Below are 41,214 nucleotides of genomic sequence, written 5' to 3'. Positions count from 1 at the left end.
CCCGCATACTTTTGATAAAGCTTATAATAAATGGCACCAAAAACATCAGCTTGTCTCCTGTTATTAGCGTCTGATATGGTGCTGCGCCTGGGATGGTAACGTACCCCCAGATGATTAAGTCTTTGCTCCGCTGCAAGCATACCTGTTGTTACTTCCCGTAACGAATTACAATGATTGAAAGTAGCATAAAGCATCGTTACTAAATGCTCGTAAGTGGTGAACCGCTTACAATATCTATCTGCATTATGCTCGGCGGTTATACGGCGAATCATATCCCGGGGAATAAATTGCAGTAATTGAGCGAATATCGGCTGTCCGGTAAAAAAGGTACTTTTGTTCATTGGTGTTTTTTGTGTGGTAACTTAAAACTACCAATAAAGGGAGGTCTTTAAAAACTTCCCTTTCTTTTTATTATTACTTTACCGGACAGTAATAGTCTCCGACTTCGGACCACTATGCCTGTAGTCTCTGACTACACATCCCCCCAAACAACAAAAGCGGATATCTCTACCCGCTTTGTTCCTCATTTATTAATCAAAGTAAACCTATTGATTACCTTTAATATCGTTTTAAAAAAAATCGTAAATCGTAAATCAAAAATCGTAAATACTATTCGCCTTCCAGATCGCGCTGACTGCTTTCCTGGTGCTTTAATATTTTGGCCTCTACATAAAATATAATCTCTTCGGCTATATTTTTTGACTGATCGCCAACACGCTCCAGCTTACGGATGATAGATAAAATGTAAAGTGCCTCGGGGATGCTGTTTAAATCGCCCTTAATCACTTCAGCAACTGCAACCGGGGCTGCTTCGTTAATATCATCCAGCACGTCATCACGTTTAAATATGCTGCGGGCAAGCATGGTATCTTCTTTTTCAAATGCGGTGCGTGTATCTGTTAAAATATTCACGGCCTCATCATACATGCGTAAAAGTGATGTGCTTTCCAAAGCCTTCACATCAAAGTTTACGGTAGATTCTACCACGTAAATAGCAATCCCGGCAGCTATATCACCTATACGCTCCAAATTGGTATTTATTTTAAGTGCTGCCAATAAAAAGCGCAAATCAACCGCTACAGGGCAGTAAAGGGCAAAAATATTTTCGCAATCCAAATCAATTTTAAGCTCGTATGAGTTTACGCGCTTTTCTTTAACCAAAACCTCGCGGGCAAGGTCCTTATCAAAGCTTACCATAGCCTCCTTAGCCTTATTCAATTGCGACTGAACAAGGATCCACATATTGATAATCTCTTTTTTGAGCGCGGTAATTTCGTTTTCTAATGGTGTCATAATTTTTATTTTAAAAATTAAAGTGAGTGGTTTACTAGGTTTATTAGGTGAGTAGTTTTTATTTTTAAGTGATTAGCTTTTCAACCTCTCAACTTAATAAACTAATCAACCCAATCAACCAAAAATTAACTAAACCTTCCGGTAATATAGTTTTGTGTACGTACGTCGCTTGGTGCGGTAAACATTTTCTTGGTAACGTCAAACTCCACCAGTTCGCCCATGTAAAAGAACGCTGTTTTGTCGCTCACACGTGCAGCCTGCTGCATGTTGTGGGTAACAATAATCAGGGTATAGTTCTCTTTCAGTTCGTGAAACAACTGTTCAACGCTCGAGGTAGATATAGGGTCGAGTGCGGATGTTGGTTCATCAAACAAAATTACTTCGGGCTCCATAGCAATGGCGCGTGCAATACACAAACGCTGCTGCTGACCGCCTGACAAAAAAGTACCTTTTTTATGCAGTGAATCTTTAACCTCGTTCCACAAAGCGGCTGATGTTAATGATTTCTCTACAATACGATCCTGCTCGGCTTTGGCAACTTTAAGGCCGTTAAGCTTATAACCTGCTATTACGTTATCATAAATGCTAAGGTTTGGAAACGGGTTTGGGCGTTGAAAAACCATACCAATTTTATAGCGTACGTAAATGGGGTTCATGGTATAAACCTCATCATCATATAACTTTAAACTACCTTTAGCAGTAGCGCCGGGTATTAGTTCGTGCATGCGGTTAATGCAGCGTAAAAAAGTAGTTTTACCGCAGCCTGAAGGGCCCATAACAGCAATCACCTGGTTTTTTTCGATGCCGATAGATACATCTTTTACCACGTGGTTATCGCCAAACCAGGCATTAAATTTATTAGCGCTTACAACTGTATGTTCCATTTTCTTGTAATCAGTTTTGTAAATATGTTTAAAATTAACACAAACATTAATAGTATAAATGATGCTCCCCAGGCCAGGTTATGCCAGTCATCATACGGGCTGGTTGCATAAGTGTATATGAGGTGGGGCAGGGTTTCCATCGGTTTGGTGATGGCGGTAGTTAAGTACGGGTTACCAAAAGCAGTAAACAGCAACGGTGCCGTTTCGCCAATAATACGCGCTATGGACAGCATTATGCCCGATAATATACCTGCAAAGCCGCAAGGCACAATTACCTTTAATATTACACGGTGATAAGGCACACCTAACGATAAGGCAGCCTCTTTAAGCGATGGCGGCAACAGGCGCAGCGTTTGCTCGGTTGATCGGATCACTATCGGCAACATCATAATGGCTAAAGCTATACTACCCGATATGGCGCTGAAGGTTCCCAGCGGCTTCACTATCCAGAAGTAAACTACTATACCTACTACAATGGATGGTACACCCTGCAAAATATCAACACACAGGCCCGAGTAGTAGGCCAGTTTGGTATGCGGATTTTCGCTCAGATAAATGCCCGATAGTATACCAACCGGTATAGCTACTACTGATGACATTAATACAATAATTAAACTACCAACCAAAGCATTGCTGATACCACCGCCGGTTTCACCAACCGGTGCCGGTACATGGGTTAAAAAGTGCCAGTTTACCTGGAAAATACCTTGTTTAATAATATACAGCAATACCACAATTAAGGGCAGGGTAATTACAAAGGCCAAAAACACTATCAGCCCTTTAAATAAAATACTCTTGGTATTTCTTATTCCTATACGTGCGTCCATCGGCTTAGTGATTAGTAAATTTAGTGATGATACGTTTGCCTATAAGGTTAATGATCACTGTTACAAAAAACAGCACCAGGCCCAGCTCAATAAGGGCCGAAAGATACACCGTGTGATCGGCCTCGGTAAACTCATTGGCAATAACAGAAGCCATAGTATTTCCCGGACCGAAAAAAATCTCTTTAAAGCTATTGGCAATAGTACTTGTATTCCCAATCAGCATGGTTACTGCCATGGTTTCGCCAAGGGCACGGCCCAATGACAAAAGCACACCCGCAAATAAACCTGAACGTGTATACGGCATTATCACACTGCGGATAACCTCAAAACGGGTTGCTCCCAGTGCATAAGCGCCTTCTTTTAAGGGCGATGGCACCATACGGATAAGCGTAATGCCTAATGATGCTGCATAAGGGATAATCATAACCGCCAGTACTAATGATGAGGTAAAGATACCTACACCGTAAGGGGCAATGTGAATTTTAGCCTCAAACGTGCGGATAACCGGTACCAGTACAAATAATCCCCAAAAACCATAAATAATGGATGGTACAGCGGCAATTAACTCAATACTGTTTTTTAACAGGTTTGACAGCCATCCTTTTGGATTATACTCACCCAAATAAATTGATATAGCATATGAGAATGGGACAGAGATTAGTAACGCTGTAAATGAAGTAAGCAGCGTACCTATTAAAAATGGATAGGCCCCGTAAATATTACTAACCGGATCCCATATTTTACCCCATAAAAAGCCAATGCCCAATGATTTTATAGATGGCATTGACTGCACAATAAGTGTTATCAGAATACCCACAACCAGTAACAGCAACAAAACACTCATTATTACCAGTATCCGCCTGAAAACGGTTTCCCATTTCATTTGGGTGTACGAGAGGTCTAATCTTTTATTTTTTGTCATAAAAATAAGTTTCTTATTTATCGCTTTGCGAAGGCCTTGTCCGCAAAAATTTAAGCCAGGTTATACAACACAATTACCAGTCCCGCTTTGGCAGATACTGGTAATTGTGTGTGTTTGTTATTAAATGTACTGATTAAATAAATCAATAACTCAATAATTATAATATTGCTTTACCGTCGTAAGTAGCTGATTTCAAAATTTTCTCAGCAACTTTTACTGCTGATTTTGAAAGCGGAGCATAATTTAACGGAGCGCAGTTTTTCTGACCTTCGTGAATGTTATACCATAATAATGTTAACACCGTTTTAGCACGGGCAGCAGAACGATCGCTGTATTTTTGTTCTTTGTAAATTAAAGCCCAGGTAAAGCTGGTAATAGGGTAACCTTTAGGGTTATCAGTATTGGTTAATGATACTTCAGCATTTGCAGGCAATTCAACATTGCTTGATAATGTAGTAGTTTCCAGCGTTGGAGTGATAAACTTACCGCTCTTGTTCTGTACATCAGCATAAGCCATTTTGTTTTGGATAGCATAAGCCAACTCATTGTAGCCAATTGCACCAGGAGTTTGTTTTACTAAACCGGCAACACCTTCGTTACCTTTACCGCCTAAACCGGCTGGCCAGTTAACGGCAGAAGCTTTTCCAATTTTTGAGGCCCACTCAGGATTTACTTTTGTTAAATAATCAGTAAAGATGAATGAGGTACCGCTACCGTCTGAACGGTGGATAACAACAATTGGAAGATCAGGCAGGTTAGCACCAGGGTTAGTAGCTTTAATTTCGCCGCTGTTCCAGTTAGTGATTTTGCCTAAATAAATATCAGCCAAATCTTTACCGGTTAATTTTAAGGTACCTTTTACACCTGGTACATTATAAGTAACAACAACAGCGCCTGAAGCCATTGGGATGTGTAGTACAGGAACACCAATTTTTTTAGCTTGTTCTGCATTTAAGGGGGCATCAGAACCGCCGAAATCAACTGTTTTGTTCGTTAACTGTAATATACCACCACCAGAGCCTATTGACTGGTAATTAACTTTTACATCGTGTGTTTTGCCATACTCAGCAAATATCTTTGAAAATAACGGGTACACAAATGTACTGCCCGCGCCTAACAAAGTATTATCCTGAGCCGAAGCTGATAAAGTTATGCAACTTGCGGCTATGGCAACAATTGCTAACTGTAAACTTTTAATTACTTTCATGGTTTGTTTTTTGTTTTTAAATGATTAGCCCCTTAATTATTTACTTTTTATTATTTACCAAAAGTGAAGAAGAAAGTTAACCTGTAAACTAAAGTATGGTTATCAGGAGTGTATGAGGTGTTAGTAGTAGCATACTGATCGGTGTATCTTGTAAACCATACGTTTGGCATAAAGTGAATGTTTTTAGCCGGAGTATAATCTAAACCGAATGTATAAAACTGTTCTTTAACTGTTGGATCATAAGAGCTGTAGTTAGTATAAACAGTTGAATATTTATCACCACTAACAAATTTAGTATCAGGATTGTAAGAATCGAAACGAGCGAAGTAGCTCCATTTGTTTTCAACAATTGCACCACGTACCCAAAGTGAAATAGCGTTTACCGTTGCACCTTCAGCAGCTTTAGTGGTAGTGTTAAGGGCTGCATTCTCAATTTTTTGAGTATAAGCTTCAACACCTACTGTAAATAATTTAGTAGTATATGCTGCAAAACCTTTAAACATGTTATGCTCTTGCGGGCCAACTAAAGTAGTTGTTGTTGCCTGAGCGGTTAAAGTAGATGAAGTTTTTGCATAATCTGCATATAAATCTAAGTATAAATGCTTGTCGAAGAATTTACCCCAAAGGTCACCATAAAATATTTTAAAGAAACCTGTATTTGGGTTAGGGTTAGTTGCACTTAAACCGCTGTTAGGATTGTAAACAGTAGTTAAGGTAGCTTGTGTGTTATCACCAACCATAGCTACGTAACCAAAGTTTTTAGTTTTTGGATCAAAAGTACCTTGTAAAGCAGCACCAACATCATATGAGTTGTTTTTGTGGAAGTCGGTAATAGTTCTTTCAACTGAGCGGTATGACCAGGTTGCTTCCGAAAGTGAAGTTGGAGCGTTAGTTCCTGACTCATTTAAAGCGAAACCCGGAGTGCTCATTTCACCAATCACGAAATCTGTACCATTCCAAACGTCACGTGTTCTTAAATTGAAGTTTTTGATGTAGAATGACATTCTGCCGTCACCAAGGTTATCACCATTAACAACTGATGAAGTTGATGATGTAGGAATAGTGTTTTCGTTTGGCTCAGTAGCTAATAATACTTCAGCTTTGAATTTTTTGGTTATATCATAATCATAACCTAAATAAATACGACGGAACTGGAAAGCGTTACGGTAAGTTGGAGTTTGATAGTAGTTGTTTTCTTTACCGAAAGTTGAAGTTACAGCTGGTGAATGTGCATCATAATAAGCATCACCAAATGCATAACCCCATAATCTTCTTTGTGGTTTCCAGCTAGTATCAGCAGGATCGTCAGCTTTTTTTACTTCTTTAGTATCTACGTCGGCTGATTTAGTTTCTTTTTTCACTACCGGCATTGCAGTAGCAGTTGTTGTAGTGGCAACCGGAGCAGCAGTTTGTGCGTCACCTGCTAATGAGGTGGTTTGCGCGTTTGCAGCAAAACCAATTACCGTTAAACCTAATAGTAGACCTGCACTAAAAAGTTTTGTAAAAGTTTTTTTCATAATCATTAAGGATTAAATAAATTTTGCTTCAAAGGTGCGCACCCATCATTATCCCAATGTTAAGAGTATATTAACATTTGGTAATATTACCACAATGTTAAGTTCATGTTCATTTAGCCAATAATCAACAAAACAGGTAAACACTATCTATAAATAACCATATAAATACCTATTATACAATACATTAAATTTCAAGTTAATTTATTTTCAGTAGTAATATTAAGTTAACATTGGAGCTTTTTTACTTAATAAAGGCTTAGTATTTACAATTTATGCTGATAAAAATGACAAAAAACAAGCTTAAGTATCCCTACGGTAAAAAGAAATACGCCGTACAGAAATGGCATTTACAGGTAAAAAAAACGCTGCTGATAAATTTGTTACCCTATTTTAACACCAACTTATTGGTTAAAAATTGATATTTGCTTACCATTTACAAGTAATACCCACAGGCATTATAATTAAATGATGATATTCAAATTCTTAAATTAATATTATGGAACCCCTTTATTCGGTGTTTTTTAAATGCCCAGAGTGCTATCATCAAATTGAGCAACAAGCCAAAGCAATAGATAATGCCATTGCAGCTTTTTATGAAGAAAGCGTACCCAGGCCTGTAGCTAATTCCATTTTAGGCAATACCGTTTACTGTCCAAACTGTGGCGATAGGTTTACCGTTGCCATTGATACCAATGCCGCAACCGTACCGCTGTTTTTGCGTAAATAATAAAAGAGTGTTTGTCGCTCGCAGAGTTGACTCACCCTGCCATTGCTGCGCTCGGCATCCCTCTCTACAACAAGTTGTAAAGAGGGAAAAGAAAGGGAAAGAAAAAAAAATTTCTTCACCCTCTTTTTTGCTTGCAAAAGAGAGGGTCGACCAGCACAGCGCCTGTCGGGCTGAGTCCCCTCAGCACGAGGCAAATACGTTTTAAATACAATGCAAAAGCCTTTAACCATTGCCCTTGCCTATAAAGTAATTTTAACGTAATAAAAGCCCTTCATCCTTAACGATTTGCCTTTAAGCTGCCGGAATATGGCTTATTTTGCGTACCTTTGCACAAATAAAAAAACATTGATGAAAGTATTTATTGCCGGCCTGCCACTAGAGGTGGATGAGGCTGAATTAACTGCTGTCTTTGGTGATTTTGGGCCTGTAAAATCGCTCAGGATTATAAAAGACCGCGAAACAAAAGAGAGTAAGGGTTTTGGTTTTGTTGAAATGGTAAATGACAACGAAGCTAAAGAAGCCATACGGTGCATGAATGGCGCAAGCTATTACGGACGTCGTATTACCGTTAACGTTGCCGAGGACAAAGGTCCGGGTTTTAACGGCGGTGGCAATAGAGGCGGTGGTTTTAAGCGTAATTAATATCCTATAAATTTTCTTTTAAGTTGGAAAAGCTCTCCGGAAGACCGGGGAGCTTTTTTTGTGGGGTATTAATTATTTAATTTACATTAGCCACCAATAAAACCTATCACTTAATGCAAGTTGAAGCTGCCAAACACTATAAAAATATTTTAATTGGCGGGGTATTAATAGCCCTGTTGTTTTACCCTTTAATAGGCTATCTGTTTTTTTGGGGATATAAAATCACCATTCCATATCTCCTTTATTCCCGGTTATTTTTTTGGTTTTGGGTAGCCATCCTTTATGTTTATGCCCGCAAGGCAGAGGGGACTGATTTTTTACTATGGAAAGATAAAGCATACGGCTTTTGGTTTTATCCGGCTTCCCTTGGTGCCCTATTTCTACTTAAAATAGGCTCAGGCATAATAGGTTCAATTCCGAAATTATTTGGCCATCACGACGACCCCAGTGTGACGATACAAATGCTCACAGTAATAACCCAAAGCCTGCCATTGGTTCTTTTCGGTGCAATAACGGCAGGCGTTACCGAAGAGCTTGTATTCCGTGGCTACCTGGTGCCCAGGCTGGAGCTATTGTTTAAAAACAAATACATGCCGGTAATTATTTCGGCTTTATTTTTTGCGCTGATGCACTATCGTTATGGCAGCCTTGCACAAACCATATTTACATTTTGCTTCGGCGTTGCTTTTGCCATACATTACCAATGGTACCGAAATATTAAAGTGCTCATACTTACGCATGCACTGGTCGATCTTATTTCATTTTTAAGCTTCATGGTACTACAACACTACCATCTGGAAAAGCTGATTAAATAGTAAACCAACATACAAGTCGCAGCTTGTCTTTGTTGGTGTTGTCACCAACAGGGGCATAACAGGGGCACAGAAATTATTTGGTAATTACATTTAATAAAGCTGGATATTGAAATCTGGCCTTTTTTGTTTTATAAAGAGGCGGTTAAGCTTCTTTCAACATATTTGCAATGGCAGTTGCCGCTCGTTTATATCCACCGGCAGCAACAATCTTTTCTTGTATGGTCCTGAGCCTGTATCTGATCGTTTCGTCGTCAATAATGGCGGAGGCTTGTTGCAAAAGAAAAGCGGCTGTCACCGAATCGCGGTCGAGTACTACGCCACATCCGAGCGCCTGAACGCGATGAGCCGTTAGTTGTTGCTCCCTGATGGAAGGGACAATCACCATTGGTACGCCAAACGTCAGACTCTCCATCACACTATTAAGTCCGCCATGTGTCACAAATACATCTGTATGCGGCAATACTGCTGTTTGCCTAACGCTGCTTGCAACCAAAAAATTGTCGGGTATGGGAGAAAGCGAATCCAAAGTGACCTGTTCGCCCACGGACATTATAACCTGCCACTCATCAGCTGAGAATGCAGAAAAACATGCGCGATAAAACGCCGGATCGTTATTTCGCATCGTCCCCAGGGACACATAGGCGCGTCGCATCCTGCGGTCCGGACGATCTGAGAAGGGCCACGGCTCTGACTCACCTTCGATGAAGGAGGGCCCAACAAAGAGGAAGCGTTCATCGAATGCCTCAGCGTTATGTTGAAGCGCTTTTACAATGAACATCAATGTGAGATCGTCCACCTGTGAGACAAGATCGATAAGTGTAAGTGGTGGTTTGTTAAACGATGACATCAGGGCAGATAATCTCCGATCCGTCTCTTCGGCCAGGTTCGCAAGCTTCCCGGAGCTGAAAGGAGCACCCACAGATTTCTGTTCACGAAGTCCATGATATGGCCGAAAGCCGATGCTTGTAATATCGAGGATGCGTGCAGCCAAACGCGGCCACAAACTCAACGTGTTGTAAACAAGGCAGTCTGGCCGGAGCGTGCGCAGCACTGCTACCAATTCAGGAACGACCAACGGTGCCTGATAACCCATCGCAAAGGGCATAAGCGCGATTTGCTTATCGTTTGGTGCAGATGCACTTTGAAGCGGATTATCTCCGAGACGATTCAACGATGGAAGAGGATGAAATGTACTCCCGGCGTCCTCTACCAACTTCCGGTACTCTTCGCCAACGAAATAGTGAACATCGATACCGAGTTTAACAAGTTCCTTTACAACAGGCAGTGTTGGGTTCAGGTGGCCACGGGCTGGGAGATTAAAGAATGCAATTGTTGCCATGCGTTTATAGGGAGTTTAATTTAAGCACGTTGATTAAATCCTAAATTGTAAACAATATGGATGTTACCCTCCGCATCGGGCAATACAGATTCAAAGAAATAAACTAAATAGTTATAACCCTGTTTGGAAATGAAATGATAAGAGCCATCGTTAGTTAGCTGGAAATTATAAGGGAGAGACAATTTTAATACCCTTTAGCGTGGATAAACTTTCACCTTTTTCAATAGCCTTTTTATCCTCTATCATTTTAACGATAGGGTTTCGGGCTGATTTTGCTATGGAAGTGGCTTCTTTTTTACTAACTCTTTCCATGAGTTTAATTATTGATATGTTATACAAATATACGGATAAATGATAAAATAGTTCTAAATTTTAAAAGCTTTAAGTAGCAATAAAGGTCTGTTAATTACTACGCCCCCAATCCCGGCAGGCCCAATTGTTTTCGCAATCTTAAATAATCGACCCGGGTTAGTTGCACCAGCAGCGGATGGTAACTGGCGTTTATCCAGTGCAATACGCGCAGTATACTGGGTTCGGCCATGGCAGTACAGCCGTCGGTACCCTCGGTATTGCTGCCCCAAACGTGCATAAAGATGCATGAGCCATCGCCGGGCACTACGTTGCCGGTATTGTGGTTAATAAACAATCCCCATTTATAATAATTCTGTTTCAGCAGCATCTCTTCGTGACTGTTGTATGCACTCTTTGCTGTATCCCTTTGCAGTAGCGTATTATAATAAGGCGAGTGCATATCATCTACACAAATTAAGGTGTCGCTTGCCTTCACATATCTGTTTTTTATCCAGGTGGCATTTTTAGCATCGGCATAACCAAAAGCGGTACCAATACTGAATATCCCCGCCGGTGATTTTTTATCACCCTCTTTTTTTACCGGTGCATCCGGAATATTTATCGGCAACACGCCATCGCCTACGCCCAAGCCTTTGCTGCCAATTACAACCGCATTGCTGAATTTCAACACCCATTTGCCGTGCTGCTTTTGGTAACAGTACAGTTTACCCTGCAGCGTATCCCAGTTATCGGTAACAACCACCATAAGCTGTTTGGCAGGCAAGGCATTTATTTTTTGTGCCGATGCCTGGCCTGTGCATAATAAAGCAATTAAGGCAGTAAGCAATAATAAGGATAGCTTTTTCATAAAATTTATAGTTCCTAAGATAGGGAAATTTGTTTAAAGGTGGGATGATGGAGGATGTCGCTCGCAGAGGGGACTCACCCGGTCGACGCTACGCTGGACCTGCCCTCTCTACAACAAGTTGTAAAGAGGGCTAGAAAAAAGAAAAGAAAAAGAATAAAAGAAAAAACTCCCACAACCCTCTTTACCGCTCGCGGTAGAGAGGGTCGACCAGCGTAGCGCCCGTCGGGGTGAGTCCTCTGCGAGCGATACTTTACACCCCCCATCCATAAAAAACCATTTTTTAAAAACAATTTACCCGCTTTACTGCTTAAATTTGCATTATGAAAGCCGGAGATAAGGTAATTTGTATTAACGATAAGATAGATCCTGATAAAAGCGCCGAAATACGCCGGGATTTTGAGATCTGGATAACCCGCGATAAGGAGTACACCATCCGCGAAATACTGGACAATAACGGCATTGTTACCGGTGTACTGCTGGACGAGGTGCATAACTTCCCTAAGTTTTTTAAGCTGATAAACCGTTTTCAGGAGCCTGCCTTTGCACAATGGCGTTTCCGCAAACTAAAATATGCCGATACACCAGCCGAAGCCATTAGCGAAATAGAAGAGCTGGTGCAGCAGGAAGAGCTGGTTAAAATAGAACGTAAATAAATATACCATGGAAAAGAAATTTCAATTGGGCGATGTAGTAGTAATGATAGCCGACGGACCTAAAATGGCTGTTGAAGGCTACGCCCTTAACGAAGATAATACCGAAAGTGATGATTATGTAAGCGTTGTTTTTTATACCGGCGACAGCTTTAAACGCGAAACCTTTCACCAGGATTTGTTGCTGTTTATTGATGAGGTTGAAAGCGCGTAAGCAAAACACTAATGTCATTTCGAACGAGGTACGCGGAGAAAACTTTTACGATATTCAAGGCGAACGTTGCAGAACGTTAAAGTCCCGCGCAAAGGGTTTCTCCTCGGTGCCCTCGTTCGAAATGACATAAGGGATATTAATACACACTTCATCCCTCCAAAAACAATTCCCTTCTACTTTCTATCAGCGCAGCTAAATCAGTTTCTTCAATAATAACATTGCTTAAAAAAGCATCGAGGGCCAGGGTTTTGGCGCGGAGCTTGGCCAGGCAAATAAGGTGGTCGTTCAGCGGCACCCGTTTAATGATGGATTGTTTAAGATCGGTAATGTCTTTTTTTATTTCGGCTCGCTCAGTCATTCGGCTTATGGTGAGCTTAAACTCCAGTTCTTTAATTAATGAGCGCACGGCATCGGCCAGCATATCGTATTTTTCATCGGTAGTAAAGTTAATGAGCTTTAGCCTGTCCAGAAAGTTATAAACGGATGATGCAGTTACTTCAATATCCTTTTTGTTCAGTTTGCGTTGCAGGGTCTCCAGCGTATTGTTTTTGGCAGTTTCAAACTGAATTTCCATGCTTGGCGGCTGGCGGGGTTCATCATCAACCGGCATCTCGCGTACCATGCAGGTACGCTTTTCTGAGTACAGATAGGCGCTGATAAAACCCTCAAAACTTACCACACTTAAGCCATAAAACGGACCGTACTTACCGCGGATGCCCAGCGCAATAGCATCCGGAATTTCGCTGATGCGGATAGAAGGATAGTATTTAACAATGTTATCCGTAAGTTCATTTACCAGGTAGTCACGATCCTCTTCGCTGATGTCTTTAACATTCATATCGGCAAAAGCGCGGGCAACACTGATCAGGGTGATGTCAAACACTTGTTTTTTGGGTACATCCTTCGCCATGGCCTGTTTCAATATCTTCCAGCCGCCATCTACAGCTTTTAGTTGAGTTTTATCTGCCGCAGGGCCAATTTGATTTACCTGGTGGGCAGCTATGGTTAATCGCTTACTCATATTTCTCCCCTCATTTTAACGGTGGCAAACTTCATCGCGGCAGCAACACCCCTCAACGGCTGATGCTTACCCGCTTCCGGCCGGCGAATACTTTCTTTTTTAACGCAACTTTTTTCTTTACCCGTGGCCCCCAAATGTTTGGGCAGCCAGTAATAAAAGTTGCGGGCAATCTCTTCAATGGTTTTGTTGTTTAGGTCGCCAAGGTCAATTTTTGAGTCGTAAAAAGTTTTAAAAAACGCGGCAACACCCTCATTTTCTATATCATAACGCTGTTTAAGTAAAATACAATTAGCCGTATCAACAAAAAAATTAAAAGCGTTAGCGTATGGTACTACTATTACTTGTTTTGGTTTTGGTTTACTGTTTTTATTTAGTGGATCAAAAGGTAACCCAGAAGGTAGCCCACAGCCTGTATCATTACCTGTATCAGCAGCAGTGGTAACTGCCTTATTTCTACCACGATAGAGAGTCTCTAAGTCGGCTAATTTATAGGTAACATTTGCTACCCCTTTTGCGGAGGAATAATTTAATATCCCCAGCTCCTTCAGTTTACGGCGCGACCTGATAAAGGTGTTACGCGCTAAATTCAAATCAGCCAGTATTTTGGCATTATTCCGCCTAAACGGGTTAACCCAATTGGCGGCATTACAAACCTCCAGCAGGTAAAAATAAAGTGATATATCGGTGGCGCTAAAGGCATGCTTCTCGTGCAGCATCCAGAAGCCTTTTATTTGTGCTATGTAATTCATTGTTGGTTTGGTGGTTTAAGCCCCTCCTAATCCTCCCCGGTAGGGAGGACTTTTAAAAAATAAATGTTAGTGAAGCCAAAGTCTCCCCTACCGGGGGAGATTTAGAGGGAGCTTATTATGTTAATAATTCCAATTGGCATAATATAATTAAGAAGAAACCGCAACATCTACTCCGCGGGCTTCGTTTTCTACCAGGTAGGTAAGCAGTTTTTTTACTACTGCTTCGCGGGCCCAGGTTTGTTCGGTTGTGGTGGCGTCGTGCTGATACCAGGCCAGGAGCTTATTAATTTCAATACTATCTTTATACAGGTAGTTTTTGTCGGGATGCATTTTGCTACCCTCATAGCTGTTAAAGCCTTCATCTTTTATCAGCTTGGCAAATTGCTTTGCGGGGATATTGAGCTGCAGGCATTCATCCAGCGTGTTTTTAAAATTGTTCTTGTCCTCCAGCCATAAAATAAGATGCTGGTCGTTCAGCTCATAATCAGCAATGGCAATGCGGCTGTAATCATAATCGGCCGAGATGATGAGCCACCACAGCTCATCTTTTAGTGTTTTGGTGAGTTTTATCATGTTGTTAGTTTATTAGTTCAGTGGAGTATTGGTTCATTAGTTTATTGGGGCATTGGCGGGCAAGTTAGTGTGGAGATTACTTGATCATCCAATGTAATCAATGCCTATTTTACCTAAATTTGGGCGTCCAGCCGGGCAGGTATTTTTGAATGGCGGCTATTTCGTGGCGGTATTTGTCGCACACGGTTTGGTAGGCTTCATAACGTTGCTGCAGTTCGGTTTGTGGCTGGTTGTTTGAATTTTGCGGAGGGTTGTGTTGGTTTAATGCGGAATAGGCTATGTACATTGGTTTAGTATTATGCGTTTGTTTTTAGTGTTTTGTATGGCGATGATTTGACCCGGCTGTTGGCATTGGCGTTAATATCGCTTGTATAGTCAACTCACCCGGTCATTGCTTCGCTGGATCTGCCTTCTCTACCGCTAGCGGTAAAGAGGGCCAGGAAAACCGTTAATTTTCTTTTTTACTTTTCCCAACCCTCTCTATGGCAAGCCATAGAGAGGGTGAACGAGCGTAGCGATGTTCGGGGGAGTCTTCTGCAAGCGACGTTCACGCTGATGCTACGTTCGGGTGAGTCTTCTGCGGAGGCGGTCCGCATCCAATCAATATTTTTTCTGTAACTTCTTTAAGCTGCATGTTGTTGATTTGTAGAATTTGTGTTACTTTAGTGCGAAATAACAAAACAAATGTAAAGATTATTCTGTATTTTTACAAACAAAAACTTTAATAATTATCAACATTTATGGAAGATGCGCCAAAACCCAACAAGATAAAACACATACGGCCCGAAACGCTGGAGTTTATCATTCTGTACAATCAGCTTCGTGGTAAAGCTTTTAATGGCAATGCGCAGCTTGCCGAAGCGCTGGGCTTTAATAATGCCAGTTCAATTACAGAAATTATAAAGAGCAGGCAAAATATAGATCCAGATAAATTAAAGATATTTAAAGAAAAATACGGAAGTTATTTAATCGACAAAAAAAATACAGCAAATTCTGAAAATACCATCGTCAGGAAGCTATCCGACGGGATCCCTATGTACGAAATAATTGCCACAGCATCGGGCGTTGAGGTGTATAATGATATTAATGATACTCACCCGGTTGGGCACATGAATTTTCCGGGTATTGAGGATTGTGACTTTGCCCTGCCCGTTTGGGGCCACTCTATGTATCCCTACCTGGAAAATGGCTGCTGGGTGGCGCTAAAAATCATCCACGATAAAAAGATACTCCCCGGCGAGGTGTATTATATTGAATGGGGCGACTACCGCATGTATAAACGCCTGCTGGCCGGCGACAATGACGATGAAGTGATTGCCCACTCTGATAACATTACCGAAACCAGCGGCAACCGGCCCAAATATGCCCCCTTTGTGATAAAAATAGCCGACATTAAAAAACTTTGCCTGGTAAAGGATATCCATAAAAAGCATAATCATTAAGGAAGGTTGAGTTGCTCTCCTTTGTCATGCTGAACGATAGTGAAGCATCTTCTTCACCTTATAGATAGACGATTTGCATGTCGAAGGCCTGTTTATCGAAGAAGATCCTTCGCTACGCTCAGGATAACAAACTCAAAATCATCTCCCCGCCCATCAAACAAAAATGGCCTGTACCCAGCAATTCATTACCCGCGGGTAAGATGAATGTTTGGAAACGGCCAAATGGAATTGATTTGAAACAGGTATCCCGAAAAAATCCCGAAGCTTCTGTAAGCACACAGGGTACCACTTAAATAAACGTTTTAGTGTGATAAAATAGCAGGTTTAGCCCTTTAAATAAAATGGCTAAACTTACTATTGCTTGGTTAACAGCAGTACAACCCAGTATACTGCCCAGCAAGCTACTATAAACGTAACAAAGATTAAAAATGAACTTAAAATCAACATAGCATTAAATTAATTAAGTAATAATTCTTTCGGTTTTAATTAGGTTTTAAACCGTAAGGGACTGATTATACGTTACTTCAAAACAGAAAGTTGCACTGTTGGTTAATATTTTAATTTAATAAACGCATCAAACTTACTGTTTGGGGCATTTGCATTAATTAACTGCTTTATTGCTGGTTAATATTTGCTTATACTGCCTTTTTATTTGAAGCCTGCCGGTAATTTTCTTATCAACAGAGACACTGAAAACTATTTGCTTTTACAAAAAAAATATTACATTTATATAATAATGGAAGTTACACAATACCCTTATAGTCTTAAGTTTAGCATTGCATCACTTGGGCTAATGGTAATATTAATTTTACTGTTGCTCAGTAATGTATTGGCTGCGCACAGTTTGGTTAGCTGGGTAGTTTTCGGGGTTTTTATGGGTTTTTCAACCTTTATGCTGGTAATATTAATAAGCAGCAGGCTTATACCCGCCATAAAGGGTAATATTGCGCTTCAGCTTGATGATGAAGGTATAAGTGATTATATCCGCAATGTGAGTATAAATTGGGGCGATATTAAAGAGTTAAGTCTGGTTCGGGGCCGTAGCGCCGCAATGGTACGGATTGGCCTAAAATTTGAGTCAGATTATGGGGATGTGGTTACCATTACACTCCGGTGGGTAAAGGGTAATGATGATGATATTTATGATGCCATTGCGGCTTATTATGAAAATTACCCGGAAGCAGTTAACGAGGCCTAATTTTGTTTTAGGATTAAAAAAATAACCCGATAACTGTAATTTGAATTAATTTATTGTTGCTATAGGACAATTGTAACTATTGGTTACTTTTGCGCAACAACTAGTAAAATTATACGTTGAATCGTTTTTGCTTTTAATTATGAACCTAAGTGAAGTTATGAGTTTGATAATAAACCAGTTAAGCGCAGGCAACTATACGCAAAATATTGGCTTTTATACTTTATTGGTATTACTAGCCTGGGTATGGGTTCAACAGCTTAAACAAAAGGAAGCAGATTACCATATAAATTAAAAAAACAGAAACCATTTTTGGCCTTTTTCGTATAATTTGATAAATTGCCTCTGAGGGTGTTGTAATGTGAAGTGATTGAGGTTGTTATGTGTTAATGTTTAATTTTTTCAACCTAATGAAATTTCCTTACTGCCCGGCTTGTAAAACAAAGTTCAGCAAGCAGCTTCACCGCAATTTCGTACTAAAAGTTATGCTTCCCTGGGTGCCTCTGCGCCAATTTTATTGTGGCACCTGCGATAACGCTTATTACAAATTTGTACCCTTATCCTATAAAAGATAACTATGCCTGCCCAAACCATTGATGATGTACTTGCCCGTTTACAAGCCATCATTGCCGATGGTATAGCTCATAACAACCGCAACGGCTATTTTGCCGCCCTGTACTACAAGGTAACAGCCAGTGTAAAAGAAGGCGTAGCCAATGGCCGTTTTGAAAACGGTGCGCGCATGGAGCAGTTTGATGTAATTTTTGCAAGCCGCTATCTGGATGCCTTATCTGCCTGGCAAAATAAACAACCCTTAAGTGCCTCCTGGCAAGTTGCTTTTGAGGCTGCTCAAAATTCATCATTACTGGTTTTACAACACCTGCTGCTGGGTATGAACGCCCATATTAACCTCGATTTAGGCATTGCCGCTGCCCAGGTTTCGGGTGGAAACCTGGATACCGTGCGTAATGATTTTGATGATATTAACACCATTATATCGGCCTTAACGTACCAGGTTTTAAATGATATTGACCAGGTATCGCCCCTGTTATCATTACTGGGCCTGCATGCCGGTAACCAGGCATCTATATTAATACAATTCAGCATTGATAATGCGCGCGATGGGGCCTGGTGCTTTGCCGAAGATCTGGTTACCAAACAGGGAGCGGCCTATACCGACTGTATTAATCAGCGCGATGAAACTATAAAAAAACTGGCGCTCGATTTGGCAAATACCACCGGTTTTGTACGTTTTACCATATGGTTTATACACCTGTTTGAGTGGAAAAACGTAAGCCGCATTATCAAAGTAATGCACGGACAAGTGAAGAAGAAGATAGTGGTAAGCAAGCAGGGGCTTGCTGGGCAGGTGCAATAGTTAATTGCCTTTTGTTTTTATTTTCGGGATATTTTATAATTCAATACTATCCAAAAACATACGTCTTTTTATTACACTTATAGCAAATGTAACGTTTTACCGGAAGCCAGAATAAAAGCAGCTTAATCCACGTGGGGCGCTTAATTCTATTATCGAATGTTCTGTTGCAATATTTACACTGTGGCATAGTACTTTTTAAATTGGGGGTATTCTTCATATAGCACAACTAAATAAACAACAAAGTTACCTTTGGCGTTTTAATTCAATCATACTTTAATATTACTAACTCATTAAACAGCATTGTGTTGTTTATGTTTTTGATAATGAAAATCCGTTTATGATTTACATACTTCTATAAGGCAAAAGGTTTATGCAATAGTACGTGTTTTTTGAATGTACTTTAGTAAAATTATTGTTATGCACTGTTCAGGAAAATGCAGCACAACATCATTGTTGTAAGGGTTTGATATATTTAAAAAAATCACTGTATAGCTCTTTAAATACCCCAAATGGTTTTTACTTTTGATGCTATATGATTATCCGCCTTGCCAATTTATCAGATATACCTGCTATAATGCAATTAATTGCCGGAGTAGTGCCGGTTATGAATGCTGCAGGTAATTTTCAATGGGACAACACCTACCCAAATGCCGCCGTTTTTGAAGAAGATATCGCCTTAAACCAGCTCTGGGTAGCTGATATTGATGGCGATGTTGCCGGCATAGCCGCTATTACTACTGATCAGGAACCAGAATACGCCGCCATGGGCTGGGATATTAATGAAATGGCCATAGTTACCCATCGGCTGGCCGTAAGCGTTAACCACCAGGGTAAAGGAATTGCTGCCGCCTTGTTGCAACAGGCCGATGAGGTTGCCCGTAACCGCGGTATAAGCAAACTCCGTATTGATACCAATACCCAAAACCAGGCCACACAAAAGCTTTTTCCAAAACTGGGTTACACCTATGCAGGCGAAATAGGACTTGGCTTCAGGCCCAATTTGCGGTTTTATTGTTATGAAAAAGTGCTTTAGTTTATGTTGATAAATAAATTGAAAAATTATGTAACCCCTTGCAATGCGTTATCGTAAACATACCAATTCGTCAAACGCTGGTTTGATTTTATTTGATATTTGATATTTATTTATACAGCTATGGATATTTTCTTTTTGTGTGCGGTTGTTGGGGCAGCTATTGTTATATTGATACTAAAGTTTGATAAAAAACAAAGTACAAAGGTTAATACTTTGTTAAAAGAGGCATACAATGTGCCGCCTTTATTCCAGCTAAAATCTACAGAACAGAAAATAACCCTTTTAAAGGCAGCCCTGCGTTATGATGATGCGCCTCAAAACATGGCTACGGCAGGCACAATGGCCGATATTTATAACCAGAACGAGAGCCGTCGCCAAAGCAAAGTACAGGAGCTCAAGTTATTATCATCAAAATACAACGACGGACAAATAAGCATTGAAGTTTACAACCGCAAGCTTGATGAACTGATTGCGCAGGTGCACGCTGCCGGCGGAGCATTTGAGGTGGCCTGTTAGTTGGAAACCCCGGATATGATCTGCTCATCATCATCCCAACAATTAAATCAAATAATTTAAAGCAATTCACTATCTCTATTGACTATTCCACTAGTTTGATTAATATTGCAATCAAATGTCGGACGAAGCAATAGTAAAGCGGTTAAAGGTAATTGTTAAGGAACATGGCGGACAGTTGGCGCTGGCCCATGCCATTGGTGTTGATCAAGGCTTTATCAGCAAGGTGATCAACAAGAAGCAGGATGTAAGTTATTACCTTATCCGCAAGCTTTGTTTCCAGTTAAAATACTCGCCCGAGTGGCTCATACTCGGCACCGGCGAAAAAAAGATCAATAAACCAGAATCGGCCAAACTGATTACCGAAATTCAAATGATGCGTACTGAGCTGGATATTCTGCACGCCCGTATGCGCACCTACGAAATTGAATTGAAAGAGCTGAGAGAACAAAGCCTGGGTGGCGAACAAAAGGCTGGGTAAAGAAACCCGACGTCATGGCGAGGAACGAAGCCATCTTTACCGAGGATAATCAACAGCACGGATACTACATCATTGAACAAAATCTTATCTCCATTTATCTGCAAGGCATAAAGATTGCTTCGTTCCTTACAGCAATGACGCGCTGTGAGCGTTTTGTTTTACTAATATATCCTCACATATTATTTATCAGTACCACATTCAGCGCATCTGATACGCGTTTGCATTTATTTACCGATGTTTCCAGCGATAATAGTATTTCGCGGTATTTAATAAAGGTAATAGCGTCTTTTTCATTAGCAAACAAACCCGCTACAGCATTATAATATATTTTATCGCTTTGCTGCTCGTAATTTTTTACGTGGCGGCAAATTTCAAGCACCTGTGCCGGTTTTTTAACGGTGCGCAGCAGGTTTATGGCTTTTTCAACCTCCAAACTGGCCTTCAAAGTAAAAGAGGCAATCTCTTTAAGGGCCGGGCCAAAATCAACTATATTATAAAGGTATATCCTGTCGCTGGCTTCTTTAATGGTATCGGCCACATCATCAATGGCTGATGCCAGGGTATGTATATCGTTACGGTTTAAGGGGGTAAAGATTATTTTATCCAGGTTGAGGCGTATTTTATGGGTAATATTATCGCCGTTATTTTCCAGCTTATCAACGCTTTTTACCATTTCGGCACAATCATCACCTCCGTTACTATTTACTACGCATACCAGCAGGGTGGCCATATCTACCACATTTTTTGCCGCCCTGTCAAAAAGATCGAAGAATAAGGTTCGGTTTGATAAAAAATTATTGAAATAGCTGCCCATCTATAAACGCATTGTTGACTTGGCTTAAAAATAGGATTGCTGTATTAATGCAATGTTAAATGAGCCAACAAAGTGTATTAATTTTACATTATCAAAATATGCATAAAAAAGTATTTCGTTATCGCGCGCAGAGGACTCACCCGGTCGACGCTTCGCTGGACCTGCCCTCTCTACGACAGGTCGTAAAGAGGACGGTAGAAAAAGAAGAGAAAATAAAAACTTCCCCAACCCTCTTTACCGCTTGCGGTAGAGAGGGTGAACGATCCGCCTAAAGGCGGAATACGTTCGGGTGAGTCCCTTCTGCGCGCAGCAAACCCGCCATCCCCTACCATTTCTTCAACCCCAGCAACTTTTCGCCCAGTTCGTTCAGTTTGGCGGTGCCGTATTTGGTTTGCTCCCACCTGCGCGGATCGCCGGGGAAGGCATAACCCTCTGGTGCCTTCCGCTCTTTCCACGAGCTGATGCGCCATTGTTTAAGCTCCTCATTATCTTCCTGGGCGGGCATCATGGCAATGTACTGTGCCAGGCGCACCTTGTTGCCGCTGGTATTGGGGCGTATACCGTGTGGCTGCAGGCTGTTAAATATCAGCAGATCGCCGGCTTCCATTTTTATCTTTTCAATATTGAACCCGGTAACATCCGGCTTAAAATGATCACGGTCATCGGGCTGGGTAAGCTTCCAGGTATCATAAGTCCTAAACAGTTCGGGTATGCATTGAAAGCCCCCCATGTTTTCATCCGTCTGATCTGCCAGGGCCAGCACACCCTGTACATTTTGGGGTTTGGTTTCAGGGTCATAGTCCCAATGGATAAATCCCTTATACTCAAATCCGGGCTTTATGGGCAGGTTCAAATTGGCGCGGTCAATAGTAACCCAAAGCTTTTCGGTACCCCAAATATCCACAAAGGCATCATACACGCGCTGCACCTGGCGGTTATCCCACAGGTATTGGTGGTTATACACTTCTACCATGCCGGTATTGGTAAGCTCTTTCATCTGCATTTCGGCACGTGGCGGGGCGTACCATGTTTCGGGCCTGTTGGGGTCCTTTTCTTCAAATTCCCAAAGGAAAGCTGCCAACCGCTCAATCTGTTCTTTGGACACAGCATTTTTTATTACGATGTAGCCATTTTTAATCCAGAATTGCCAATCTGCCTCGCTCAAAACACGCAGGGGCTGGCCGTTACTGCGGTCATTTAATTTAACGGCACTGCTTTTAGTGGTTGATGGATTGCCCGGAATATCCTTATGCGCCATAGTGGGCGCCATGCTGATCATGGTTGCATTTGCTTCGGTCTTCATAAAATCAATTATATTATTGGTTAACCAAAGTTAAGCAGCATGTAACAATAAAATCACTCACTAAATGACCAGTATTTGCACTGTATTGATATTTTAATTATCAAAACGACGTAATTACTAGTAAAAGTGGGGCTATTGAGTTGTTTATACCCATTGAGAAAAGTAAAATAAATTTATCTCAATATTTATTACTCTATATTAAGATAGCAATAGTTAATTATTTACCTTTGATTAAACCCAAAATACATGAAAATATACTGCCCTACCTGCGATCACGGCTATTTAACTATCAAGAGCAGAAAAAAATACTTCACAAAGGCAGGTGTATGTTTCGTTATTCTTCTACTCTTTTATTTTTTATTTGATGAATGGGGATTTGAGGATATCAAAATATGGGATGCCAGTTTTGGTCCTTTAATGCTCACCTGTATCTGGGGAAGTCTGCTTGTATCTGCTTTATCCATAGTGGGGTGTGTATATTATATAACAAAAGGTATATTACAAAAAGAAGCTACCTATAAGTGCGGTTACTGCAAAAGTGAAAGCCGCGCCACATCTTTAAGTGAGGAGCATGATGCTATGCATGCCTTGTTAACTACACTCACAAAATCTGAAGCTGTTTAAATTCATCATTCTTAACCGGTTATTTTAGCAGGCTATTTTATTAATTAATAAGTTTAAACATATATTCTTATTAATTAAAATAAATTTGTATTTTAGTCCACACCTTATTACAAATGAAAAAAGCCTTATACGTGCTAACTGCAATTTTATTTTTACTGGTAATGACCAACCCCAATCATGGTTCATTTCAAAAATTTTTAGGCCAACAAAACATAACAAACACCAATAGAAAGGCTAACTTTCTGGTTTGCAGCATCTACTCCGCTAATGATAAAAACTACCTTGCTATACTTAATGAGTTTTATAACATAAGTGAGCACAATAATAACAGTCGGAATAACAGCCGGCCCGCTGCTGATAGCATTAAAACTATCAATAAGTTACAAACCGAAAATCCGCTTAAAACAGGCGACTAAGCTATTATTATATCCACCTTTACTTGTTTAACTTCTTGCGGCCATCCCCTAAATCAGCAGGCTGAACTCATACGCTGTCGCCTCCGTATAAATCATTTGTATAAACCTTAATACAAATGAAAAAACTAACCCTGATTATACTATTGGTAGCCAGTACTGCCGTTTGTAGGGCCCAAAACACTACCGCTGCCGATCAGCAGGCCATGGCCATGCTAAAGAACTTTTATACCGCCTACATGACAGAAGTAGCCGTGGGCAACTCACACAACTTTGTAAAAAAACTAACCACTATCCAAAAAAAGTATTGCACCCCGGCCCTTGTTGAACAAATACCTGCCCTGATTGAACGTACCGACTGCGATCCGTTTTTAAAGGCACAGGACAGCAACGTGGAGAATATTAAATCTTTATCATTTAAAAAAGACGCCAGGGCGGTCAATTTATTTATTGTTTCTTATACCGATATTTACAGACATAATAAAACCACCATTAAATTAACGGTGGTAAAGCAAAAAGACAATTTTAAAATAGCCTCTGTTTTTTAGGGTGATAATATGATTACACAGCCATGAAAAAGCTTCAGTTGGAACAAGTGCAACCGGACATGGGCAGTTCATTCACTATACTGAACCCGCATTTAAGCACTACGTTTTTATGGCACCTGCATCCCGAATATGAAATTGTTTATGTAGAAAGTCCCGGTGGACCGCGGCATGTGGGTAACCACATATCACGCTATGAGGGGTCTGATCTGGTATTCATCGGCCCAAACATTCCCCACCTTAATTTTGATTATGGTGTACATGCCGGTTGCCAGCAGGTGGTGATACAGATGAAGGAAAACTTTTTAGGCGAAGCTTTCTTCAACAATCCAGAAATTGCTGCCATTAAACAGCTTTTTAAGCGCGCCAGTCACGGTATTGCTTTTTATGGCGATACCCGTGCTAAAGCCGCAGCAGCACTTAAACAACTGCAAAGCTTAAACCGGTTCGATCAGCTGTTGAGCCTGCTCAGCATCTTTCAGCTACTGGCAACCAGCACCGAGGCCGAAATACTGAACCCCGCTCCCGCCGCCAACAAAGCCTTCGAAAAGCAGCAAAAGCGGATGGATTTTATCTATAAATATGTAGAGCAGCACTACCACGAAAAGCCCGACGTAAATCACATTGCCCAACAGGTAAACCTCAGCACGGCCGCCTTTTGCCGCTACTTTAAAAAGCAAACCCGACTCACCTTTACCGATTTTATCAATCAATACCGCATCGGCGAAGCCAAAAACCTGCTGCTGCAACACAAAACCATTACCGAGGCCTGCTACGCCACCGGCTTTGAGCAGTTAAGCTATTTCAACAAAATATTTAAAAAACTAACCGGCGAAAACCCGTCAGCATTTAAGAAAAGAAATGCTGGGTAGTTAACTCACCCGGTCGACGCTTCGCTGGACCTGCCCTCTCTACCGCAGGCGGTAAAGAGGGCGGAAGAAAAGAAAAAATAAAAACTTCCCACCCTCTTTATGGCTTGCCATAGAGAGGGTCAACGTTCGCCTTTAGGCGGATCGTTGGGGTGAGTTCACTCTGCGCGCGACAAAAAACTTGCTTTTAATAATTAAAAAAGAAACTTACTTCAGCTTCAAGTCAAAGCTGCCTTCAACCCTAAAGTAGGGCGAGTTGGCTTTATCGTCTTTTGCTAAAAAGGTTATGAAGGTGCCTTTGGCTAGTTGGCTGCCCTGGTTGTAGGAATCCAGGCTGATGCTGCCAATATCACTATTTTGAGCGTATTTACTGAGCGATAACTGCATGGCAGGCTTTTGTGCATCGGTGCTTAACAAAAACTGACCACCGGCAACATTGCTGTTAATATTGCTGTTGGCATAGCCCAATGAGCTGATACCAAAACTCATGCTGTGGTTTTTGTTAATAGCAGTAATGCCAAAGTAATTGGTTTTGCTATCAACGTGTACATTTATAAAGGCAATAGAATCATGGGCGGCATCAAAGGTATAGGTACTATCGTTAAACTTTACCTCTAAAGTGCCTGATGCTGCCAGAAAATTGCCGGGCGATGCCATGAGCGAACTATCGGCATTAACAGTTGTTTTTGAATCGGGCGGGGTCGCAGTATCATCCTTCTGGCACGATGAAACCACCGCCATTATGAGGATTGCTGCAGAAAATAACAGATAGGTAAATCTCTTATTGCCCATTGTAAGTTTTATTACTATAAATCTACTAAACTATAAACGAATTTGCGTCCTCAATAGTTGCCTTTATTTTTTATTTAACCAATATTTTAACAAAATTTAACTTTCATGGTTATGCTTTGTAAATCAAGGGTAAAAAAACGCTGGAAATTGCCTTAAAATTTAGGCGAAGAGGCTGATTTTATTAAAATAATAGCTGCTAAACGCCGCGAACAGAAGACTCACCCGAACGTTGCTTCGCTCGTTCACCCTCTCTACCGCAAGCGGTAAAGAGGGTTGGGAAAGGGGTTTTATTTATTCTTTTCTCCTCCTCTTTTTTCTTCCGCCCTCTTTGCCGCTTGCGGGAGAGAGGGCAGGTCCAGCGTAGCGTCGACCGGGTGAGTCAACTCTGCGAGCGGCAAGCAAGCCATTGAAAAAAAACATTTTTTTATTAAAATATTTCGCCCACATTAATAAAAACACCACGCGATCCCTGCCTGCCTATACCATAGTCAATAGCGATATTGGTTTTTGATACCTTGTTCAGTTTAAGGCGTATACCCGGGCCAAAGGCCGGTTGTATACTTTGCAGCAAGGTGCCGGGTGCAGCAGAAAATGATTCGGCGTTGGCAAACACCACGCCGCCCAGCAGGCCGTTGCGGGTAATGCCAAAACGGTATTCGGCCTCAGCATACAGCATTTGCGAACCACGGAACCGACCCTGTATATAACCGCGCCCCGTTCCGCTAAAAGTATCCCAGGTGGTTGAGGGTAGATCCAGGTATGGCGGGTAGCCGCCAAGCACCAGCCAGTCGTAACTCCATAGGGCCAAAACGTTGTCCGACTGATCAGACAACTTCACGTAGGTGCGCACATCCAGCACCAGTGATTGCCAGTCGCGCGTGCTGCCAAACTCGTCGGTATTGTCTCTAAAAGTGGCCCCGGCATACCAGCCTCTCGAGGCATTGATAGAATTATCGCGGCTATCTAGCAATACGTTAATTGTAGGGCCTGAGGATATGGTATGCCCCTGTGCACCATAAAGCCCATAGCGCGATAAAGTGCCGTTGATGGCTCCTTTTTCGCTGATGTTAAAATGGTCATCAAAAATATAGCCTACTCCCACAAAAACGTTGGGGTAAATGCGGTGCAGCACCTGTTCTGAGAAGCGGAAAAACGAGTAGTCCATCGGGTCCTCATTGTTGATGTTAGAGTTGCTGCCCAGCCCCCAGGTACTTTCGGGGTATTTCAAAAAGCGGATATCGCCCACAAAATTATAATCGTTATTTTTTGACCATATGCTGGATTGTATGGGGATGATGATCTGCTTGGTTTGGGTATAAGCCGTATTGATGATAATGGTAGATATTTTTGCATCGGGCGACAGCCTGAACTCAATGTTACCCGCCAGCGTAAGCGCCAGTTTTGATTGCAGTGTGTAGCCCAACGCAGGCACTACCGAAAGTACAGGCTTTGCCCCTACAGAATCGGTTTTTGAGGATAGATTTTTTTTGCCGAACCATCCGCCAATAACATCGTACATATCCAGTTGGGCAACGGTATCGGCCCTGCGGGTAATTTTTTTGGGGACAATGGTATCGCCTTTTGGATGCTTAACCAGGGGGATAAACTTGCTGTCGTCCTGCGCATGCAGCAAAACCGGGATAAGTAAAATACCAAAAAGTGTAAAAAATACTTTTAAAAGCAGGTTCATATCAGGCGGCAGGTGTTTGCAATTGGCAATATTGCACAATAAATCTGAGTTTTATCTGAAGAAATTTGATTTATTAATACTCGGATATGTTGGCTTTTAATGTGTGCAACATTTTTTTTAAGCGGATGTTTTCCAGCCGGGATACATTTTGCTAAAAATATTTGCATTTTAATTTTTATCGCCGTATCTTTACATCAACAGAATGCCAATCGGCATATTTATCATAATCTTGATCCATGTTACAGCCCACATTTAAAACAGCCCGAAAACTGGCCGAAAAAGCCGATGACTATTTCAGCTACATCGAGGGCGAGTACTACCTGGAAACCGTAGCCGGAAAAGACAAAAAAGTAACCGACCGCGAAGCCGAACCGGCCACCATTGCCGGGCTGGCCCTGTTTTTAGGCTTTAACAGTCGCCAGGATTTTGAAGATTATGAGCAAAACGGCGAGTTCGGCTATCTGATTAAACGCAGCCGCCTGCGGGTTGAGGCCCTGTACGAGCGTAAGCTGCACCAGCAATCACCATCGGGTGCTATATTCGCCCTTAAAGCCCTGGGCTGGAAAGAAAAAACAGATGATAAGACTACCGCCAGCAATACCATTAAAAGCCTCAAAATTGAAATTGTAATAACCGGGCCCAAGCCTGCGGAGAGTGAGAAAGAGGTGGTGATGTAGGGAGAGGTATAATCGCTCGTAGAGTGGACTCACCCGGTCATTGCTTCGCTCGACCTGCCCTCTCTATGACAAGTCATAAAGAGGGCGAAAAAGAAAGAAATAAAAAAATTGACGTTTACCACAACCCTCTTTACCACTCGCGGTTGAGAGGGTGAACGATCCGCCTAAAGGCGGATACGTTCGGGTGGGTCAACTCTGCACCATGCATATAAACCAAAAAACTTAATTCACTACAAATGACCATTGATCAGCAGGCTTCTATCTTGTTTAGCCAAAACTATCATGCTTCGGGACACATTGTGGTTAATCAGGGCGGCACCAGTTCGGGCAAAACGTATGCTATTGAACAGGTGCTGTTTTGTCTGGCCTGCGAAACCGAAAAACTGGTAATCACCGTTGTAGGGCAGGATATCCCCAACCTTAAGGCCGGTGCCCTGCGCGATGCGCAAAGCATTTTCTATAAATCCGAAGCTTTACAAGCAATGGTAAAAAGCTTCAACAAAACCGACAGGATCTTCGAGTTTAACAACGGCAGTATTATCGAATTCAAAAGTTATGACAATGCCCAGGATGCCAAATCGGGGAAAAGGGATTACCTGTTTGTAAACGAAGCCAACGGGGTTGATTGGGAGGTATACACCGAGCTGGCCCTTCGCACCAAAAAAAGAATTTATATTGATTATAACCCCAACAGCGCCTTTTGGGTACATGATAATGTGATAGGCAAGCCCGGTGTACAACTCATTATATCCGATCACCGGCACAACCCTTTTCTGGAAGATAAAACGCGCCAAAAAATAGAAGCCTTAAAAGAGGTAGATACAGAACTTTGGAGGGTATACGCCCGCGGCTTAACAGGGAAAATAACGGGTTTGGTGTTTAACAACTGGCACCTGTGCGAGGCCATCCCTGCCGGTGCCACCCTGTTGGCCGCCGGGCTCGATTTTGGGTTCACCAACGATGAAACCGGCTGCCTGCTGGTATATCGCCAAAACGGCGAGCTTTGGGTTGATGAAGTGCTGTACGAAACGGGCCTCACCAATCCGGATATTGCCGCCAGGTTAACCGAAGCAGGCATCAGCAAAAGCATGGAAATTATTGCCGACAGTGCCGAGCCAAAATCCATCGAAGAGCTGCGCCGCCTGGGATGGCGCGTAACCGGGGCAAAAAAAGGAGCCGACAGCATCAAGGCGTCTATTGATATTTTGAAACGATATCCCATTAACATTACCCGCAGCAGCGTAAACCTGCGCAATGAACTCTCCCGCTACAAATGGCGAACCGACCGTAGCGGAAAAACCCTAAACGAACCGGTAGATGCCTGCAACCACCTCATTGATCCGCTGCGCTATGTAGCACTCAATAAGCTGCGGATAAATACGGTTAAAAAACCACAAAGCTGGCTGCCACAGGTAAACCGCCCCGCTTTTGATTTTGCGGAGATGAATTTATTGAGGTAAGCGTAGTACCGCGCGGAGAAGACTCACCCGGTCTACGCTGCGCTGGACCACCCTCTCTCCGCCTTTGGCGCAAAGAGGGTAAAAAAGAACAAAATAAAGTATCCTGCCCCAACCCTCTTTACCGCTTGCGGTAGAGAGGATCGACTAGCGCAGCGCCTGTCGGGGTGAGTCCTCTGCGAGCAGCATTTACGCCACTGCACCGCCCATCTAAACTGACAAAAACAACCATGATCTATGGACTATGAACCATCGACTGAACACCATCAACCAAAAAAATGCTTCAAAAAACACTAAAAACCACCACGGCCAAACTAAAGGTCAGCATCCCCGAAAAGCTGGATGATATCACCCTCGGTCAGCTGATAGACTTGCAGGAAAACCCAAACATTAACGATCTGGAAGCCATCAGCATCCTCGCCAACATCCCTCTGCAAGATTTGCAAAATGTGAGCGACATACACGAGCTTTACCAGCTTGCCGAACCTGTTTTAGCCTTTGCCGATCAGATTAAATACCTTTTCAACAGCGATGCCATCCCCCAAACCATTACCTTTAACCTGGCGGGCGGAAGTAAAAAGATAAATGTGATGAGCAATTTATCGGTAGAGCCCGCCGGGGCATTTATGGCCACGCGGGAAATTATTGCTGATGAAATAAGCGAACAGGTTAAGCTTTATGGCGATGACTGGCAGCGATATTATAACCCCAGCTTAAAAGCCTGCTGCCAGGTGCTGGCCCATTACTTTTACTGCCGTGCAACCGGCAAACCCTATAATGAGTACGAAGCCGAAGAATTTACCACCGAAATAAAAAAGCTACGGGTAACGGAGGTGCTGCCCATTTCCAAACATTTTTTTACCTGCTATCCGGCCTTATCGAAACCGAAAACCGGTTACTGGCATCGGCTACTACAGCGTTGGAGAAACGGGCAGGCATACAAAACTTCGAAAAGTTTAAATATATCAACACCATAAACTCCCTGGCCGGGGGCGACATCACCAAATGGGCGCAAATACTGAACATGCCCTACGAGCGCATCCTCACCAAACTGCTCCTCAACAAAACCGAAGCCGAATACCAAAAACGCTACGCCGAACTGATAGAGAAATAGGTAATCAGCCCCACCTAAATCCTCCCCGGTAGGGAGGACTTGAAAAAAATAAGCACGGGCGAGGCCAAAGTCTCCCCAACCGGGGGAGATTTAGAGGGGCTTAATTAATGAACCAATAAACTAATGAACCAACAAAATGCCCATACGAAATCAAATTGAAGCAATTGCACAAACCCTGAGCACGTCCGTAACCTTTGTTTACGGCACGGCCAATGAGCTAAACACCCTGGCGGATGATGCCGCTTTTCCCTGCCTTTTTATGTATCCGCTGCAGCCCATCGATGTATCGCCGCAGATAAACGGATCGGTAGATAATTCATTCTCTATCTACCTCGAATTCCTGTTTAAAACCGAGTTCGACCAATACACGGCCGACAATGAAACCTACGTAACTCAGGCCCTGGCGCTGGCCAATGAGTTCATCGTCAAAGCATCCAAATACCGCGAGGCCGAGGGTCGCTACTTCCGCATCAAAGCGGGCGACAAAGCCAAAAGCCTCCCCGTGTACAACAAGTTTGACGTAAACAGCACCGGCGTAAACCTGACGATAACGTTAGCCACAATGTATTTTGATAGATTCGCTTAGTCCTTTTAGTCCATGGACCATAGAAGTTAAACCCCAATTCATTAATTAATCCACAAAACAAACCATGGACTATGGACCATCGACCATGGACTTTCTCCAAATGAACCCTCAACAACTCACCAGCTTCCTCGAAACTATCCGGGCCGACATTATCAACTCCCTGCAAGCTAATGGCAAAGATGCCTCCGGGCAAACGGCTAAGCAGTTAACCATAACTGCCGATAATACTTCGGCACAACTAAAACTGCCGGGTTACATGCAACTGCTGGAAACCGGGCGCGGCCCCACCAGTCCCGATGCGGTAGCCGCTAACCCGCCCATGATACAGCGCATACAGCAATGGTGCCAGGAAAAAGGCATTCCTGATAAGGCTGCCTGGGCCATCAAAAAATCGATAGACAAAAAAGGATTCAAAGGTGTACCCGGCTTACTAAGCGAACCCCTGAGTGATGACAACATCAACCGAAGGCTCGACCCGGTATTGGAACAAATGGCGGATGAACTGATGGCGCTGATTAGTCCATAGACCATGGACGATGGACCATAGTAAAAGTTTAGTTCACAAACCACAGTAAAATTATCAACCCCAAAAACCACCACCATGGCTATGGACTATGGACCATGGTCTATGGACTTCTAAAACAAAACAATGATCATAGCAAAAATAGACTACTCGCATACCTACGTAGATGGTACACAAACCGTTGGGCAGGTATTTATCTCCCTGTTTGATGCCAGCACCGGACAGCCCACCAATGGCAATAACGTTATTATCAGTTATCAGCAAAACATAAATGGCTCCATTTTAAACGGCACTATTACTATAGCGGGCCAAACGGCGGCCATTTATACCGGTTTACTAACAGATACCAGCACCGGCTATTTTACCACCTTTACGGTTACCAATGTCAGCGCCGAACCTAACCCTGCCCCGCCCGTAAACCAGTGCGACCTGCTGATTAATTTTATCAATGTAGATCACCCTGAGTCAGCACCTGGTGCTGCGGATGCGCAGATCACCGTAAACGCTACCTCCAACTATGGCCCAATTCAGTACAGTTTGGATGATGTAACGTTTCAAACATCGCCCATTTTTACAGGCCTGACCGGCGGCCCCAAAACCGTTTACGCAACTGATGCCAATGGCTGTATCAGCACGGCAACCGTAACCATCCTTACCCAAAGCAGCTTATTAATAAGCGACCCATCTGTTTCCCTTACCGGGGGCAACGTTTCCCGCTGGAATGCCGCCTTTAACCCTGTAGTGTTTACCTATCAACGTAAAGATTTTGATGTTACTGCCGTTAGTCTGGATACTGCCACCGGCAACGCCAACGTAGCCGTTAACTGCGATACCACCGCCATTGCAACCGCCATAACAGCCTATAATACCGCCAATGCAAACGCCGCGGCCCTAAATGTAGTGTTAACCAACAACAGCCCGGTTTATGTTTACATTAATGCAGGCAGCTACGTGGGTACTTACCAGGTTATGAGCGTACCGGCAGCGGGGCAGCTCATCATCAATACCCCATACACGGCAAATGGAACGGGCTTTATCAACATTAACCTGCTGCGGCCCTATTACCAGGTACGTACGCAAATCACCTATCAGGATCCCTTGAGCGGACAGCAAAACACCATTACTGCCAATCACAGGCCCGATGGTACGGGATTAGTTAAGGCCGATATCAGCAACTTTTTGCAGAGCCTGCTCAACACTAAAGAGGGCAGCAACTTTACCCAAACCAACTATCGCGATAGCAACCTCAGCGCCAGCTACCAGGTAGCCTATGCCGAATACTGGGGCGGCAAGCTCAGTGCCACACAAACTTTAACCTATATCCCCATTGCCACACCCTATTACGTATTGTACGCCGCCAAACAACTGGGCGATGCTTATGGTGGTAACCTGGCAGCCTATGTACCTTTCCCGTCGGTTACTGCTGGCACACAATTGGCAAAATGGGTTACCGACTTTGCTGAACCGGCCTGCTCAAACAGCTACCCTTTTGATATTGGTTTTATTTATGGCGATGCTTTGCTAGGCTTACAATTGTATTGCCAGATAACCCCACTGGATATTAACCGCAACCCACTGCCAGGCGGAGCATTAAACAGCTACCTGCTCAATGAGGATGGTTCGTGGTTGCTTAATCAGGATGATAGCAAGCTCATCATCGCTTCGGCACCTTCGGCCAGTACAGCTATCCCGGCACAATTGGGGTTAAACCGGTTATTAATTGATACTACCAGTTTTGCCAGCAATGTGTATTACATCAACATAGCGCTCATGTATAACGATGCTAATAATCTTGCACATACTGTTACCCAAACACAAACCATACGGGTGGATAACGCAGTAGATGAACAATCTGTTTACCTGCGCTGGATAGGCTTATCGGGTTGCTGGAACTATTACCGCTTTGTTTATAACCAGGAAATTTCGCTGGATGTACAAAACGCTGTAATCATTAAGAACTATGTGAGCGACTGGGCCAATCAGGATGGCATTGAAGAAGTGATAGGCAAAAGTGCCGGTCAAAAAATGAAGGTAATGGCCGAGGATCTGTCGGTAGCCGATATTAAGGGCTTACAATCCATCAAATACTCGCCCAAGGTGCAGATGCTGGTAAGCAAAAATCCGGTAAAATGGCAAACCGTAGTACTTAACACCGCCACCTTTACAGAGTACGAAACCCTAAACGGCGTAGCACCCTTCAGCGTAACGTTTAACATGCCGAGTATTAATATTCAGAGCCAGTAGGGGAGAGCAAAAAGCCGGTATTATACTGAGGCTCCCGGAGCATCGCAGGCCATATACTTTACAAAGAGTCTTTATTTATCAACACCGTTTTAAGCTTATTTGTATTTGGCCTGTAAAAAACGAGTTTAGCTTTAATTAGCGGTGACATCTTTTGGTTTCTGGTTTTAAGAGTGTACCAGTCAAAATCATGTAGATGGGTGATTCCTGTAACATAGGTTAATTGAAGCACATCCGGGTCATCGATAAACGGCACGGAACATGAAAATTCATAATCGCTTTTTTTATAAAAAATGTAATGTAAACCACCCGATTGGGCACTCAACACCCATCTGAGGTTATCATATGATTTTAATATACTGTCGGCTGTTGCTGTTGGTTTCAAAACAATTACGATTTGCTTGCTACCTAAACTGGTATCGCATAATCCAAAGTCATTTATGGCATGTTTTTTTTCAGCAAATATGGATACTATATCCATACCGTTAATTTTTTGATTATTAGTATTATACTCCCACAAAAATGTTTTGATCTTTTTTGCATCGCTAACCGAATTACTAATTTTATCCCGATCAAATTGCTGATTGGTTGTTTCGAACATAACGGGTTGTTGTGTGGCTGTAAGCTTAACTTTTTGATAGCTGTAAGCTATTTCATCAAAAACATGCTGGATCTTTTTTGTGGCACCCATAGCTTCTACATGCTTAATCTCTGTTCCATAGTAAACTAAGTTCTGAAGATTTGGGATTGCGATCGAGGCTCATTAATTTCTTTTTAAGGTGCTTATAGTCTATTTGATTAAGGTCATCAGTTAATGTATCCCACAAAGACTTACTAATTTTTCCGCTATAATAACCTTTTAAAACATGATTGGTATCCATATGCAGCGCCTCACCGCCATAAAACTGGTAATTGAGCGAGCTGTCAATTTTGATAGCAAGATGCTGGGAGGGACCGAAATCCCAACTTTTCGCAAATTCAATACTGGTGATATCACTTTTTGAATTATTACATCCTGCTAACACCAACAAACACAAAAATAAAATGAGGGGTTTCATCAAGGTTTAAGCTTAAATTATTGGAGCAAGATAATATTTTTTATGCCGAAAGCCGAAAGCAAAAGGCAGACATCAGACGGAGGCACTTCGAAGCATGTGCGCTAATGCATTAGCGGTAACGTCGCTTACAGAGTAGACTCACCCGATCTACACTGCGCTGGATCACCCTCTCTTCGCCTACGGCGGAAAGAGGGTTGGAAAATCTTATTTATTTTCTTTTTTCAACTCCCTCTTTATGACTTGTCATAGAGAGGGATGTCGAGCGTAGCGATGACAGGGTGAGTCTACACGCCAATGCATTAACGCCGAAGCTTACCCGCATGCTAACATAAAAACATTTATTTAACATTTTGCATTTTGCCTGTGATATAACTATTGGCAACGTCATAAAAAATATTGCTTGCATTACCGGGCAAGTCTTCAGCTTTTAAATGCTCAATTCTGTTTTTATAATGAACTATAATTTCCAGTTCCTGAGCATCCGCAGTTGTTCCGTTGCTTCGCTTTAATTTTTCATAATCAATTTGATCCAGGCGGGTTGTTAATGTATCCCATAAAACCCGGCTGATTTTTCCGCTGCCTCCGCCATTAACTACTCTGCTGGTTTTGTCTGTTGCCCAGCCCCCATAAAAATTATAATTCAGCGCACTATCAATCTTAATTTCCGTAATTTCAGTTGGCCCCAAACTATTATTAACTACCAGCTCTATATCGGTTATGTCACTTTTGGGTTTTGGATCATTACAGGCAGCAAGTACCAATAAGCACAAGAGCAAAATAGTTCTCATCAACATTTATCTATAATTAGGATCAGCAATATACTAAATATTGCTTCCTTTTTCCCATTTACAAATTCAGGAATTGCAAACAAAACAATTAACTCAATCCGGATTATTCCGGCTTTACCAATGCTACTAACATGAACCAAATTCAACTTTTTATTAACGATCAGCTGGTTGATTTAAGCGACGACAGTCCTGTTGCACTCACCTTTCAGATTAATAACCTGGCCGAGGTGCAAAATCAGCAGGGTAATACCAGCAATCAGTTTAACTTGCCCCTAACCCAGCGCAACCGCATCATATTGGGCTTTCCGGATGATGTGGCCTTTTGTACCAACCTGCCCTATCAAAAATACGAAGCCAAAATTGTGCAGGATGGTTTGGAGATTGTGCCCTATGGTATATGCGAGCTCAGCGGCATCAACCAGGATACCGCCAGCGTTACCATCTTATCGGGCAATGTTGATTTTTTTGATGCCATTGGCGGCAAACTCTCCGACATGGGCGACAGCACCAGCATATGGAGCAATTATGGTCAGGATTTGGTTTGGCAACCCTATGATCATGTATGGAACCTTGCCAACGCAGCTGGCTCTCAACAAAAAACCGATGGCTGGATCTACCCGGTTATTGACTACGGTCTGTTTACCGAAGATTTTACCCAGCCTATTGACGTACACAACCTTCGGCCGGGCTTCTTTATCAAAACAGCTATTGATCTGTTGTTGCAGGCATCAGGCTATACCGCCGCCGGGAGCTTGCTGGGCAATCCGCTTTATCCTTTAATGATAGCCCAGTTCAGCAATGGCAGTTTTGAACACGGGCTCGATTATCAAAACCAAATTGACAACCAGGGTTGCGATGTTTCCCTGGCGCAGGCACTAACCGTTACTTACAGTAGCGACCCTACTCCTCTTGGCACTATCGTTTTTCCAAATGTAATATCAAACGTAAGTGGCTTATATAATCCGGCTACCGGTATTTATACCACCAATAAACCAAACAACGTAACCATAACTTTAACCATCCCATCGTTTTACTTTTTTGGCAGTTATGACAGCAGCGATGCCGCCAATGTGGATATCATTATTATGTACACCGACCCGGTTAACGGTGATGTACCGCTAACATCAACCAATTATTACCTCAACGGCAACCCAACGCTGGTGCGCCAGGGAGCTTACCGGCATGGGTATACCATTACCCCAAAAACGGTTATTTCTTTTCAAACAGATTTGCCCGCCAATGGAGCAATAAGAATCACCTGGCGTTTTTATGGCCTTTCGCAATCTATTTTCAGCATGGCGCAGGGTGCAGAGCTGGTTATCAAATCAAACAACCAAATTGTATTGTTCAACCAAACTGTACAGTGTGAACGCATCTTCCCTGATATCTCGCAAAAAGATCTTTTAAAAGATACCCTGCAACGTTTCGGTATTATTTGCCAAACTGATAATACTACTAAAACAGTATCATTCAACTCGTTAAAAGATATTGTAAGCAATATCCCCATAGCCAAAAACTGGAGCAGCAAATGCCTAAACCAGGGCAAACAGGTATCCTTTCAGCTGGGCAATTATGCACAGCTCAACTATATGCAGTATCAAACCGATCAAAACATTTTACCGCTACAGTATGGCTGGTCGCAAATATTGGTTCCTGATCAAACGCTGCCGGCTAATGCCACACTTTTTGAAAGTCCTTTCGGCCCCAGTTTAAACCGGCCGTATTATGGAGGTACCATTGCCCAAATAGCAGCTATGGACCCTACCAGCGGCACCAGCGACTTTAGCATCAGCGTAGCGCCAAGGATATTGATTGATCAGAAGTTAAATCTCAGCAACCTGGGCAAAACCGTAACTTTTACCGATGGAAACGGTAATAACGTTGTTATAAACGATGTAATCAGCACCCCGTATTTCTGGAAACCCGACGGCCAATACAGCCTGATGTTTGATGATTTGCGAAAAGAATACTATACTGAACTTGAACAAATACTCACCCAAACCAAAAAAGTAGTACGCTACATTATGCTTACCCCACGCGATATTTTGGAGCTTGATTTGCTTATCCCCGTTTATATTGAGCAGGATAATGCCTACTACTACGTAAACAAAGTTGATTCGTGGCAGAAGGGCCAGCCCACCAAGGTGGAGTTGGTGAAGCTAGGCTAATCCTACTTTACCCTTTATGACTTAAAAACCATTAAATATCTTTCTTGGTTTGAGTTTGGGCGCTATCAGCTTCTTTGGCCTTATTATCATCAATTAATTTATCCGCAGGCAAATTGATATAGCTTACTACCGAACCATCAACCGTTTTGTGCAAAAAAATGTGCAGGTTATTTTTTACCCAATGGAATTCCTTTTCGCTGGGATCTAAAGCATCCGACGTCTTAAATAAAGTAAACCCGCTATATTTTTTCATGTAAGTAGTAGCCACTTGCAAATAAACAGTTTCTTCAGTAGCAACTTCTTCGGCAGACGTAATCAGCAGGCTTAACTTGTACAACTTATCACCTTGAAATTCGGGTGCAATAATGGCTTTTGCCTTTGCTAATTCAAAAATCATAGGATACTCATAGTGCTGATCCTGATCATTCATTACCAGTTTTTTTTGTTTGATAAGTTCGGCATAATGCGCTATAGCCTGTTTTTTGGTCATGCTGAAAGTAAACCCAAGAAAAACGGTATCAATAACAGGTTGCTTATTAATGTTTGCGCCAATAATAGCTTTAAGGGAGTCATCCGATGTCATCGCCTTACTAACGGCATCCTTTGATATTGATGAATCTGAAGTTGATTTGGGCTGACTGCAACCCATTAAAATAATGATTGATAAGAAATAGATGGTTTGTTTCATAAAGTTTATATGTGTTAAGATTTAATATTTTAAAAGTGTGAATTAGTTTTTAAAATACCAAAAATATTAGCAATATATTTTTCAACCGACAGAAAATCATCATAAAATAAATTTTCAATTATTCTATTTGGCATATTAAACATATTTAGTATATTTGTAAACACAATCTAAAATCACAGTTCCTTTTTAAGCTAAACCTTTATCACCAGCCAAAAACGCCCTTGTCTTTTTCATGTATTTCTGAATCAGCATAAAAATATATAACAGATCTGTTAGCTGGAGGAGACAGAGTTGTTACAGTAAGAATGTCTTCTCTTTTTATACTATTGATGTTAACAAATGTTGCAAGTGTATATTATGGAGATAGTGACCACCCTGTTTCGGGCCAAATTGACCCAGGGGTTAGCTGACTTTTGGGTTGCAGCAAATGCTATAAAAGCATGTACAAAAATAGTTATTTAAAAGGTAATTTCATTAATGGCTGTTTTCCGGTTCAACATTACGTTTTCTTCTCATAGATTCTCCCTTTAATTCGATGCGGTGTGCGTCATGAACGATCCGGTCAAGGATCGCATCAGCAACCGTTTTTTCACCGATCACTTCAAACCATTTACTGACCGGCAACTGCGAAGTGATGATCAGCGAGGTCTTACCGTGCCTGTCCTCAATGATCTCCATTAGTGCAGCCCTGCTTTGTGCATCAAAAGGCTGGATACCAAAGTCGTCGAGTATGAGCAGTTGTTGTCGTTCGATCTTAGCCAGCTCTTTCATATAGGAGCCGTCCGCCTTGGCCATCTTGAGCTTGGCAAATAGTTTGGGCGTACTGGTGTACAATACCCTGTAGCCCAATACACAGGCCTGGTAGCCCACTGCAGAAGCAATATAGCTTTTACCGATACCGGTACTCCCGGTGATCAGCAGGTTCTCGAAGCGGTCAACAAACGTACAATCCGCCAGGCGCATGATCTGGTTGCGGTCAATACTTCGGTCAGCATGATAGTGAACATCTTCAATTGAAGCTTTATAGCGGAACCGGGCATATAGGATCGTGCGTTCGATACGCCTGTTCTGCCGGTCGTCCCATTCTGCATCTACCAGGTGGGCCAGCAGTTCATCTGCCGTATAATCGTTTGTTTTACCGGTTTCCATGCTGCTTTTAAAGGCATGAAACATGCCGAAGAACTTCATCTTCCGCAATTTGTCTAAGGTACTTGTGTTCATGTTATTGTTGTTTTAATGGTTATTTGTAATAGTCTTTTCCCCGGATATTACCATGATCAGGCATAGGTAGCTCATCGGCAAATATGCTTTCCTCATAGTTGTCCATCTTGTTTTCCAATATGGTTTGTATAGTTTTATAGCTATAAAGGCCGTAACTGAGCCCCCGCTGACAGGCTATTATTAACCGGTCATCCCCTGCTTTTTTTGCAAAGCCAAGTATCCCAAGGCAGGATTTGTAAGCCTGTTCGGGGTGTTGTTTACGTTCCAGTATCTGATGGATATATAGCCTGACATCCTCATGGATGGAGGTCGCCCAATTGAGGAACATGTCTGGCGTCCAGTCACTTTTAAAGCGGTGAGCGCTGGCCATGTGGTCTTTGTCGGTAGTATAACCGTAGGGGTTCTTTTCGCGCGGGTGTAAAGCGATACGCTCATAATTGTAGTAGATCTCTACAATGGTGCGGGAGTATAACAGCTTGACCTTTTTGCCAATAAAGCGGTAAGGCACGCTGTAGTAGTGTTTATCCGGGCCGAGATTGACATGGCCATTCTTGATCACTCTGGCATAAAAGTGTTTTTTGAACTGGTAACGCAGGACAGGCAGCGGTGACAAGGTCCCACGCTCTATCTCTTCAAACTGTAGTATCCTGCTGTAATTGCGGCCTTTAAGCAACTGGCTGTTATGGGCTTCCAGGGCCTGCCAGATCGCTGTATTGAGTTCTGTTAAAGAATGGTAGATATGCTTGTTTAAAGGGGCGTATACCTTGGTATAAATGATCTTAACCGCACCTTCTACCAATGCCTTGTCGCGTGGGCGGTACGCCCGCGCCGGTAATATGGTAGTGCCATAATGATCGGCAAAGTCTTCAAATGTTTCGTTCAGGGTAGGTTCATAGCGACTGCTTTTGGTTACCGCCGCCTTCAGGTTATCCGGCACAATGGCGGCAGGAACGCCCCCGATGAAGTGCAGGGTATTCTCACAGGCCGCGATAAAGTCTTCCTTTTGCTGGCTCATAACAGCCTCTACATAGGTGAGCTGGCTGGCACCAAGGATTGCTACAA

General features: G+C 42.4%; 49 protein-coding genes. 25 read left to right on the top strand and 24 right to left on the bottom strand.

The window, feature by feature from the left end; all coding sequences use genetic code 11:
* The 7 genes from JN11_RS23940 to JN11_RS23910 form a co-directional block, all read right to left on the bottom strand.
* On the bottom strand, positions 1-341 hold a 341-nt coding region (locus JN11_RS23940; RefSeq protein WP_144916800.1), incomplete at its 3' end, for a DUF4372 domain-containing protein.
* A 268-nt stretch (positions 342-609) separates the two neighbouring features.
* Entirely contained in the window at positions 610-1,293 is a 684-nt protein-coding gene (gene phoU, locus JN11_RS23935) for a phosphate signaling complex protein PhoU (protein WP_144916798.1), read from the bottom strand.
* A gap of 125 nt (positions 1,294-1,418) precedes the next feature.
* Complete coding sequence (pstB, locus tag JN11_RS23930) at positions 1,419-2,177, bottom strand: phosphate ABC transporter ATP-binding protein PstB (protein WP_144916796.1); 759 nt, start codon at positions 2,175-2,177, stop codon at positions 1,419-1,421.
* On the bottom strand, positions 2,159-3,004 hold the full coding sequence (gene pstA, locus JN11_RS23925) for a phosphate ABC transporter permease PstA (RefSeq protein ID WP_144916794.1): 846 nt from the start codon (positions 3,002-3,004) through the stop codon (positions 2,159-2,161). Before pstA ends, pstB begins: the two co-directional genes overlap by 19 nt.
* 4 nt (positions 3,005-3,008) lie before the next feature.
* Positions 3,009-3,926: a phosphate ABC transporter permease subunit PstC gene (pstC, locus tag JN11_RS23920; protein ID WP_144916792.1), complete on the bottom strand. Its 918-nt coding sequence runs from the start codon at positions 3,924-3,926 to the stop codon at positions 3,009-3,011.
* 157 nt (positions 3,927-4,083) lie between these two features.
* Positions 4,084-5,133, bottom strand: coding sequence for a phosphate ABC transporter substrate-binding protein PstS (gene pstS / locus JN11_RS23915; protein WP_144916791.1), 1,050 nt, complete (start codon positions 5,131-5,133; stop codon positions 4,084-4,086).
* A gap of 50 nt (positions 5,134-5,183) precedes the next feature.
* Entirely contained in the window at positions 5,184-6,650 is a 1,467-nt protein-coding gene (locus tag JN11_RS23910) for a hypothetical protein (RefSeq protein WP_144916789.1), read from the bottom strand.
* A gap of 496 nt (positions 6,651-7,146) precedes the next feature.
* On the opposite strand from JN11_RS23910, the gene JN11_RS23905 reads away from it, so the two are divergent.
* The 3 genes from JN11_RS23905 to JN11_RS23895 all read left to right on the top strand — a co-directional run bounded on the left by JN11_RS23905 (position 7,147) and on the right by JN11_RS23895 (position 8,834).
* Entirely contained in the window at positions 7,147-7,377 is a 231-nt protein-coding gene (locus JN11_RS23905; RefSeq protein WP_144916787.1) for a hypothetical protein, read from the top strand.
* 348 nt (positions 7,378-7,725) lie between these two features.
* Positions 7,726-8,019: an RNA recognition motif domain-containing protein gene (locus tag JN11_RS23900; RefSeq protein WP_144916786.1), complete on the top strand. Its 294-nt coding sequence runs from the start codon at positions 7,726-7,728 to the stop codon at positions 8,017-8,019.
* Positions 8,020-8,132: 113 nt separating this feature from the next.
* On the top strand, positions 8,133-8,834 hold the full coding sequence (locus tag JN11_RS23895) for a CPBP family intramembrane glutamic endopeptidase (RefSeq protein ID WP_144916784.1): 702 nt from the start codon (positions 8,133-8,135) through the stop codon (positions 8,832-8,834).
* A 142-nt stretch (positions 8,835-8,976) separates the two neighbouring features.
* Here JN11_RS23895 and JN11_RS23890 read toward each other — a convergent pair whose 3' ends face one another.
* From JN11_RS23890 to JN11_RS23885, 3 genes are all read right to left on the bottom strand, one after another.
* Positions 8,977-10,173: a macrolide family glycosyltransferase gene (locus JN11_RS23890; RefSeq protein ID WP_144916782.1), complete on the bottom strand. Its 1,197-nt coding sequence runs from the start codon at positions 10,171-10,173 to the stop codon at positions 8,977-8,979.
* A gap of 165 nt (positions 10,174-10,338) precedes the next feature.
* Positions 10,339-10,485, bottom strand: a complete 147-nt coding sequence (locus JN11_RS24580; RefSeq protein ID WP_170227842.1) for a hypothetical protein — start codon at positions 10,483-10,485, stop codon at positions 10,339-10,341.
* Positions 10,486-10,582: 97 nt separating this feature from the next.
* The gene (locus JN11_RS23885) at positions 10,583-11,332 is read right to left on the bottom strand and encodes a L,D-transpeptidase family protein (protein ID WP_144916781.1); all 750 of its coding nucleotides are present in this window, start codon (positions 11,330-11,332) and stop codon (positions 10,583-10,585) included.
* Positions 11,333-11,652: 320 nt separating this feature from the next.
* Between JN11_RS23885 and JN11_RS23880 the strand changes: the two genes are divergently transcribed.
* Both JN11_RS23880 and JN11_RS23875 read left to right on the top strand, forming a co-directional pair.
* Positions 11,653-11,985 carry a hypothetical protein gene (locus JN11_RS23880; protein ID WP_144916779.1) on the top strand — a complete coding sequence of 111 codons (333 nt, stop codon included), beginning with the start codon at positions 11,653-11,655 and terminating at the stop codon, positions 11,983-11,985.
* Between the two features lie 7 nt (positions 11,986-11,992).
* Positions 11,993-12,196, top strand: a complete 204-nt coding sequence (locus tag JN11_RS23875; RefSeq protein WP_144916778.1) for a hypothetical protein — start codon at positions 11,993-11,995, stop codon at positions 12,194-12,196.
* A gap of 148 nt (positions 12,197-12,344) precedes the next feature.
* On the opposite strand, the gene JN11_RS23870 is transcribed toward JN11_RS23875, so the two are convergent.
* The 4 genes from JN11_RS23870 to JN11_RS24575 form a co-directional block, all read right to left on the bottom strand.
* On the bottom strand, positions 12,345-13,217 hold the full coding sequence (locus JN11_RS23870) for a hypothetical protein (RefSeq protein WP_144916776.1): 873 nt from the start codon (positions 13,215-13,217) through the stop codon (positions 12,345-12,347).
* Complete coding sequence (locus JN11_RS23865; protein ID WP_144916775.1) at positions 13,214-13,966, bottom strand: hypothetical protein; 753 nt, start codon at positions 13,964-13,966, stop codon at positions 13,214-13,216. Before JN11_RS23865 ends, JN11_RS23870 begins: the two co-directional genes overlap by 4 nt.
* Positions 13,967-14,113: 147 nt before the next feature.
* The gene (locus JN11_RS23860) at positions 14,114-14,539 is read right to left on the bottom strand and encodes a hypothetical protein (RefSeq protein ID WP_144916773.1); all 426 of its coding nucleotides are present in this window, start codon (positions 14,537-14,539) and stop codon (positions 14,114-14,116) included.
* A 109-nt stretch (positions 14,540-14,648) separates the two neighbouring features.
* Complete coding sequence (locus JN11_RS24575) at positions 14,649-14,825, bottom strand: hypothetical protein (protein ID WP_170227841.1); 177 nt, start codon at positions 14,823-14,825, stop codon at positions 14,649-14,651.
* A gap of 454 nt (positions 14,826-15,279) precedes the next feature.
* Here JN11_RS24575 and JN11_RS23855 point away from each other — a divergent pair, with 454 nt between their 5' ends.
* The 8 genes from JN11_RS23855 (at position 15,280) to JN11_RS23825 (ending at position 20,581) form a co-directional block, all read left to right on the top strand.
* Positions 15,280-15,981, top strand: a complete 702-nt coding sequence (locus JN11_RS23855) for a S24 family peptidase (RefSeq protein WP_144916772.1) — start codon at positions 15,280-15,282, stop codon at positions 15,979-15,981.
* 77 nt (positions 15,982-16,058) lie between these two features.
* Complete coding sequence (locus JN11_RS23850) at positions 16,059-16,274, top strand: hypothetical protein (protein ID WP_144916770.1); 216 nt, start codon at positions 16,059-16,061, stop codon at positions 16,272-16,274.
* 443 nt (positions 16,275-16,717) lie between these two features.
* Complete coding sequence (locus tag JN11_RS23845; RefSeq protein WP_144916769.1) at positions 16,718-17,179, top strand: hypothetical protein; 462 nt, start codon at positions 16,718-16,720, stop codon at positions 17,177-17,179.
* A 157-nt stretch (positions 17,180-17,336) separates the two neighbouring features.
* A complete protein-coding gene (locus tag JN11_RS24905) occupies positions 17,337-17,471 on the top strand; it encodes a hypothetical protein (RefSeq protein WP_262713309.1) in 135 nt (44 codons plus the stop codon).
* A gap of 282 nt (positions 17,472-17,753) precedes the next feature.
* On the top strand, positions 17,754-18,554 hold the full coding sequence (locus tag JN11_RS23840; RefSeq protein WP_144916767.1) for a DUF5995 family protein: 801 nt from the start codon (positions 17,754-17,756) through the stop codon (positions 18,552-18,554).
* 532 nt (positions 18,555-19,086) lie between these two features.
* A complete protein-coding gene (locus JN11_RS23835; protein ID WP_144916765.1) occupies positions 19,087-19,587 on the top strand; it encodes a GNAT family N-acetyltransferase in 501 nt (166 codons plus the stop codon).
* A 120-nt stretch (positions 19,588-19,707) separates the two neighbouring features.
* Complete coding sequence (locus JN11_RS23830; RefSeq protein WP_144916764.1) at positions 19,708-20,103, top strand: hypothetical protein; 396 nt, start codon at positions 19,708-19,710, stop codon at positions 20,101-20,103.
* Positions 20,104-20,218: 115 nt separating this feature from the next.
* Positions 20,219-20,581: a helix-turn-helix domain-containing protein gene (locus tag JN11_RS23825; protein WP_144916762.1), complete on the top strand. Its 363-nt coding sequence runs from the start codon at positions 20,219-20,221 to the stop codon at positions 20,579-20,581.
* 172 nt (positions 20,582-20,753) lie between these two features.
* Here JN11_RS23825 and JN11_RS23820 read toward each other — a convergent pair whose 3' ends face one another.
* Both JN11_RS23820 and JN11_RS23815 read right to left on the bottom strand, forming a co-directional pair.
* Entirely contained in the window at positions 20,754-21,395 is a 642-nt protein-coding gene (locus tag JN11_RS23820) for a DUF47 domain-containing protein (RefSeq protein WP_144916760.1), read from the bottom strand.
* Positions 21,396-21,720: 325 nt separating this feature from the next.
* Positions 21,721-22,698, bottom strand: a complete 978-nt coding sequence (locus JN11_RS23815; protein ID WP_246139087.1) for a phytanoyl-CoA dioxygenase family protein — start codon at positions 22,696-22,698, stop codon at positions 21,721-21,723.
* Between the two features lie 246 nt (positions 22,699-22,944).
* Between JN11_RS23815 and JN11_RS23810 the strand changes: the two genes are divergently transcribed.
* From JN11_RS23810 to JN11_RS23795, 4 genes are all read left to right on the top strand, one after another.
* A complete protein-coding gene (locus tag JN11_RS23810) occupies positions 22,945-23,322 on the top strand; it encodes a hypothetical protein (RefSeq protein WP_144916759.1) in 378 nt (125 codons plus the stop codon).
* 113 nt (positions 23,323-23,435) lie between these two features.
* Entirely contained in the window at positions 23,436-23,738 is a 303-nt protein-coding gene (locus JN11_RS23805; protein ID WP_144916757.1) for a hypothetical protein, read from the top strand.
* 116 nt (positions 23,739-23,854) lie between these two features.
* Complete coding sequence (locus JN11_RS23800; protein ID WP_144916756.1) at positions 23,855-24,283, top strand: hypothetical protein; 429 nt, start codon at positions 23,855-23,857, stop codon at positions 24,281-24,283.
* Between the two features lie 23 nt (positions 24,284-24,306).
* Positions 24,307-25,152 (top strand): helix-turn-helix domain-containing protein, encoded by an 846-nt coding sequence (locus JN11_RS23795; protein ID WP_144916754.1) that lies wholly within the window; start codon positions 24,307-24,309, stop codon positions 25,150-25,152.
* A 204-nt stretch (positions 25,153-25,356) separates the two neighbouring features.
* Here the strand turns inward: JN11_RS23795 and JN11_RS23790 are convergent, their stop codons facing one another.
* Both JN11_RS23790 and JN11_RS23785 read right to left on the bottom strand, forming a co-directional pair.
* Complete coding sequence (locus JN11_RS23790) at positions 25,357-25,941, bottom strand: hypothetical protein (RefSeq protein WP_144916752.1); 585 nt, start codon at positions 25,939-25,941, stop codon at positions 25,357-25,359.
* Between the two features lie 427 nt (positions 25,942-26,368).
* Positions 26,369-27,631 (bottom strand): BamA/TamA family outer membrane protein, encoded by a 1,263-nt coding sequence (locus JN11_RS23785; protein ID WP_144916751.1) that lies wholly within the window; start codon positions 27,629-27,631, stop codon positions 26,369-26,371.
* A 236-nt stretch (positions 27,632-27,867) separates the two neighbouring features.
* On the opposite strand from JN11_RS23785, the gene JN11_RS23780 reads away from it, so the two are divergent.
* From JN11_RS23780 to JN11_RS23750, 7 genes are all read left to right on the top strand, one after another.
* Positions 27,868-28,308 (top strand): terminase small subunit, encoded by a 441-nt coding sequence (locus JN11_RS23780; RefSeq protein WP_144916749.1) that lies wholly within the window; start codon positions 27,868-27,870, stop codon positions 28,306-28,308.
* Between the two features lie 236 nt (positions 28,309-28,544).
* Positions 28,545-29,768 (top strand): PBSX family phage terminase large subunit, encoded by a 1,224-nt coding sequence (locus tag JN11_RS23775; RefSeq protein WP_144916747.1) that lies wholly within the window; start codon positions 28,545-28,547, stop codon positions 29,766-29,768.
* A gap of 275 nt (positions 29,769-30,043) precedes the next feature.
* A complete protein-coding gene (locus JN11_RS23770; protein WP_144916746.1) occupies positions 30,044-30,742 on the top strand; it encodes a hypothetical protein in 699 nt (232 codons plus the stop codon).
* Positions 30,685-30,879, top strand: a complete 195-nt coding sequence (locus tag JN11_RS23765; RefSeq protein ID WP_144916744.1) for a hypothetical protein — start codon at positions 30,685-30,687, stop codon at positions 30,877-30,879. The genes JN11_RS23770 and JN11_RS23765 overlap by 58 nt, the downstream gene beginning before the upstream one ends.
* 136 nt (positions 30,880-31,015) lie before the next feature.
* Positions 31,016-31,465: a hypothetical protein gene (locus JN11_RS23760; protein ID WP_144916742.1), complete on the top strand. Its 450-nt coding sequence runs from the start codon at positions 31,016-31,018 to the stop codon at positions 31,463-31,465.
* A 64-nt stretch (positions 31,466-31,529) separates the two neighbouring features.
* A complete protein-coding gene (locus JN11_RS23755) occupies positions 31,530-31,991 on the top strand; it encodes a hypothetical protein (RefSeq protein ID WP_144916741.1) in 462 nt (153 codons plus the stop codon).
* Positions 31,992-32,114: 123 nt separating this feature from the next.
* Entirely contained in the window at positions 32,115-34,232 is a 2,118-nt protein-coding gene (locus JN11_RS23750) for a hypothetical protein (RefSeq protein ID WP_144916739.1), read from the top strand.
* A gap of 58 nt (positions 34,233-34,290) precedes the next feature.
* On the opposite strand, the gene JN11_RS23745 is transcribed toward JN11_RS23750, so the two are convergent.
* From JN11_RS23745 to JN11_RS23735, 3 genes are all read right to left on the bottom strand, one after another.
* Positions 34,291-34,920 (bottom strand): hypothetical protein, encoded by a 630-nt coding sequence (locus JN11_RS23745; protein WP_144916737.1) that lies wholly within the window; start codon positions 34,918-34,920, stop codon positions 34,291-34,293.
* Positions 34,921-34,933: 13 nt separating this feature from the next.
* On the bottom strand, positions 34,934-35,287 hold the full coding sequence (locus tag JN11_RS23740) for a DUF6438 domain-containing protein (protein WP_144916736.1): 354 nt from the start codon (positions 35,285-35,287) through the stop codon (positions 34,934-34,936).
* Positions 35,288-35,625: 338 nt separating this feature from the next.
* Positions 35,626-36,075 carry a hypothetical protein gene (locus JN11_RS23735; protein WP_144916734.1) on the bottom strand — a complete coding sequence of 150 codons (450 nt, stop codon included), beginning with the start codon at positions 36,073-36,075 and terminating at the stop codon, positions 35,626-35,628.
* Positions 36,076-36,206: 131 nt separating this feature from the next.
* On the opposite strand from JN11_RS23735, the gene JN11_RS23730 reads away from it, so the two are divergent.
* Positions 36,207-38,243, top strand: a complete 2,037-nt coding sequence (locus tag JN11_RS23730) for a complement C1q domain-containing protein (protein ID WP_144916733.1) — start codon at positions 36,207-36,209, stop codon at positions 38,241-38,243.
* Positions 38,244-38,274: 31 nt separating this feature from the next.
* Here JN11_RS23730 and JN11_RS23725 read toward each other — a convergent pair whose 3' ends face one another.
* The 3 genes from JN11_RS23725 to JN11_RS23715 form a co-directional block, all read right to left on the bottom strand.
* A complete protein-coding gene (locus JN11_RS23725; protein WP_144916731.1) occupies positions 38,275-38,931 on the bottom strand; it encodes a hypothetical protein in 657 nt (218 codons plus the stop codon).
* Positions 38,932-39,405: 474 nt separating this feature from the next.
* Positions 39,406-40,152, bottom strand: coding sequence for an IS21-like element helper ATPase IstB (gene istB / locus JN11_RS23720; RefSeq protein WP_091369152.1), 747 nt, complete (start codon positions 40,150-40,152; stop codon positions 39,406-39,408).
* A gap of 19 nt (positions 40,153-40,171) precedes the next feature.
* A partial coding sequence (locus tag JN11_RS23715) for a Mu transposase domain-containing protein (protein WP_144916730.1) occupies positions 40,172-41,214 on the bottom strand: 1,043 nt, incomplete at its 5' end.

The organism is Mucilaginibacter frigoritolerans (assembly GCF_007830615.1).
GTDB lineage: Bacteria > Bacteroidota > Bacteroidia > Sphingobacteriales > Sphingobacteriaceae > Mucilaginibacter > Mucilaginibacter frigoritolerans.
Note: the sequence above shows the minus strand (reverse complement) of the source record. Positions and strands in the feature narration are given on the sequence as shown.

Coding starts and splice junctions, on each gene's coding strand:
- JN11_RS23880 (WP_144916779.1), top strand. CDS start 11,653: ATGAAAGCCGGAGATAAGGTAATTTGTATTAACGATAAGATAGATCCT.
- JN11_RS23725 (WP_144916731.1), bottom strand. CDS start 38,931: ATGAAACAAACCATCTATTTCTTATCAATCATTATTTTAATGGGTTGC.
- JN11_RS23855 (WP_144916772.1), top strand. CDS start 15,280: ATGGAAGATGCGCCAAAACCCAACAAGATAAAACACATACGGCCCGAA.
- pstS (WP_144916791.1), bottom strand. CDS start 5,133: ATGAAAGTAATTAAAAGTTTACAGTTAGCAATTGTTGCCATAGCCGCA.
- JN11_RS23770 (WP_144916746.1), top strand. CDS start 30,044: ATGCTTCAAAAAACACTAAAAACCACCACGGCCAAACTAAAGGTCAGC.
- JN11_RS23845 (WP_144916769.1), top strand. CDS start 16,718: ATGGAAGTTACACAATACCCTTATAGTCTTAAGTTTAGCATTGCATCA.
- JN11_RS23910 (WP_144916789.1), bottom strand. CDS start 6,650: ATGAAAAAAACTTTTACAAAACTTTTTAGTGCAGGTCTACTATTAGGT.
- JN11_RS23870 (WP_144916776.1), bottom strand. CDS start 13,217: ATGAGTAAGCGATTAACCATAGCTGCCCACCAGGTAAATCAAATTGGC.
- JN11_RS23810 (WP_144916759.1), top strand. CDS start 22,945: ATGAAAATATACTGCCCTACCTGCGATCACGGCTATTTAACTATCAAG.
- JN11_RS23735 (WP_144916734.1), bottom strand. CDS start 36,075: ATGAGAACTATTTTGCTCTTGTGCTTATTGGTACTTGCTGCCTGTAAT.
- JN11_RS23775 (WP_144916747.1), top strand. CDS start 28,545: ATGACCATTGATCAGCAGGCTTCTATCTTGTTTAGCCAAAACTATCAT.
- JN11_RS23830 (WP_144916764.1), top strand. CDS start 19,708: ATGGATATTTTCTTTTTGTGTGCGGTTGTTGGGGCAGCTATTGTTATA.
- JN11_RS23760 (WP_144916742.1), top strand. CDS start 31,016: ATGCCCATACGAAATCAAATTGAAGCAATTGCACAAACCCTGAGCACG.
- JN11_RS23780 (WP_144916749.1), top strand. CDS start 27,868: ATGTTACAGCCCACATTTAAAACAGCCCGAAAACTGGCCGAAAAAGCC.
- JN11_RS23885 (WP_144916781.1), bottom strand. CDS start 11,332: ATGAAAAAGCTATCCTTATTATTGCTTACTGCCTTAATTGCTTTATTA.
- istB (WP_091369152.1), bottom strand. CDS start 40,152: ATGAACACAAGTACCTTAGACAAATTGCGGAAGATGAAGTTCTTCGGC.
- JN11_RS23795 (WP_144916754.1), top strand. CDS start 24,307: ATGAAAAAGCTTCAGTTGGAACAAGTGCAACCGGACATGGGCAGTTCA.
- JN11_RS23835 (WP_144916765.1), top strand. CDS start 19,087: ATGATTATCCGCCTTGCCAATTTATCAGATATACCTGCTATAATGCAA.
- JN11_RS24575 (WP_170227841.1), bottom strand. CDS start 14,825: ATGTACATAGCCTATTCCGCATTAAACCAACACAACCCTCCGCAAAAT.
- pstC (WP_144916792.1), bottom strand. CDS start 3,926: ATGACAAAAAATAAAAGATTAGACCTCTCGTACACCCAAATGAAATGG.
- JN11_RS23900 (WP_144916786.1), top strand. CDS start 7,726: ATGAAAGTATTTATTGCCGGCCTGCCACTAGAGGTGGATGAGGCTGAA.
- JN11_RS23745 (WP_144916737.1), bottom strand. CDS start 34,920: ATGGGTGCCACAAAAAAGATCCAGCATGTTTTTGATGAAATAGCTTAC.
- JN11_RS23750 (WP_144916739.1), top strand. CDS start 32,115: ATGATCATAGCAAAAATAGACTACTCGCATACCTACGTAGATGGTACA.
- JN11_RS24580 (WP_170227842.1), bottom strand. CDS start 10,485: ATGGAAAGAGTTAGTAAAAAAGAAGCCACTTCCATAGCAAAATCAGCC.
- JN11_RS23820 (WP_144916760.1), bottom strand. CDS start 21,395: ATGGGCAGCTATTTCAATAATTTTTTATCAAACCGAACCTTATTCTTC.
- JN11_RS23755 (WP_144916741.1), top strand. CDS start 31,530: ATGGACTATGGACCATCGACCATGGACTTTCTCCAAATGAACCCTCAA.
- JN11_RS23895 (WP_144916784.1), top strand. CDS start 8,133: ATGCAAGTTGAAGCTGCCAAACACTATAAAAATATTTTAATTGGCGGG.
- JN11_RS23800 (WP_144916756.1), top strand. CDS start 23,855: ATGAAAAAACTAACCCTGATTATACTATTGGTAGCCAGTACTGCCGTT.
- JN11_RS23850 (WP_144916770.1), top strand. CDS start 16,059: ATGTCGAAGGCCTGTTTATCGAAGAAGATCCTTCGCTACGCTCAGGAT.
- JN11_RS23890 (WP_144916782.1), bottom strand. CDS start 10,173: ATGGCAACAATTGCATTCTTTAATCTCCCAGCCCGTGGCCACCTGAAC.
- pstB (WP_144916796.1), bottom strand. CDS start 2,177: ATGGAACATACAGTTGTAAGCGCTAATAAATTTAATGCCTGGTTTGGC.
- JN11_RS23865 (WP_144916775.1), bottom strand. CDS start 13,966: ATGAATTACATAGCACAAATAAAAGGCTTCTGGATGCTGCACGAGAAG.
- JN11_RS23825 (WP_144916762.1), top strand. CDS start 20,219: ATGTCGGACGAAGCAATAGTAAAGCGGTTAAAGGTAATTGTTAAGGAA.
- JN11_RS23740 (WP_144916736.1), bottom strand. CDS start 35,287: ATGAAACCCCTCATTTTATTTTTGTGTTTGTTGGTGTTAGCAGGATGT.
- JN11_RS23730 (WP_144916733.1), top strand. CDS start 36,207: ATGAACCAAATTCAACTTTTTATTAACGATCAGCTGGTTGATTTAAGC.
- JN11_RS23905 (WP_144916787.1), top strand. CDS start 7,147: ATGGAACCCCTTTATTCGGTGTTTTTTAAATGCCCAGAGTGCTATCAT.
- JN11_RS23805 (WP_144916757.1), top strand. CDS start 23,436: ATGAAAAAAGCCTTATACGTGCTAACTGCAATTTTATTTTTACTGGTA.
- JN11_RS24905 (WP_262713309.1), top strand. CDS start 17,337: ATGAGTTTGATAATAAACCAGTTAAGCGCAGGCAACTATACGCAAAAT.
- JN11_RS23875 (WP_144916778.1), top strand. CDS start 11,993: ATGGAAAAGAAATTTCAATTGGGCGATGTAGTAGTAATGATAGCCGAC.
- JN11_RS23790 (WP_144916752.1), bottom strand. CDS start 25,941: ATGGGCAATAAGAGATTTACCTATCTGTTATTTTCTGCAGCAATCCTC.
- phoU (WP_144916798.1), bottom strand. CDS start 1,293: ATGACACCATTAGAAAACGAAATTACCGCGCTCAAAAAAGAGATTATC.
- JN11_RS23785 (WP_144916751.1), bottom strand. CDS start 27,631: ATGAACCTGCTTTTAAAAGTATTTTTTACACTTTTTGGTATTTTACTT.
- JN11_RS23815 (WP_246139087.1), bottom strand. CDS start 22,698: ATGAAGACCGAAGCAAATGCAACCATGATCAGCATGGCGCCCACTATG.
- JN11_RS23840 (WP_144916767.1), top strand. CDS start 17,754: ATGCCTGCCCAAACCATTGATGATGTACTTGCCCGTTTACAAGCCATC.
- JN11_RS23860 (WP_144916773.1), bottom strand. CDS start 14,539: ATGATAAAACTCACCAAAACACTAAAAGATGAGCTGTGGTGGCTCATC.
- pstA (WP_144916794.1), bottom strand. CDS start 3,004: ATGGACGCACGTATAGGAATAAGAAATACCAAGAGTATTTTATTTAAA.